The sequence below is a fragment of the Novosphingobium colocasiae genome (genome assembly GCF_014652555.1).
GTDB lineage: Bacteria > Pseudomonadota > Alphaproteobacteria > Sphingomonadales > Sphingomonadaceae > Novosphingobium > Novosphingobium colocasiae.
This window is the reverse complement of sequence record NZ_BMZA01000006.1, coordinates 1-55,358: the sequence shown is the minus strand read 5'-3', so window position 1 is coordinate 55,358 and position 55,358 is coordinate 1. Positions and strand designations below refer to the sequence as shown.

The 55,358-nt window shown below is 67.0% G+C and carries 57 protein-coding genes; 32 read left to right on the top strand and 25 right to left on the bottom strand.

Annotation, left to right across the window (positions count from 1 at the left end; translation table 11 throughout):
• Positions 1-22: 22 nt before the first annotated feature.
• From IE122_RS09990 to IE122_RS09975, 4 genes are all read left to right on the top strand, one after another.
• Positions 23-1,033, top strand: coding sequence for an NAD(P)H-quinone oxidoreductase (locus IE122_RS09990; protein ID WP_189621028.1), 1,011 nt, complete (start codon positions 23-25; stop codon positions 1,031-1,033).
• Positions 1,030-1,647 carry a glutathione S-transferase family protein gene (locus IE122_RS09985; protein ID WP_189621027.1) on the top strand — a complete coding sequence of 206 codons (618 nt, stop codon included), beginning with the start codon at positions 1,030-1,032 and terminating at the stop codon, positions 1,645-1,647. Before IE122_RS09990 ends, IE122_RS09985 begins: the two co-directional genes overlap by 4 nt.
• 447 nt (positions 1,648-2,094) lie before the next feature.
• Positions 2,095-2,799, top strand: coding sequence for a DUF1013 domain-containing protein (locus tag IE122_RS09980; protein ID WP_189621026.1), 705 nt, complete (start codon positions 2,095-2,097; stop codon positions 2,797-2,799).
• Between the two features lie 123 nt (positions 2,800-2,922).
• On the top strand, positions 2,923-4,614 hold the full coding sequence (locus tag IE122_RS09975; RefSeq protein ID WP_189621025.1) for a long-chain-fatty-acid--CoA ligase: 1,692 nt from the start codon (positions 2,923-2,925) through the stop codon (positions 4,612-4,614).
• Between the two features lie 43 nt (positions 4,615-4,657).
• On the opposite strand, the gene IE122_RS09970 is transcribed toward IE122_RS09975, so the two are convergent.
• Both IE122_RS09970 and IE122_RS09965 read right to left on the bottom strand, forming a co-directional pair.
• Positions 4,658-5,707 (bottom strand): Tle-like phospholipase domain-containing protein, encoded by a 1,050-nt coding sequence (locus IE122_RS09970; RefSeq protein ID WP_189621024.1) that lies wholly within the window; start codon positions 5,705-5,707, stop codon positions 4,658-4,660.
• A gap of 124 nt (positions 5,708-5,831) precedes the next feature.
• A complete protein-coding gene (locus IE122_RS09965; protein ID WP_189621023.1) occupies positions 5,832-6,299 on the bottom strand; it encodes a peptidylprolyl isomerase in 468 nt (155 codons plus the stop codon).
• A 148-nt stretch (positions 6,300-6,447) separates the two neighbouring features.
• Between IE122_RS09965 and mgtE the strand changes: the two genes are divergently transcribed.
• Genes mgtE through IE122_RS09950 form a run of 3 tightly spaced genes read left to right on the top strand, consistent with a single transcriptional unit; the run spans position 6,448 to position 9,341 of the window.
• Positions 6,448-7,878, top strand: coding sequence for a magnesium transporter (gene mgtE / locus IE122_RS09960; RefSeq protein WP_189621022.1), 1,431 nt, complete (start codon positions 6,448-6,450; stop codon positions 7,876-7,878).
• A gap of 28 nt (positions 7,879-7,906) precedes the next feature.
• Positions 7,907-8,314, top strand: a complete 408-nt coding sequence (locus tag IE122_RS09955; protein WP_189621021.1) for a DUF1489 family protein — start codon at positions 7,907-7,909, stop codon at positions 8,312-8,314.
• A gap of 34 nt (positions 8,315-8,348) precedes the next feature.
• Positions 8,349-9,341 carry a DUF4268 domain-containing protein gene (locus IE122_RS09950; RefSeq protein WP_189621020.1) on the top strand — a complete coding sequence of 331 codons (993 nt, stop codon included), beginning with the start codon at positions 8,349-8,351 and terminating at the stop codon, positions 9,339-9,341.
• Between the two features lie 20 nt (positions 9,342-9,361).
• Here the strand turns inward: IE122_RS09950 and IE122_RS09945 are convergent, their stop codons facing one another.
• The 4 genes from IE122_RS09945 to IE122_RS09930 all read right to left on the bottom strand — a co-directional run bounded on the left by IE122_RS09945 (position 9,362) and on the right by IE122_RS09930 (position 12,429).
• Positions 9,362-9,787, bottom strand: a complete 426-nt coding sequence (locus IE122_RS09945) for a 23S rRNA (pseudouridine(1915)-N(3))-methyltransferase RlmH (protein WP_189621019.1) — start codon at positions 9,785-9,787, stop codon at positions 9,362-9,364.
• 86 nt (positions 9,788-9,873) lie between these two features.
• Positions 9,874-10,275 carry a ribosome silencing factor gene (gene rsfS / locus IE122_RS09940; RefSeq protein ID WP_189621018.1) on the bottom strand — a complete coding sequence of 134 codons (402 nt, stop codon included), beginning with the start codon at positions 10,273-10,275 and terminating at the stop codon, positions 9,874-9,876.
• Between the two features lie 130 nt (positions 10,276-10,405).
• Positions 10,406-11,164 (bottom strand): nicotinate-nucleotide adenylyltransferase, encoded by a 759-nt coding sequence (locus IE122_RS09935; protein ID WP_189621017.1) that lies wholly within the window; start codon positions 11,162-11,164, stop codon positions 10,406-10,408.
• A complete protein-coding gene (locus IE122_RS09930) occupies positions 11,128-12,429 on the bottom strand; it encodes a glutamate-5-semialdehyde dehydrogenase (RefSeq protein WP_189621016.1) in 1,302 nt (433 codons plus the stop codon). Before IE122_RS09930 ends, IE122_RS09935 begins: the two co-directional genes overlap by 37 nt.
• Before the next feature lie 241 nt (positions 12,430-12,670).
• Between IE122_RS09930 and IE122_RS09925 the strand changes: the two genes are divergently transcribed.
• Together IE122_RS09925 and IE122_RS09920 are read left to right on the top strand one after the other, a co-directional pair.
• Positions 12,671-13,807: a M23 family metallopeptidase gene (locus IE122_RS09925; RefSeq protein WP_189621015.1), complete on the top strand. Its 1,137-nt coding sequence runs from the start codon at positions 12,671-12,673 to the stop codon at positions 13,805-13,807.
• 1 nt (position 13,808) lies between these two features.
• Positions 13,809-14,219 (top strand): bactofilin family protein, encoded by a 411-nt coding sequence (locus IE122_RS09920; protein ID WP_189621014.1) that lies wholly within the window; start codon positions 13,809-13,811, stop codon positions 14,217-14,219.
• 34 nt (positions 14,220-14,253) lie between these two features.
• Here IE122_RS09920 and IE122_RS09915 read toward each other — a convergent pair whose 3' ends face one another.
• Genes IE122_RS09915 through IE122_RS09900 form a run of 4 tightly spaced genes read right to left on the bottom strand, consistent with a single transcriptional unit; the run spans position 14,254 to position 17,694 of the window.
• Positions 14,254-15,138 carry a LysR substrate-binding domain-containing protein gene (locus IE122_RS09915; protein WP_189621013.1) on the bottom strand — a complete coding sequence of 295 codons (885 nt, stop codon included), beginning with the start codon at positions 15,136-15,138 and terminating at the stop codon, positions 14,254-14,256.
• A gap of 50 nt (positions 15,139-15,188) precedes the next feature.
• On the bottom strand, positions 15,189-16,112 hold the full coding sequence (locus tag IE122_RS09910) for a hemolysin family protein (protein ID WP_189621012.1): 924 nt from the start codon (positions 16,110-16,112) through the stop codon (positions 15,189-15,191).
• Between the two features lie 7 nt (positions 16,113-16,119).
• Positions 16,120-16,626 (bottom strand): rRNA maturation RNase YbeY, encoded by a 507-nt coding sequence (ybeY, locus tag IE122_RS09905; protein ID WP_189621011.1) that lies wholly within the window; start codon positions 16,624-16,626, stop codon positions 16,120-16,122.
• Positions 16,627-16,671: 45 nt separating this feature from the next.
• Positions 16,672-17,694, bottom strand: a complete 1,023-nt coding sequence (locus IE122_RS09900) for a PhoH family protein (RefSeq protein WP_189621010.1) — start codon at positions 17,692-17,694, stop codon at positions 16,672-16,674.
• Positions 17,695-17,960: 266 nt separating this feature from the next.
• On the opposite strand from IE122_RS09900, the gene IE122_RS09895 reads away from it, so the two are divergent.
• On the top strand, positions 17,961-18,452 hold the full coding sequence (locus IE122_RS09895; RefSeq protein WP_189621009.1) for an RcnB family protein: 492 nt from the start codon (positions 17,961-17,963) through the stop codon (positions 18,450-18,452).
• A 154-nt stretch (positions 18,453-18,606) separates the two neighbouring features.
• Entirely contained in the window at positions 18,607-20,061 is a 1,455-nt protein-coding gene (locus IE122_RS09890; protein WP_189621008.1) for a sialate O-acetylesterase, read from the top strand.
• Between the two features lie 74 nt (positions 20,062-20,135).
• Here the strand turns inward: IE122_RS09890 and miaB are convergent, their stop codons facing one another.
• A complete protein-coding gene (gene miaB / locus IE122_RS09885; protein WP_189621125.1) occupies positions 20,136-21,488 on the bottom strand; it encodes a tRNA (N6-isopentenyl adenosine(37)-C2)-methylthiotransferase MiaB in 1,353 nt (450 codons plus the stop codon).
• A gap of 89 nt (positions 21,489-21,577) precedes the next feature.
• On the opposite strand from miaB, the gene IE122_RS09880 reads away from it, so the two are divergent.
• The 11 genes from IE122_RS09880 (at position 21,578) to tatC (ending at position 30,163) form a co-directional block, all read left to right on the top strand.
• Complete coding sequence (locus IE122_RS09880; protein ID WP_189621007.1) at positions 21,578-21,826, top strand: type II toxin-antitoxin system RelE family toxin; 249 nt, start codon at positions 21,578-21,580, stop codon at positions 21,824-21,826.
• Between the two features lie 12 nt (positions 21,827-21,838).
• The gene (locus IE122_RS09875; protein ID WP_189621006.1) at positions 21,839-22,180 is read left to right on the top strand and encodes a helix-turn-helix domain-containing protein; all 342 of its coding nucleotides are present in this window, start codon (positions 21,839-21,841) and stop codon (positions 22,178-22,180) included.
• A 16-nt stretch (positions 22,181-22,196) separates the two neighbouring features.
• Positions 22,197-23,072, top strand: coding sequence for a pirin family protein (locus IE122_RS09870; protein ID WP_189621005.1), 876 nt, complete (start codon positions 22,197-22,199; stop codon positions 23,070-23,072).
• A 46-nt stretch (positions 23,073-23,118) separates the two neighbouring features.
• Positions 23,119-24,864 (top strand): arginine--tRNA ligase, encoded by a 1,746-nt coding sequence (argS, locus tag IE122_RS09865; RefSeq protein WP_189621004.1) that lies wholly within the window; start codon positions 23,119-23,121, stop codon positions 24,862-24,864.
• Between the two features lie 4 nt (positions 24,865-24,868).
• A complete protein-coding gene (locus IE122_RS09860) occupies positions 24,869-25,906 on the top strand; it encodes an SPOR domain-containing protein (RefSeq protein WP_189621003.1) in 1,038 nt (345 codons plus the stop codon).
• A gap of 89 nt (positions 25,907-25,995) precedes the next feature.
• Positions 25,996-27,006, top strand: coding sequence for a beta-N-acetylhexosaminidase (gene nagZ, locus IE122_RS09855; protein ID WP_189621002.1), 1,011 nt, complete (start codon positions 25,996-25,998; stop codon positions 27,004-27,006).
• 45 nt (positions 27,007-27,051) lie between these two features.
• A complete protein-coding gene (locus IE122_RS09850) occupies positions 27,052-27,846 on the top strand; it encodes a segregation and condensation protein A (RefSeq protein ID WP_189621124.1) in 795 nt (264 codons plus the stop codon).
• Positions 27,843-28,481, top strand: coding sequence for an SMC-Scp complex subunit ScpB (scpB, locus tag IE122_RS09845; protein WP_189621001.1), 639 nt, complete (start codon positions 27,843-27,845; stop codon positions 28,479-28,481). The genes IE122_RS09850 and scpB overlap by 4 nt, the downstream gene beginning before the upstream one ends.
• Before the next feature lie 143 nt (positions 28,482-28,624).
• Positions 28,625-28,879, top strand: a complete 255-nt coding sequence (locus IE122_RS09840; protein ID WP_189621000.1) for a twin-arginine translocase TatA/TatE family subunit — start codon at positions 28,625-28,627, stop codon at positions 28,877-28,879.
• A gap of 68 nt (positions 28,880-28,947) precedes the next feature.
• A complete protein-coding gene (gene tatB / locus IE122_RS09835) occupies positions 28,948-29,349 on the top strand; it encodes a Sec-independent protein translocase protein TatB (RefSeq protein WP_189620999.1) in 402 nt (133 codons plus the stop codon).
• A gap of 16 nt (positions 29,350-29,365) precedes the next feature.
• A complete protein-coding gene (gene tatC / locus IE122_RS09830) occupies positions 29,366-30,163 on the top strand; it encodes a twin-arginine translocase subunit TatC (RefSeq protein ID WP_189620998.1) in 798 nt (265 codons plus the stop codon).
• Positions 30,164-30,165: 2 nt separating this feature from the next.
• Here tatC and IE122_RS09825 read toward each other — a convergent pair whose 3' ends face one another.
• Entirely contained in the window at positions 30,166-31,857 is a 1,692-nt protein-coding gene (locus IE122_RS09825) for an amidohydrolase (RefSeq protein WP_229813986.1), read from the bottom strand.
• An 11-nt stretch (positions 31,858-31,868) separates the two neighbouring features.
• Positions 31,869-32,765, bottom strand: coding sequence for an NAD(P)-dependent oxidoreductase (locus IE122_RS09820; RefSeq protein ID WP_189620997.1), 897 nt, complete (start codon positions 32,763-32,765; stop codon positions 31,869-31,871).
• Between the two features lie 112 nt (positions 32,766-32,877).
• On the opposite strand from IE122_RS09820, the gene IE122_RS09815 reads away from it, so the two are divergent.
• Positions 32,878-34,131 (top strand): threonine ammonia-lyase, encoded by a 1,254-nt coding sequence (locus IE122_RS09815; RefSeq protein ID WP_189620996.1) that lies wholly within the window; start codon positions 32,878-32,880, stop codon positions 34,129-34,131.
• 232 nt (positions 34,132-34,363) lie between these two features.
• Positions 34,364-35,221 carry an arginyltransferase gene (locus IE122_RS09810; protein WP_189620995.1) on the top strand — a complete coding sequence of 286 codons (858 nt, stop codon included), beginning with the start codon at positions 34,364-34,366 and terminating at the stop codon, positions 35,219-35,221.
• A 7-nt stretch (positions 35,222-35,228) separates the two neighbouring features.
• On the opposite strand, the gene IE122_RS18495 is transcribed toward IE122_RS09810, so the two are convergent.
• The 6 genes from IE122_RS18495 to IE122_RS09785 all read right to left on the bottom strand — a co-directional run bounded on the left by IE122_RS18495 (position 35,229) and on the right by IE122_RS09785 (position 40,677).
• Complete coding sequence (locus tag IE122_RS18495) at positions 35,229-35,360, bottom strand: hypothetical protein (protein ID WP_268249016.1); 132 nt, start codon at positions 35,358-35,360, stop codon at positions 35,229-35,231.
• 167 nt (positions 35,361-35,527) lie between these two features.
• On the bottom strand, positions 35,528-36,937 hold the full coding sequence (gene glnA, locus IE122_RS09805; RefSeq protein ID WP_189620994.1) for a type I glutamate--ammonia ligase: 1,410 nt from the start codon (positions 36,935-36,937) through the stop codon (positions 35,528-35,530).
• Between the two features lie 192 nt (positions 36,938-37,129).
• Entirely contained in the window at positions 37,130-37,468 is a 339-nt protein-coding gene (locus IE122_RS09800) for a P-II family nitrogen regulator (RefSeq protein WP_189620993.1), read from the bottom strand.
• Between the two features lie 433 nt (positions 37,469-37,901).
• Positions 37,902-38,837, bottom strand: coding sequence for an N-acetyl-gamma-glutamyl-phosphate reductase (argC, locus tag IE122_RS09795; RefSeq protein ID WP_189620992.1), 936 nt, complete (start codon positions 38,835-38,837; stop codon positions 37,902-37,904).
• Positions 38,834-39,262, bottom strand: a complete 429-nt coding sequence (locus tag IE122_RS09790; RefSeq protein ID WP_229813983.1) for an SH3 domain-containing protein — start codon at positions 39,260-39,262, stop codon at positions 38,834-38,836. The genes argC and IE122_RS09790 overlap by 4 nt, the downstream gene beginning before the upstream one ends.
• 14 nt (positions 39,263-39,276) lie before the next feature.
• On the bottom strand, positions 39,277-40,677 hold the full coding sequence (locus IE122_RS09785; RefSeq protein WP_189620991.1) for a leucyl aminopeptidase family protein: 1,401 nt from the start codon (positions 40,675-40,677) through the stop codon (positions 39,277-39,279).
• Between the two features lie 83 nt (positions 40,678-40,760).
• Between IE122_RS09785 and IE122_RS09780 the strand changes: the two genes are divergently transcribed.
• The gene (locus IE122_RS09780; protein ID WP_229813981.1) at positions 40,761-41,546 is read left to right on the top strand and encodes a DUF3298 and DUF4163 domain-containing protein; all 786 of its coding nucleotides are present in this window, start codon (positions 40,761-40,763) and stop codon (positions 41,544-41,546) included.
• A 37-nt stretch (positions 41,547-41,583) separates the two neighbouring features.
• Positions 41,584-42,411 (top strand): type I methionyl aminopeptidase, encoded by an 828-nt coding sequence (gene map, locus IE122_RS09775; RefSeq protein ID WP_189620989.1) that lies wholly within the window; start codon positions 41,584-41,586, stop codon positions 42,409-42,411.
• Here the strand turns inward: map and IE122_RS09770 are convergent.
• A complete protein-coding gene (locus tag IE122_RS09770) occupies positions 42,405-43,169 on the bottom strand; it encodes a helix-turn-helix transcriptional regulator (protein WP_229813980.1) in 765 nt (254 codons plus the stop codon). The two genes, map and IE122_RS09770, sit on opposite strands and share 7 nt — an antisense overlap.
• A gap of 104 nt (positions 43,170-43,273) precedes the next feature.
• Here IE122_RS09770 and IE122_RS09765 point away from each other — a divergent pair, with 104 nt between their 5' ends.
• The gene (locus IE122_RS09765) at positions 43,274-44,047 is read left to right on the top strand and encodes a class I SAM-dependent methyltransferase (RefSeq protein ID WP_189620987.1); all 774 of its coding nucleotides are present in this window, start codon (positions 43,274-43,276) and stop codon (positions 44,045-44,047) included.
• A gap of 101 nt (positions 44,048-44,148) precedes the next feature.
• Here IE122_RS09765 and IE122_RS09760 read toward each other — a convergent pair whose 3' ends face one another.
• From IE122_RS09760 to IE122_RS09740, 5 genes are all read right to left on the bottom strand, one after another.
• Complete coding sequence (locus IE122_RS09760) at positions 44,149-45,399, bottom strand: adenosylmethionine--8-amino-7-oxononanoate transaminase (RefSeq protein ID WP_189620986.1); 1,251 nt, start codon at positions 45,397-45,399, stop codon at positions 44,149-44,151.
• Positions 45,396-46,043: a dethiobiotin synthase gene (gene bioD, locus IE122_RS09755; protein WP_189620985.1), complete on the bottom strand. Its 648-nt coding sequence runs from the start codon at positions 46,041-46,043 to the stop codon at positions 45,396-45,398. The genes IE122_RS09760 and bioD overlap by 4 nt, the downstream gene beginning before the upstream one ends.
• A gap of 7 nt (positions 46,044-46,050) precedes the next feature.
• On the bottom strand, positions 46,051-46,803 hold the full coding sequence (locus tag IE122_RS09750) for a methyltransferase domain-containing protein (protein ID WP_229813978.1): 753 nt from the start codon (positions 46,801-46,803) through the stop codon (positions 46,051-46,053).
• Positions 46,800-47,423 carry an alpha/beta fold hydrolase gene (locus IE122_RS09745; protein WP_189620983.1) on the bottom strand — a complete coding sequence of 208 codons (624 nt, stop codon included), beginning with the start codon at positions 47,421-47,423 and terminating at the stop codon, positions 46,800-46,802. The genes IE122_RS09750 and IE122_RS09745 overlap by 4 nt, the downstream gene beginning before the upstream one ends.
• 256 nt (positions 47,424-47,679) lie before the next feature.
• Positions 47,680-48,843: an aminotransferase class I/II-fold pyridoxal phosphate-dependent enzyme gene (locus IE122_RS09740; RefSeq protein ID WP_189620982.1), complete on the bottom strand. Its 1,164-nt coding sequence runs from the start codon at positions 48,841-48,843 to the stop codon at positions 47,680-47,682.
• Positions 48,844-48,992: 149 nt separating this feature from the next.
• Between IE122_RS09740 and adh the strand changes: the two genes are divergently transcribed.
• The 5 genes from adh to IE122_RS18360 all read left to right on the top strand — a co-directional run.
• Positions 48,993-50,513 carry an aldehyde dehydrogenase gene (gene adh / locus IE122_RS09735; protein ID WP_189620981.1) on the top strand — a complete coding sequence of 507 codons (1,521 nt, stop codon included), beginning with the start codon at positions 48,993-48,995 and terminating at the stop codon, positions 50,511-50,513.
• 133 nt (positions 50,514-50,646) lie between these two features.
• Positions 50,647-51,111 carry a DUF779 domain-containing protein gene (locus IE122_RS09730; protein ID WP_189620980.1) on the top strand — a complete coding sequence of 155 codons (465 nt, stop codon included), beginning with the start codon at positions 50,647-50,649 and terminating at the stop codon, positions 51,109-51,111.
• A gap of 59 nt (positions 51,112-51,170) precedes the next feature.
• On the top strand, positions 51,171-52,346 hold the full coding sequence (locus tag IE122_RS09725; protein WP_189620979.1) for an FIST N-terminal domain-containing protein: 1,176 nt from the start codon (positions 51,171-51,173) through the stop codon (positions 52,344-52,346).
• 144 nt (positions 52,347-52,490) lie between these two features.
• Positions 52,491-54,659 carry a hybrid sensor histidine kinase/response regulator gene (locus IE122_RS09720; RefSeq protein ID WP_229814011.1) on the top strand — a complete coding sequence of 723 codons (2,169 nt, stop codon included), beginning with the start codon at positions 52,491-52,493 and terminating at the stop codon, positions 54,657-54,659.
• Positions 54,660-55,064: 405 nt separating this feature from the next.
• A partial coding sequence (locus IE122_RS18360; RefSeq protein WP_229813977.1) for a hypothetical protein occupies positions 55,065-55,358 on the top strand: 294 nt, incomplete at its 3' end.

The window sequence follows — 55,358 nt, the reverse complement described above, 5'->3', positions numbered from 1 at the left end:
GGCTCTGTGGCAGGGTGCGGGCATGTCAGCTAACCTTCCTGCCCGCATGATCGCGATAGGCTTCGCCCAACCGGGCGGGCCCGAAGTCCTGCAACCGGTGGAACTGGCGGTGCCGCAGCCGGGACCGGGGGAAGTTCTGATCCGGGTTTCCCACGCCGGGGTCAACCGGCCCGATGTCGTGCAGCGTGAAGGCAAATACCCCCCACCGCCGGGGGCTTCGCCGATACCGGGGCTGGAAGTCTCGGGCACTGTGGTGCGTCTGGGCGAAGGGGTGGATGGCTGGTTCCCGGGGCAGAAGGTCTGCGCGCTGGTGTCGGGCGGCGGCTATGCGCAATATTGCCTTGCCCGCGCCGATCACTGCCTGCCGGTCCCGCCGGGATTGCCGATGGACCAGGCCGCTGCCTTGCCCGAATCGCTGTTCACCGTGTGGCACAACGTGTTCGAACGCGGCTGGGCCAGCGATGGCGAAACGATCCTCGTGCATGGGGGCACCAGCGGCATCGGCACGATGGCGATCCTGCTTGGCCGGCTGTTCGGGCTGACCGTGATCGTTACCTGCGGATCGCCCGAAAAGTGTGCCCGCGCGCTGGAACTGGGTGCGGCCCATGCGATCGATTACCGCGCGACCGATTTCGTCGAGGAGGTGGCCCGGCTGACCGGCGGCGAAGGGGTCAACCTCGTGCTCGACATGGTGGCGGGCGATTATGTCGCGCGCAATCTCAGGTGTCTGGCGATGGACGGCCGCCATGTGACGATCGCGGTGCAGGGCGGTGCCAGGGCAGAGATTAACATGGCCGTGGTCATGACCCGGCGCTACACGCTGACCGGATCGACGCTGCGGCCCCGCTCGGATACCTTCAAGGCGCTGCTGGCGCAGGAGATCGCCGATCAGGTCTGGCCGCTGGTGGCGGACGGGGCCTTGCGCCCGGTGATGGACGCCGCCTTTCCGCTGGACCGCGCGGCCGATGCGCACCGGCGAATGGAAGCCGGCGATCACGTCGGCAAGATCGTGCTGGAAGTGGCACGCGGATGACGCAGCGGCTGGTCCTTCACGAAGATCCCTGCAGCGGCAACTGCCACAAGATCGTCCTCACCGCCGCGCTTCTCGGCCTGCCGCTGGAGCGGGTGCAGTACGACATCACCCGTGGCGAGACGCGCACGCCCGAATTTCTCGCCACGGTCAACGCCAACGGGCGCATCCCGGTGCTGCAGGTGGATGACCGGTTCCTGCCCGAAAGCAACGCCGCGTGCTGGTATCTGGCCGATGGCACCGCGCTGGTCCCGGCAGATCGCTTTGCCCGCGCCGACATGCTGCGCTGGATGTTCTTCGAACAGTACAACCACGAACCCAACGTCGCCACGCTGCGCTACTGGCTGCACATCCTGGGCGAGGACAACCTGTCCGAAGCGCAGCGCGGCCAGCTTGCCGCCAAGCGCGCCGCCGGGGATGCCGCGCTGGCGCTGATGGATGAGCATCTGGCAACGCGCGACTGGTTCGTCGGCGATGGGGCTACCCTCGCCGACATCGTGCTCTATCCCTACACCAGCGCGAGCGGGCAGGGCGGCTTCGCGCTGGGTGACTATCCGGCGATCGGCAGGTGGCTGGCGCGGCTGGGTAAGCTGCCGGGGTTCGTGGCGATGAGTTGAAGGAGGGTGGGCTATGAAGGCCGCCTTAGCACCGCAGGAAGAAAACTGAGTTTCACGCGGAGGCGCGGAGGCGCAGAGGTGTCGCTCCGCGACGCAGTCTTGCTTCCCATTTCAGCCGAGCGCCAAACGCGTCATCCGGCAAGGATAGCGGGGTGGCGGCAAGCGCAATACCTCTGCGCCTCCGCGTCTCCGCGTGACCCAAATTCTCTTCCTTCGGGCGAACAGACCCAGACATCCGCTGTATATGCGCCATCAACCGTTGGTTCGGGATAGCGGCATCGAAGAGCTGCACGAACCTGCTGCCGGCCGCCCATGCCGGTCGGCGTGGCGGCGTGAGCGTCTTTTCCGCGCCGGATACTTGCCGGAACCGCAAAATTTCCCTACATCGCGCCGCAGACGGCCGCTCCGCGAAGGGGCGGCCCTTATTGTTTCCGCCGGAGATAGAGAATGAGCCAGCCCACTCCGCTGATGCCGCATGCGACCGCCTCGTGGCTGGTTGACAATACCGGTCTCACGTTCGAGCAGATCGCGGAATTCTGCGGTTTGCACATCCTTGAAGTGCAAGCGATGGCCGATGATCTGGCGTCCAGCAAATACACCGGCCGCGATCCCGTGCGCTCGGGCGAACTGACCATGGACGAGATCGAGCGCGGCCAGGCGAATCCGGAATACAAGCTCAAGATGTTCAAGGTTCCGGTCACCTCCAGCCGTACCAAGGGTCCGCGCTACACGCCGGTGTCCAAGCGCCAGGACAAGCCGGACGGCATTGCCTGGATCCTGCGCAACCACGCCGAGGTGTCGGATGCGCAGATCGGCAAGCTGATCGGCACCACCCGCAACACCATCGCCGCGATCCGCGATCGTTCGCACTGGAACATTGCGAACATCACTCCCAAGGACCCGGTCACCCTGGGCCTGTGCTCGCAGCGCGAGCTTGACGCGATCGTCGCCAAGGCGGCGCGCAAGGCGGGGATCACCGAGGAAGCGGGCGCGGATGACAGCCTGGTCGATGATCGCGAGGCGCTGATCGAGGAACTGCGCGCCGAGCGCGAGGCCACCGTGCGCGCCGCCAACGAAGCCGCGCAGGAAGCCGAAGTTGCCGCCTGGCTCGAAGCCAAGCGCGCAGCAGAGGCGCAGGAGAACGGCCGCTAAGCCGCAGCCTCCGCTCGCCGGCATGCAAACGGCGGGGCGCTATGACGCTCCGCCGTTTTCATATCCGCGCCGGCCTCGCGAGTTTCGCTTGTCTGTCTGTGTCGCAGGATGCACACTGCCGGCATGGACGAGAGGATGGGCCCACGGGCCTGGCGGGAGGGCTACAGGCACCCCGGCCATTGGGAAGAGCAGTTCGCTCCGCTATCGATGCCGGAGCTGTTCGCGCGCAGTCTGGCCGACTACGCGGACCGGGCGCTGATCGATTTTCTCGGCCGCACTTTCACTTATGCGCAAGTCGGGGCCGAAGCGCGGCAGTTCGCTGCCGGGCTGCAGTCGCTGGGGCTGGGCAAGGGGGACCGGATCGGGCTCTACCTGCCCAACGTCCCGGTGTACCTGCCGGCCTATTTCGGAGCGCTGATGGCGGGGGTGACGGTGGTCAACTTCTCGCCGCTCTACACCTGCGATGAACTCGCCGCGCAAGTCGTTGATTCCGGCGCGCGGCTGCTGGTCACGCTCGATGTTCCGCAACTCCTGCCCTCGGCCGAGGAAGTGCGTCGGCGCACCGGGCTTGAGTGGCTGGTCGTCGCCCGGCTGGCGCGGATGCTGCCGTTCTGGCAGGGGCTGGCGGTGCGACTGCCGGGCACCGGGCGGCTCTCGCCGCTGCCGCGCGATCCGGCCGTATTGGACTGGGCGCGGTTGCTGCTGCCAGGCGATCCCCGGCCGGTGGCGATCGATCCGCTGATCGATCTGGCGATGCTGCAATATACCGGCGGCACCACCGGGCGGCCCAAGGGCGCGATGCTGTCGCACCAGAACCTCTCGGCCAATGCGCGGCAGGTCGAGGCGGTCGATCCCCATGCGCACGAGCGCGATGTGATGGTGGGCGTGCTGCCGCTGTTCCACATCTTCGCCAATGCCTGCGTGCTGAACCGCACCGTGTTCAACGGCGGGCTGATCGCGATGCTGCCGCGCTTCCAGGCCGAACAGGTCCTGGCCCTGATCCGGCGCGTCCGGCCGACGACGCTGCCCGGCGTGCCGACGATGTTCCAGGCGCTGATGGCCAGCCCGGACATCGGCCGCACCGATTTCTCGTCGATCACCACCTGCATCTCGGGCGGCGCGCCGCTGCCTCAGCCGGTGCGCGAGGCGTTCCTGGCGCAGACCGGGGTGCGCATCGTCGAAGGCTATGGCCTTACCGAATGCGCCGGCGTGGCGGCGTGCAGCCCGTTCGACGGCAGCGGGCCTGACGGCAGCATCGGCCAGCCGTTGCCCTCCACCGACCTGTGCCTGCTCGACAAGGACGACCCGACAAGCGAAGCTGCTGCCGGCGAGCCGGGCGAACTGGCGGTGCGCGGGCCGCAAGTCATGCAGGGCTACTGGAACCGCCCCGACGCCGCCGCGCAAGTCTTCGTCGACCGCGCCGACGGCCGCTGGCTGCGCACCGGCGATGTCGGCGTGATCGACGAAGACGGGTTCGTCCGCATCGTCGACCGGATCAAGGACATGATCGCCGTCGGCGGGTTCAAGGTCTTCCCCAGCCAGGTCGAGGAAGTGCTGCTCGGCCATCCGGCGGTGCGCGAGGCGGCGGTGCTGGGCGTGCCCGATGCCTATCACGGCGAACTGCCGCGCGCTTATGCCGTCCTTGCCCCCGACAGCGCCGTTTCCGCCACCGAACTGACGATCTGGCTCAACGGCCGGCTTGGCAAGCACGAGCGGGTGGACAGCGTGGTGCTGCGCGAAAGCCTGCCGCACACGATGGTGGGGAAGCTTGATCGCAAGGCGCTGCGGGCGGAATGCCTGGGCGGGGCTGTTTGAGGCTTCCATGCTGCCGGGATACTGACTCGCCCCGGATAACCGCCTACTTCGCGCTATTCCCCGTGATCGCCGCCTTGAGCGCGTCTGCCTTGGCGGCATCGGCTTCGCCTTGGGGGTCAGGCAGCGGTTCGGGTTCGGGATCGAGCCCCCAGCGCTGGTTGGCGATTTCGCCTTGGGGCGGCTCGGTGATGGCGTTCAGCTTGAGCGCTTCCTTGGCCCCGGCCGTCTCGCGCGCGGCGATCCAGATCAGGCATTCGGCAAGGCGACGGATCGAGTGGGCGCTGATCGCGTTCTTGGCCGGGTTGCAGCTCAGTACCAGCAGTTCCTGCCGCGCGGGCATCTTGCGCTTGCGGAACTCCTGAAGGAATTCCCCGCGCTCGATCACCGCCACGCGCCGGTTGTTCGGCAGGCCCGGCTCGAAATCATAGTTGGGCGAAGGGTTGAAGACATAGGCATCGACGCCGGGGTAGGTGACCGAGACCTGGAGGGCGATCGCCCCGCCTAGCGAATGCCCTGTCACCCGCACAGGCACCCCGCCATGGCCATCCGCCTTGAGCCGCGCCAGTTCGTCCTCGTAGAGCTTCTGGCCCATCGCCAGTTGAGCCTTGCCGAAATTGCCGTGGATCCAGTCGGCGAAGTCGAAGCCGTCAGTGCCGCGAAAGGCGATGATCCGTTCGACCAGCGCTCCGGCCGCGTCCTTGCGGTCATAGACCACATAGGCAAAGCCGTGCAGCGGCGGGGCGTCGGGATGCGCCGCCTTCCACGCCGCGCGTTCTGCCTTGAGCTGTGACCGCGCCGCCTTGTCGCCCGCATCCGCCCGCCGTTCCAGCCGGCACAGTTCCTGTGACGGTTCGCGGCGCACTTCGACATAACCCGGCGGAAGAGTAAAATCGCGTGCATCGTCGCAATAGGCGTTTGTCGCCATTTCGGCGTAAGCGTAGGAATCGGCGGCAAGTTGGCGGGTGAAGTCGCACCAGCCGCCGGGGCGGTCAATGCAGGGGCCGCGCGCCTGGGTGAGATCGGGGATGGTGCCGGCACAGCCCGAAAGCCCGGCAAGGCAGACCAGCGCTGCCACGATCACTCTCACCATCATACCCGATCATCCCTGTTGACCGGGCCGCTGCCTGCCCGGAACCGGGTGCGAAACGCACGCCGGTCCCGTGAGGTTGCATTAGTGGACACACGAAGCGCGGAGCAAGCACCGCGCTCCTGCCGGATCAGGCCGAGACGGTCGCCTTGACGATCTTGCCCGGCGCGCGCGGCGGCTCGCCCTTGGGCAGGGCATCGACGTGGTCCATGCCTTCGACCACCTGGCCCCACACGGTGTACTGCTTGTCGAGGAAGCTGGCGTCGTCGAAGCAGATGAAGAACTGGCTGTTGGCCGAGTGCGGGTAGCTGGTGCGCGCCATCGAGCAGACGCCGCGCACGTGGGGCTCGGCGTTGAATTCGGCCTGCAGGTCGGGCTTGTCCGAACCGCCGGTGCCGGTGCCGTTGGGGCAGCCGCCCTGGGCCATGAAGCCCGGGATCACGCGGTGGAACTTGATGCCGTCATAGAAGCCTTCGCCGACCAGCTCCTTGATCCGCTCGACATGGCCGGGCGCAAGGTCGGGGCGCAGCTTGATCTTGACGTCGCCGCCTTCACCGTTGCCGGTATCGAGGGTGAGGGTGAGGAATTCATCGGCCATCGAAACGTCTCCATATGTGCCGCGCAACCGGTCTGTCCGGCCCCGCGCCTTGGGCATCCGCGCCCCGATATAAGCATGCCGCCGATAATGTCACGCCCGGCCGGCGGCACAGGTTGCAATTGCGAAGGAGGCGCGTAGACCGGCCATGATGAGCGAACCCGACCTCGATCCCGGCCTGCACGAGCCCATGCCCGACGCGGCTGTGGAATCGCCGGAATCCGAGAGTTTGGACCAGGACAACCGGCTGAAGCCCGAGTTCGTCCGCGCGGTCAAGGACGCCATCGACGAGGACGATGGCGCGCGCGTCTATGCCTTGTGCGAAAAGCTCCACCCGGCCGACATCGCCGACCTGTTCGAGCTGCTCGACGAGGATGAACGCCCGCGCATGGCCCGTGCCATCAGCGATCTCATGGGCGTGGAGGTCATCGCCGAGCTGAACGACTGGGTCCGCGAGGCGCTCGTCGAGGCGCTGCCGGCCGACGTCGTTGCCGATATCGCCGAACAGCTTGATACCGACGACGCCGTCGCCATGATCGAGGATCTCGATCACGACGAGCAGCAGGCGGTGCTGGCCGAGCTGGACCCGGAAGACCGCGCCGCGATCGAAGCCGCGCTGTCCTATCCGGAGGAAACCGCCGGCCGCCTGATGAGCCGCGAATTCGTCGCCGTCCACGAGACGATGACGGTGGGCGATCTCATCGATTTCCTGCGCGAACACCGCGAACTGCCGACCGAGTTCTGGGAAGTGTTCATCGTCGATCCGATGCACCGGCCGATCGGCACCTGCGCGCTCTCGTGGATCCTGCGCACCCCGCGCAACATCCCGCTCCATGATGTGATGGTGCGCGACCAGACGCTGATCCCGGCCACCATGGACCAGGAAGAGATCGCGCTGCGCTTCCAGAAGTACGCGCTGATCTCGGCCGCGGTGGTGGACGAGGCCGGGCGGCTGATCGGCCAGATCACCGTCGACGATATCGTCCACATCATCCAGGAAGAGGCGAGCGAGGATATCCTGCGCCTGTCCGGTGCCGGCGATGGCGACATCAACGAGCCGATCCTGATGACGGTGCGCACCCGCCTGTCGTGGCTGGTCGTCAACCTCGGCACCGCGATCCTGGCTTCCAGCGTGGTCGGCCTGTTCCAGGGCGCGATCGCGAAGTTCGCGCTGCTGGCGGTGCTGATGCCGATCGTCTCAGGGATGGGCGGCAATGCCGGCACGCAGACACTGGCGGTGGTGGTGCGCGCGCTGGCGACCAACCAGCTCACTGATTCGAACACCTGGCGCATGATCTTCCGCGAGCTGCGCATCGCGATGGCCAACGGCTTTGCCCTTGGCGCGCTGATCGGTGGCGGCACCTGGCTGCTGTTCAGTAACCCGTTGCTGGGTGCGGTGATCGGCACGGCGATGGTGGTCAACAACCTGACGGCGGGCCTCGCGGGTATCCTCGTCCCCGTCACGCTCGACCGGTTCCGGGTCGATCCGGCGGTCTCGTCCGCCGTGTTCGTGACCACGGCCACCGACACGATGGGCTTCTTCTCGTTCCTCGGCCTGGCGGTGCTGACCGGTCTGGCGTGAGCCGCCCGCGCACCCTACCTTGGCGGCGATGACCGACGCCGCCCCGCTCCACATGACCAAGATCGCCTTCTCCGCCACCAGCGTGGCGGACTTGCGCGACTGGCTGGAAAGCCATGGAGCCGGCGATGCGCTGATGACCACGCGCTACCTGCCCAAGCGGCACGAGGAGATGGTGGGCGGCTCGCTCTACTGGATCCACGAGCACGCGCTTGTCGGCCGCTCGCCGATCCGCCGTTTCACCCAGCGCGAGGATGGCCGCTGGCACATCCATCTGGAGCCGGTGCTGATCCCCGTAATGCCCCGCCCGAAGCGCGCCCACCAAGGCTGGCGCTACCTCAGCGCCGCCGACGCCCCCGCCGATCTCGATGGCGAGACGGCGGGCGAAGCGATGCCGGCAGGGCTGGTGCGCGATTTGTCACGGCTGGGGCTGATGTAGGGCGATCCGCTAAGATGGTTTTCAGGGGGGCGAAATGAGCGATTATGATCTCGGCAAGCTGATGAAGGTTGAACTTCGCGACATCTGGATGAGCGAATCGTCACATTTCACGCCATGGCTTGCACGCGAGGAGAACCTCCTGACCCTTGGCGAGACGCTCGGGCTTGAGCTGGAACTGGAAGCGCAGGAAAAAGCTGTCGGCCCCTTTCGCGCCGATATTTTGTGCAAGGATATTGGAACGAATGCGTGGGTTCTCATCGAAAACCAACTGGAACGCACCGATCACGGCCATCTCGGACAGTTGCTGACGTACGCATCGGGCTTGGAGGCCGTAACGATCGTCTGGATAGCCGCGCGCTTCACCGAGGAGCATCGATCGACGCTCGACTGGCTGAACCGCATTACGGACGAAACTTTTCGGTTTTTCGGTGTCGAAGTGGAACTGTGGCGGATCGGCGAATCGCCCGCCGCGCCGCGATTCAACATCGTATCCAAGCCGAATAACTGGAATAAGCTCGTCACTCAGGCTGCTCGCGCGATCGACGAGACAGAACTCACGAGCACAAAGGCTCTTCAACTGGCTTACTGGGACGCGCTGGGCGGCGTCCTCAAGGCCCAAGCTGGCCCGTTGGCTCGCGAACGCAAAGCACAGCCCCAATCCTGGATGTCATATTCCATCGGTCGGAGCGGCTTTGGGCTCAATGCATCGATGTCTCGGCCGAAGCGGCAGATCCGAGCCGAGATCTACATTTCCAATGCGGATTCAAAAGCTTTCTTCCACCTGCTGCATGAGCAGAAGTCGCAAATCGAATCCGCGTTGGGCTATTCGCTGCAATGGGAGGAACTACCAGAAGGTAGGGATACTCGCATCTCCCTGCCCCTCAACGATTCGGACCCGGAGGACCAAGCTGACTGGTCCCGTCAACACGCTTGGCTCGCTGAACGGCTGAACGAACTTTACCGCGTATTTGTGAATCGCATCAAGGCGCTGGATGCGGCAGCTTGGTCACCGCGAGACGCGCTGTGACGGTAGGTTGACACTATAAATTATCCCGCCCGATGATACGGATGCCCCGCCAGGATGCTCGTCGCGCGCCAGAGCTGTTCGGCGAGCATCGCGCGGGCCATCAGGTGGGGCCAGGTCATCTGGCCGAAGCACAGCAGAAGGTCTGCCTTCGCGCGCGCTTCATCGCCGTGGCCGTCCGCCGCGCCGATCAGGAAGCGGCATTCGCGCACGCCCTCGTCGCGCCAGCGGCCGAGCAGGGCGGCGAACTCTTCCGAGGACAGCGCCTTGCCGCGTTCGTCCAGCAGCACTTCGCGCACCGGGGTCTGTGAAGGCGGCGGCACCTTGCCGCCGGTGTCGGGCAGTTCGGTATGGCGGAAGGGCCAGGTGATGCGCCGGGCATAGCGATCGAGCAGCGCTTCCTCGGGCGACCGGGCGATCTTTCCGCGGGCGATGATGTGCAGCAGCATGGGCCTTTCGCGCAAGGAGGGCAGACCCTCGCGCGGTTCATCCTTTCCCTGACCGGCCGAACCTTTCGGCCGGGTCTATCGCGGCATCACGCCGCGCCGGCAGCGCCTTCGCCGAAGCCCCACATCCGTTCCAGGTTGTAGAAGCTGCGCACTTCGGGGCGGAACAGGTGGACGACGACGCTGCCGCCATCGACCAGCACCCAGTCTGCCGCCGGCAGGCCTTCGATGCGCGGGCCGCCGAAGCCGCCGCGTTTGAGGCGTTCGCCCAGCTTCTGGGCCATGGCCGCAACCTGCCGCGTGGACCGGCCGCTGGCGATCACCATGGTATCGGCAATGCTCGATTTACCCTGGAGATCGATGGTCACGATGTCCTGCGCCTGATCGTCGTCAAGCGATTGCAGGATCAGCGCCAGTTGCGGATCGTCCGCAACCGGGCTGGCGGGAGGTGTGGTGCCGGTACTGGCCGGATCTATCTGTGCCTGTGGCATCAGGTTATTATGTGCTCCTTTCGGGGATCGAACGCATCAGGGCCGGGCCCCACCCCGAGGTGCCCGGACGATCCGCGTGCGATCATGCTGCGTGTTGGGGAAGGCGTGCTGATCTGGCTGGTAAGCCCGCTCACGCTACCGAACCGAGTTGGACCGATCCGATTTCGGTGGATGCCGTGATGGGGTTGTGCGTGACACCATCGCGTAAAGACCCCGCGCGCAAAGACCCTGATATGAGTCCGCGAGCCCAGTCGGGGTCTGCCCGGCGTAGAGCCGTGGCCGACCGCGTATCGGGGTCGAATCGCAATGTCACCAGCGCAGGCGCGCTCCGCTTATCCGGATGGTTCAGGCTGGACTGGGGCATCCGGTAGCGACCCAGCCAGGCCATCGCGGGGCTCGCGTAGGCAGCAGCATCATAGCCCGGACGCGCGATGACCGCAATCGGCATCGTCCGGGCGATCGTCCGCCAGTCCTTCCAGCGGTGCAACTGGGCGAGATTGTCCGCCCCCATCAGCCATACGAAGCGCCGCCGGGGATAGCGCCGCACCAGCGCCCGCAGCGTGTCGACGGTAAAGCGCGTGCCCAGTTCCCGCTCGATCGCGGTCACCCGGATCGGCGCGCGGCGGGCCTGCCGCCGGGCCGATGCGAAGCGCGCGGGCAGGGGGGCCATGCCCGCCACCGGCTTGAGCGGATTGCCGGGAGAGACCAGCCACCACACCTCGTCCAGCCCCAGCGCAGCGAGCGCCGCCAGCGAGACATGGCGGTGTCCGGCGTGCGCAGGGTTGAAGCTGCCGCCCATCAGGCCGGTCAGCCAGCGCCCGGATCGCGCCGGGCGATCGGACGCAGCCTTGGTCAGGGCCGAGCCTGACCGGTCCCGCGCACCAGCCACTTGTACGTCGTCAGCCCTTCGAGCGCGACCGGGCCGCGGGCGTGCAGCCGGCCGGTAGCGATGCCGATCTCCGCGCCAAGGCCGAATTCGCCGCCATCGGCGAACTGGCTGGAGGCGTTGACCATAACGATCGCGCTGTCCACTTCGGCCAGGAACCGCTCGGCCACCGCATCGTCAGCGGTGACGATGGCGTCGGTATGGGCCGAAGAATGCGCGGCGATGTGATCGAGCGCGACGTCCAGTCCGTCCACCACCGCGACCGACAGGATCGCATCAAGGTATTCGGTGTCCCAGTCCTCGGCGCTGGCGGGGGCAATGCGCGGATCGAGCGCCTGCGCCCGGGCATCGCCGCGCACTTCGCAGCCGCCATCGAGCAGCGCCGCCACGACATCGCCCGAAGCCGGGAACCGCGCGTCAAGGAGCAGCGTCTCCATCGCCCCGCAGATGCCGGTGCGGCGCAACTTGGCGTTCAGCGCCAGCGCCTTGGCCATCGCCGGATCGGCGCTTTCGTGGATGTAGGTGTGGCAGATGCCATCGAGGTGCGCGAGCACCGGCACCCGCGCATCGGCCTGCACCCGCGCCACCAGGCTTTTGCCGCCGCGCGGCACGATCATGTCGATCAGCCCCGCCGCCGTCAGCATCGCGCCCACCACGGCGCGGTCCTGCGTCGGCACCAGTTGCACTGCCGCTTCGGGCACGCCGGCGGCGGTCAGCCCGGATACCATCGCCGCCAGGATCGCCCGGTTCGAATGGACCGCCTCGCTGCCGCCGCGCAACAGCACCGCGTTGCCCGATCGCAGGCACAGCGCGGCGGCATCGGCGGTGACGTTCGGGCGGCTTTCGTAGATGATGCCGATCAGCCCGATGGGAATGCGCACGCGGCTGAGGCGCAGGCCGTTCGGCCGTTCGCTGGTGGCGATCACTTCCCCCACCGGATCGGGCAGGCCGGCCACCTGGTCGATGGCATCGGCGATGCCCGCCAGCCGCCCGGCGTCCAGCCGCAACCGGTCAAGCAGCGCCGGGGTCAGGCCGTTGGCTTCACCGGCGGCGATATCGCGGGCATTGGCTTCCAGAATCTGCGGCGCGGCGGCGCGCAAGGCGGCGGCGGCGGCGCGCAGGGCAGTTGCCTTTTGGTCATCGCTCAACCGCGCCAGATCGCGCTGGGCAGCACGGCCGGCAAGGGCCATCGCCTCGACCAGCGCGGCAGGATCGCTGGTGCCGGCTTCGACCGGCGTGGCGGCGGAGAGAAGGGTTTCGACGGTCATCCGCCGCGCCTACCACCACCTGACACAAATGTCACCGCAACACCGGGCTTGGGTGCGCGGGGCGGGCAATTTCAATCGATTCGCGTAACCTTGGCCGGGCTCCCTCGGCTCATCGCCGTCCGGTCTCGATTCGTCGTGTTTTGCCAGATTCGCGCGAGGAGTCGATTCGCCACGCCTCCCCCCTGCTGCTACCGCGCCGCCTCGGGACGGGTACATAAACTCACGGACATACGGGGTCGTTTTGAAGTTACCATCTGCGGGGGCTTTGGTCGCGCGCCTGAAGGCCGCGTTTCCGGACCGCGAGCTCATCATGCGCTCGCAGGGGCAAGTCCGATTCATCCGGATTTCCAGCCGGCTGCAGCTTTCTGCGGTGTGTCTGGTCGCGGGCCTCGGCGTAGTCTGGACCGGGGCGATGGGCACGATGGCCTTCGCCCGGCTCAGCGCCACCAGTGAACAGGCCGCGCTGCTCGATCGCGAGGCCAAGGTGACCACCGCCGAAAGCCGCGTTGCCCAATACCGCGAAGGCATCGATTCGGTAGCCAGCGACCTGGCCCGCCGCCAGCAATTCATCGAACAGATGGTCGAAGCCCACATCGGCGATCTGCCCAAGGACAAGCAGCAGGGCGAAACCGTCTCCGACAGCAGCGGTGAAGCCGCGCAGACGGTCAAGAAGGTCAGCATGGCGCTGCCCGAAGCGGGCAAGCTTGCGCGCATCGAAGCCGATCAGCTTGCCTTCGTCGAACGGCTGACCCGTTATGCCGACCGCCGCTCGCAGATGGCGATGGCCTCGATCCGCCGCCTCGGCCTTAATCCCAACGCGATGATTATGGGCAATGCCCGCGCCGAGGGCGGCCCGTTCCTGCGCCTTGCCACCGGCAGCGACGGTTCGCTCGATTCGCGGTTCCAGCGACTCGGTGCCAGCCTGGCGCGGATGGATGCGCTGGAAAACGGCCTTGAATCGATCCCGCAGGTGAGCCCGGCGCATGTCGCTTATGTCTCGTCCAGCTATGGGTACCGCGCCGATCCGTTCACCGGCGGCGCGGCATTCCACGCCGGGCTCGATTTTCCCGGCCCGATGGGCTCGCCGATCTACGCCGCCGCCAAGGGCCGCGTCAGCTTCGTCGGCCAGAAGCAGGGCTACGGCAACTGCATCGAGATCGATCACGGCAACGGCCTGATGACCCGCTACGCCCACCTTTCGCGCTTCGGTGCCCTCGTCGGCCAGGAAGTCGATGCCGGGACCGCGATCGCGGCGATGGGCAGCACCGGACGTTCGACGGGATCGCACCTGCACTTCGAAGTGCGCATCAACGACCGGCCGGTCAACCCGCGCCCGTTCCTGGAGGCAGCGCGCCGTGTTCAGCAGCAGGTCGGATAAGATGGCCCGGCAATCGGGTGCGCCGCGCGGCGCATCCTCGTTTTCGATGCTCGGCCCGGATACGGCCATCACCGGCGATATCCGCGCCGATGCCGATATTCACGTCGAAGGCCGGATCGAAGGCGATGTCGCCTGCCATGGCCTGGTCCAGGGCGAACGGAGCACGATCATCGGCACTGTGCGCGCCGAGACGGTGCGGCTGGCCGGCACCCTGCGCGGCATCGTGACCGCCCGCGACGTGGTGATCCTCGCCACCGCCCGGATCGAGGGCGACGTGTCCTATGAAACGCTGACCATGGAGCTGGGCGCGCAGCTTGCCGGCACGCTCAAGCCGGGCGGTGCCGAAGCCGCCCCCGCCATAGCATTGACCGCCCGGCCAGAGGCTGAGCTGATCCTGACGGCGGCGGAATAGCGTGGTAGCCCGCCCGGCAGGGCGGGCGCGGGGTCTATAGCCCGGCCTGCATCAGCCACTCGTGGAAAATGCGCACCGGGCGCGATTCCAGCGCCTTGGGCTTGCAGATGAACCAGTAGCTGTAGGGGCTGTCGACATCGATATCGTAGAGCCGGGCCAGCCGGTCGTCGTGCGAGCGGCGCAAGTGGTCGTCGTGCATGATGGCGATGCCGAGGCCCTGCGCGGCCGCTTCCAGCGTGAGCTGGCCCGAATCGAGGCGGTCGACTGCTGCGGGTTCCAGCTTGGGCAGGCCGATCGCTGCCTTCCAAGCCTCAAGGCTTTCGGGCAGGTCACTGTGAACGATGAACGTCTGCTTCGACAGCACCGACTCGTCCGGCGCCTCGCCGATCTCGCGCGCCAGTTCCTTGGAGACGATGGCGTAGACCTTGTTGCGATCGAGCCGGAGTTGATAAAACGAGGGGTCCGGCTCCTTCGAAAGCATGATCGCTGCATCCAGCGTATCGCCCACACGCTCTTCGAAATGGGGGGCGGTATCGACGTCGATGTGCAGGCGCGGGTGCAGCTTGCGCAGTTCGGGCAGGCGCGGAAACATACGCTGGCTGGCGAACAGCGGCGGGGTGCCCAGATGCAGCCGCAGGACCTGGCCACGATCGACTTGCGCCTCTACTGCTTCGGCCAGCTCCTCCAGCTTGGGGGCAATGGCGGTGTAGAACGCCTGGCCCTCGTCGGTCAGCTTCATCGCCTGATGCTGGCGGGTGAACAGCCGCTTGCCGGTGAATTCCTCCAGCGCGGCGACGCGGCGCGACAGCGCCGAGGGCGACAGCGCCAGTTCGTTCGCCGCCGCCTTGGCGGAGCCCAGGCGGACGACGCGGACGAAGGCTTCGAGCGCGCGAAGGGGGGGGAGACGGCGGACTGGCAAGGGTTCGGGACTTCTTTTCTCAAGGTGTTCGGCCGGTGGCCGCGTTCGGCTCAGGCGGACTCTGGCTCGCCCACCCTTAGCGGAGGATGAAGCCGGAGCCGGGTTACATGTCGTTCATTGCCTTCGGTGACTTCGATGCGCCAGCCGCTGCCGTGTTCGAGCAGGGCACCGACTTCGGGGACCTGTCCGGCCAGCACGAAGGCGAGGCCGCCCAGCGTATCGACCGATTCCTCGACTTCGGCGAGGCGCGGATCGATCCGGTCCGCCACATCGTCCAGTTCGGCGCGGGCATCGGCGTCCCATATGCCGTGTTCGCGCGGCACAAGCAATTCCTCGGGGGCGTCGTCGTGCTCGTCCTCGATCTCGCCGACGATCTCCTCGACGAGGTCCTCGATGGTGATGATCCCGTCCGTGCCGGAATATTCGTCGATCACCACCGCCAGGTGAATGCGCTGGGCCCGCATGTCGGCGAGGACATCCAGCGCGCCGCGCGATTGCGGCACATAGAGCGGCTGACGCAACAGGATGGTCCAGTCTTCCGGGGGGGCGGCATGCCCGGCGAGGATCGGGAAGACATCCTTGATGTGGATCATCCCCCGGATCTCGTCGAGCGAATCGCCATAGACCGGCATGCGGCTGTGGCCATGCTCGGCAAAAGCCTCGATCACCGCGTCCCAACTGGCGGCAGCGGGCACGGCGATGATCTGCTTGCGCGGCACCGCCACGTCATCGGCATCGTGTTCGCTGAAGTGCAGGAGGTTGCGCAGCATCTGGCGTTCCAGCGGCGACAGGTCGCCGCCCGAAGCGCCGCCGGCCTCGCCGTCGCCCTCGTGCTCGTTGATGACGTCCTCAAGCTGAGAACGGAGCGTCTGGTCGCCTTCGGCGTGGAACAGCCGGCGCACGATGCGCCACAGCGAGCCGCTACTGTCCCCTTCTCCCGAGCCGGGCTCGGTGCTGCGGCCATTTTCGGCCATCGAACGTCTATTCCCCTGAAGCCTGATTGCGGTCCCCATATGGGTCGGCAATGCCACAAATCGCAAGAGCCTTTGTTTCGAGGGCTTCCATTGCCTCGGCCTCCGCTTCGCCGGTCTCATGATCGTATCCAGCAAGGTGCAGCAGCCCGTGGACGATCAGGTGCGCGGCATGGTGTTCGATCGACACGCCTTTTTCCGCCGCCTCGCGCGCGCAGGTCTCGAAGGCGAGGGCGATATCGCCGAGCATCTCGGGCGGGCCTCGATCGCTGAGATCAAGCAGATCATCGCGTTCCAGCATGGGAAAGGACAGCACATTGGTCGGCTTGTCCTTGCCGCGCCACTCGCGGTTGAGGGTGTGGACCTCAGCGTCCGACGTGAACAGCAGGCTGGCGATCAACCGCTCCTGGCCCAGTTCCGGCGCGACTTGCGCCAGCGCTTCCAGTGCACGTCCGGCAAGGTCAGCCCAGTCGGTCGCGGCGGGCCACGGCGCTTCGATGTCGATTTCGAGGTCCATGGTGGTGCTGCTATCCTGGGACGGACTTGTCGACGGCGGGCCGCGTCAGGCCTCGGGGCCCTCGTAAGCCTCGACGATCCTGCCGACGATCGGGTGGCGCACCACATCGGCGGCGGTGAACCGCGCGACGGCGATGTTCTCGACCCCTTCGAGCCGACCGACAGCATCGGCCAGCCCGCTCATCTTGTCGCCCCCCGGAATATCAACCTGGCGCGGGTCCCCGCAGACCACCATCCGGCTGTTCTGGCCGAAGCGGGTGAGGAACATCTTCATCTGTTCGCGCGTGGTGTTCTGCGCTTCGTCGAGGATGACGAAGGCATCGGCCAGCGTGCGACCGCGCATGAAGGCGATCGGCGCAACCTCGATCTCGCCGCTTTCCAGCCGACGCTCGACCTGTTCGGGCGGCATGCAATCGTACAGCGCGTCATAAAGCGGGCGCAGATAGGGATCGACCTTGTCCTTCATGTCGCCGGGCAGGAAGCCCAGCTTTTCGCCGGCCTCCACCGCCGGGCGCGACAGGATCAGGCGCTGGACCGAGCCGGTCATCAACTGGCTGACCGCCTGCGCCACGGCGATATAGGTCTTGCCGGTGCCCGCCGGGCCGAGCGCGAAGATCAGATCGTTCTTGGCCAGCGCGCGCATATATTCGATCTGCGCGGCGGAACGCGGCACGATCGTTTTCTTGCGGGTGCGGATCATGATCGGCGGGGCGCCGCCATCGCCGGCGATGATGCCTTCCAGCGTGGGTTCGGCCGACATCGAAATCAGCGATTCGATCGCGCCGGAATCAAGGTCCTGCCCGCGTTCCAGCCGCTGGTACATGCCTTTCAGGGTATCCCGCGCACGGGCCACGGCATCCTCCGGGCCTTCGATCTGGATGCGGTTGCCGCGCGCCGCGATATAGACGCCGAGCCGGTTTTCCACCTGCACCAGATTGCTGTCGAACTGCCCGAACACCGCGCCCAGAAGCGTGGGTTCCTCGAACTCCACCTCGATACGTGCCCGACGAAGCTTGTCGGGACGAAACTGTGCCGGATCATGATCGGCACGGGCAGCTTTTCGGGCCATGCGCTCCTTTCAGGCGAAACTGGGCTTCGCGCTTCTCCATAGATGGAACGGTGCAGCGCAGCATGCAAGGCCAACGCACCTCACGGGCGAGCAGGCGGGGGATAACCACGGAACATGTTGCAGACCCTGCGCATTTGTCGCCGGGTAACGACACTTATGACCCGAAACTGTCAGCCCGGTTCCCGGCTGGTTCAGCGGATGAGGGTCAGAAGGTCTCTATCGACGGCCCGCCCCATCCCGGTGGGCGATGAATGGAGGAAAGACCCATGCGCAAGATCATCACGGCCGCCCTCGCGGCAAGCTTCCTTGTCCCGGTCGCGATGGCGCCGGAAATCGCTTCGGCCCAGAGCGCCCGCGAAGTGCGCCAGTCGCAGCGCGACCTGCGCGAAGAACAGCGCGATCTGCGGCAGGCCCAGCGCCACGGCAGCCGCCAGGATGTCCGCGAGGAACGCCGCGACGTGCGCCAGGCCCGTCAGGAAGTGCGCGAAGACTGGCGCGATTATCGCAAGGCGCACCGCGATACCTATCGCCGTCCCGCCTATGTCGGCCCGCGTGGATATAGCTACCGTCCGGTTGCGGTAGGCCACCGGTTCAGCTCGGCCTATTACGGCAACCGCTATTGGGTGAGCGACTATAGCCGCTACCGCCTGCCCGCCCCGGTCCGTAATCATCGCTGGATCCGTTACGGCAATGACGTGGTGCTGGTGAACGTCCACACCGGCCGGGTCGCGCAGGTTTACAGCGGCTTCTTCTGGTAATTGAACCGCATTCGACGGGTGCCGGGGCAAAAGCTCTCCGGCACCCATCGTTTTGCTGGAAGTTGTCCGGCGGGCCGATATATGTCCGGTCCGCCGGATTGCTTCTACCCATACCGGGTCAGGCATGGTGCCGGACGCGGTGTGGGGATTTCGGATGCGATTGGTCGGTTGGCGCAAGTCCGCCAGTGGTTTGCGCGTGGGGGCGATGCTGGCAGTGGCAGGGGCATTGTGCCTTTCCGGATGCGGCGGATCGGATGGCGGGTCCACTCCCACTCCCACACCCAGCCCTACACCCACCCCCACGGAAACTCCTACACCGGGACCGTCTGACCTCGGCTCCGGCACCGATGTCCAGGCGGTCGGCGCCGATTGGCTGGCGACGTTCACCGATCCCGACGGCACGCGCTACCGGGCGCGCCAATTGGGCGGGACCAGCGGCTGGCTGGCCGAAAGTTCCGGCCCGGTCGAGGCGATCCTTGGCTATGGGCAATCGAACGCCACCGGCGCAGGGCTTTCCGAACCGGACAAGCTTGGCGTGATGTTTCCCCGCACGGTGGTGATGCTGACCAGCGGTCCCGAGTGGCAGCTCGCCACCCCGCGGCCCGCTGCCGCTGATTCGTTCGTGTCGCTGGCTTCGATACCGACCAGCGGCACATTGCCGGGGGCGCTGGACAGTTTCGCCGCCGAACGGGCGGCGCGCGACGCGGGCCGGTCGCCGGCGGGCATCTACCAGTTCACCGTATCCGCTGCGGGCCAGTCCATCCTGTCGTTCATGCCGGGGCGGTCGACGTATCAGGTGCTGATGGAAAACGTCAGGCAGGCCAAAGCGGCGGCGCAGCGGTACGGGCGCGGCTTCGAAGTGCGCGCGCTGATCTGGACCCAGGGCGAGAACAGCACTGCGGGCTATGCCGACGATCTGCGCAAACTGATCGATGCGGTGCAGGGTGCCATCATGGCCATCACCGGGCAGACCCGCCCGCCCGAATTCATGATCCGGCAGACCGCCGGGGCCACCGCGAAAGGGCCGGCGACCGAGGCGGCGCAGGCGCAATGGACCGTGGCGCGCGAAAGGCTGGGCCACGGGGTCACCCTGATCGGGCCACTCTATCAGGGCGCGATGTCGGACCAGCATCATTACACCACCGAATCGCGGATGATGTTCGCCGATCTGGCGGCGCTGGCGATGGAATCCGTGCGGCGCGGCGAGGTCTATCAGCCGGTCTGGCCGTTGTCGGTAACGCGCGTGGGCCGGATCATCGACGTGCGCTTCAACGTGCGCGGTTCCGGCCTGCAGTTCGATCGCGACCGGGTGCCTGCCACCGAAAGCGAAGGTTTCCGGTTTGAGGATGCAACCGGCGTGATAGCCATCGCTTCGGTCGCCATCCTGGGCACGGATACGGTGCGCGTCACGCTCGATCAGGATCCGGCGGCCGGTGGCGGGACGCTGTCCTACGCGATGGTCGATCAGCCACTGTCCAGCTTCTCGGGAACGCGCGGCACCCTCTATTCGCAGGAAGACGGCGTCAACACCGTGTTCGGCCGGCTTGGCTACGCGGTGCCGGTCCACCCGCGCCACTACGCCATCCGCTTCGAGATGCCGACTGACTGAGGGGGGCGGCCCACCCCGTCCGGCCCGGTCGTGAACGGGAGGGCGTGCATGAGCATCAGCCGGGGGGTATGTACTCAGGTCCCTGAACGCACGCTCGCGCTGATCGAATTGGGCCCGGCCGCGTCCAATGTCACCGCCACCAGATCGCCAACCGCCACGTCGGCGGTAAAGTGGACTGATTGCAGCCAGGGCGATTTGCCCAGCCACTGGCCTTCGTGCTTGCCCTTGCGCTCGACGAGGACTGAGCAGGCGCGGCCTACGCTGGCTTCGTTGAACGCCATCTGGTGGCGGTTCAGCGCGGTCTGCAGGCGCTGCAGCCGTTCATCCATCACTTCGGCCGCGATCTGGCCTGACATCTCGGCGGCGGGGGTGCCGGGGCGCGGGGAATACTTGAAGCTGAAGCACTGGGCATAGCCGACGCGATCGACCAGCCGCAGGGTGTCCTCGAACTCGGCGTCGGTCTCGCCGGGGAAGCCGACGATGAAATCGCCCGAAAGCGCGATATCCGGGCGGACTGCGCGCACTTTGTCGAGGATGGCGAGATAGCTGTCGACACTGTGGCTGCGGTTCATCGCCCGCAGCACCCGGTCATTCCCGGCCTGCACCGGAAGATGCAGGAACGGCATCAGCTTTTCGACATCGCCATGGGCAGCGATCAGCCCGTCGGTCATGTCGTTGGGGTGGCTGGTGGTATAGCGGATGCGCGCCAGATCAGGGATTTCCGCCAGTTCGCGGATCAGCCCGTCCAGCCCGATCCGCCGGCCCTTGGCGTTATCGCCGGTCCAGGCGTTGACGTTCTGGCCGAGCAGCGTGATCTCGCGCGCGCCGGCGTCGACCAGCTTCTTCGCTTCATCGACCAGCGCCGCGTGCGGGCGCGAAACCTCGGCACCGCGCGTGTAGGGGACGACGCAATAGGTGCAGAACTTGTCGCAGCCTTCCTGCACGGTGAGGAAGGCGGTCGGCCCCACCTTGCGCCGTGCCGGCAGCGCGTCGAACTTGGGGATCGCCGGCATGTCGGTATCGGTCACCCGGCGGCCGGCGCTGGCATCGCGAATCATCTGCGGCAGGCGATGATAGGCCTGTGGCCCCACCACCATCCTGACCGCCGGCGCGCGTGCCATGATCTCCTCGCCCTCGGCCTGGGCGACACATCCGGCCACCGCGATCAGCGGACTGGAGCCATCGGCGCGATCCCAGTCCTTCACGATTCGGCCGATGTCGGAATAGACCTTTTCCGCCGCCTTTTCGCGGATGTGGCAAGTGTTGAGCACCACCAGATCGGCTTGCTGCCCCTCGGGCGCAGGGGTGATGCCTTCGCCGGCCAGCAACTCGGCCATCCGCTCGCCGTCATAGACGTTCATCTGGCAGCCGAAGCTCTTGACCCGGTAGGTCTTTGGGGACGCGGTGGATTGCATGGCGCGCCCGATACACGGGTTCGCTCGCGTTTTGAAGGGCATCGACAGCCCAAATGTAGTGCTTGACTACAATGTAGCGAGAGGCTACATAACGCGCAGCCATGATGCCCGTCACGTACAGCCGGTCCGCGATCAAGGTGCTGCGTCGCATGCCCCGCAACACGGCCCAACGGATCATCGCCAAAGTAGACGCTTACGCCGCTGATCCCGCCGCGCAGGCGAACAATGTCACGGCATTGCAGGGGCGCAGCGCTATTCGGTTGCGGGTGGGTGACTGGCGGATCATCATGGAAGACGGCATGGTCCTTGCCGTCCTCGCTATTGGTCCGCGCGGCGGCATTTATGAGTGACAGGAGACGGCCATGGGTGAGATGATTGCGATCCCGGTCGAGGAATATCGCGACCTGCGGCGCGCGGCTGAGGAGCTGGCCGATCTGCGCACGTTCGATCAGGCGAAGGCCGCGATGGCGCGCGGCGAGGATGAACAGGTTCCTGCCGAAATCGCACGCCGCCTGATCGCGGGCGAAACTCCGCTGCGCGTATGGCGAGACTTTCGCGGGCTGACCCAGCAGCGGCTGTCTGTGGCGTCCGGCGTCAATCGGGTCCAGATCGCCAATATCGAATCGGGCACGGCCCGCGGATCTGTGGGCACTTTGGTCAAGCTGGCGGATGCGCTTGGGATCGCCGTGGACGATCTGGTTTGAACGGGAGCACTATGCCATGATCGAACGGATTATCGACAAGCGGGCCCATGATCTCGGCGGCGGCTTCGTCGTCGGCCGGGTGCTGCCCTTCCATGCCCGGCGCATGGTCGGTCCTTACGTGTTCTTCGATCACATGGGCCCGGTGGACCTGCCGGCCGGCATTCCGCGCGATCTGGATGTCCGGCCGCACCCGCACATCGGCCTGTCCACCGTCACGTATCTCTATGACGGGGCGTTGACCCATCGCGACAGCCTGGGTTTTCATCAGGAAATCCTCCCCGGCGAGGTCAACTGGATGACGGCGGGCAGCGGCATCACCCATTCCGAGCGGCTGGAATACGCCCGCAGCCACGGCGCGACCATGCACGGCATCCAGGCCTGGGTGGCGCTGCCGGAAGAGGATGAGGAGTGCGACCCGGGCTTCTGGCACCACGCCGGGGCGGATTTGCCCGAATGGCACGAGAAGGGCCTGCGCGGCCGGCTGATCGCCGGTTCGGCCGAAGGCATGACGGCGGCGGTGCGGGTCAATTCCCCGCAGTTCTACATGCACTGGGAGATGGATGCCGGCGCGGCGCGGGCATTGCCGGCCGAATATGCGGAGCGGGCGATCTATGTCGCGCGCGGCGCGGCGCATATCGCCGGGCAGCGCGTGGTGGCGGGGCAGATGGCGGTGCTTGAACCGGGCAAGGACGTTCCGGTCGTTGCCGAAGAGCCTTCGACGCTGATGGCGCTCGGCGGCGAGCCGATCGGCCCGCGCTATCTGTTCTGGAATTTCGTCTCGTCCTCGAAGGAGCGGCTGGAACAGGCGGCCGAGGACTGGCGGGCGCAACGCATGAAACTGCCGGTGGCCGACGATGCCGAATTCATCCCGCTGCCAGAGCGCACCACCTAGCGCGCCTGTTTCCCTTTCGCCCCGCATCGGCTATCCGCGCGCGGCTATGACTGAGAACCAGACCCTTTACGCCGCCTTTGCAGGCCATCTGAACGCTGCGCTCGATGCGCTGGAAACCGCCGGCACGCTGCCGGGCGGGCCCAAGCGAAGCGCGGTGACAGTGGAGCCACCGCGCGATCCCGCGCATGGCGATCTGGCGACCAATGCGGCGATGGTGCTGGCCAAGCCCGCCGGCCTGAAACCGCGCGATCTGGCCGAGGCGCTGGTGGCGGAACTGGACAAGCTGGAGGCGGTGACCTCCGCCGAAATCGCCGGGCCGGGCTTCATCAACTTGCGGTTGTCCCCGGCAACCTGGCTGGCCGAACTGGCCGCGATCGGCGCGGCAGGCGGCGATTACGGCCGGTCGGGCGTCGGTGCGGGGCAGACCGTCAACGTCGAATATGTCTCCGCCAACCCGACCGGACCGATGCACATGGGCCATTGCCGCGGCGCGGTGGTGGGCGATGCGCTGGCCTCGCTGCTCGAACATGTCGGGTACGCGGTGATCCGCGAATACTATGTCAACGATGCCGGTGCGCAGGTGCAGGTGCTCGCCCGCTCGGCGCACCTGCGTTATCGCGAGGCGCTGGGCGAGGACATCGGCGACATTCCGGCCGGTCTCTATCCCGGCGAATATCTGATCCCCGTCGGCCAGGCGCTGGCCGCCGAATTCGCAGACCGCTTCAAGGATGCCAGGGAAGACGAATGGCTCGCCCTGTTCCGCGAGAAAGCGGTGGCGGCGATGATGGCGATGATTCGCGAAGATCTCGCTACGCTCGGCATTGTCTTCGACAAGTTCAGTTCCGAAGCCGAACTCCAGGCCAGCGGCAAGCCCGACGAGGCCGAAGCGTGGCTGCGCGCCAAGGGCCTGGTCTATGACGGCGTGCTCGAAGCGCCCAAGGGCAAGGCTCCCGAAGACTGGGAGCCGGTGGAACTGCCGCTGTTCCGGTCCACCGCCTTCGGGGACGATCAGGACCGCCCGATAAAAAAGTCCGACGGCACATGGACCTATTTCGGCGCCGATCTCGCCTATCACTTCCAGAAGGCGCAGAGCGCCGACGCCCTCGTCGACATCTGGGGCGCGGACCATGCCGGCACGGTCAAGCGGATCAAGGCGGCGGTCGCGGCGATGACCGGCGCGGACGGGGAGCCGACCCCGTTCGAGGTCAAGCTGGTGCAGATGGTCCAGTTGATGAAGGGTGGCCAGCCGTTCAAGATGAGCAAGCGCGCGGGCAACTTCGTGACGCTGGCGGACGTGGTGGAGATGGTCGGCAAGGACGTGGTGCGTTTCACCATGCTGACCCGCAAGCCCGATGCCCAGATGGACTTCGATTTCGACAAGGTGGTCGAAGCGTCGAAGGACAATCCGGTGTTCTATGTGCAGTATGCGCATGCGCGGGTGCGTTCGACCTTGCGCAAAGGCACCGTCGAGGGATTTGCCCCTGCCGCCGATCATCTGGACCTGTTGGGTGCGGAAGAGCTGGAGCTGGTCAAGCTCGCCGCGCAGTTCCCGCGTCTGGTCGAAGCCGCCGCTGCCGCCCGCGAACCCCATCGCGTCGCTTTCTTCCTTGGCGATCTGGCGGCGGCGTTCCATGGTTACTGGAACCTTGGCAATGACCGCATCGAAAAGCGGTTTATTAACGCGGATCATGGTAACCTTACCGGTGCCAGGCTTTTCCTGGCGGCCCAGATCGGGCAGGTTATCTGCAACGGCCTCGCCCTGCTGGGGGTTGAGGCGGTAGAGGAAATGTGACGGCATGACCAATTCGGGTTTCGGCGGATCGCATCCGGGGCAGGGCGGCCAGCAAGACGGCCAGAATGGCTTCGGCCAGAACGACTTCGGGCAGAATGGCTATGGGCAGAGCCTGCCGGATCAGAGCGGCAACTGGCAGTCGCAGGAATTTTCCGCACCCGATCCGTCCTTTGCGGGCGATCCGGCTCCGCTGAACCCCGATAACGGCGGCAACTGGCAGGATCCGAACGCGCCCGCGCCGTGGCAGGACGAACCGCAGGGCGTTTCGGCCGAGCCATGGCAGCCGCAGGAAGAGGAAGAGCCGTTTTTCGAGCCGGCGGTTGCCGCCGCCGTGCCGTTTGCCGATGACACCGACGCCGGCTTCGAGGAACCCGCGCAACTGGCGCTGGGTGAGGATGACGGTCGGCTGCCCTGGCTGGAAGGCGACGACACCGACGACGAACCGGCCACCGGCATGAGCCAGGGCTTGCTGCTGGCGGTGCTGGGCGCGGTGGCGCTGGCACTGATCGGCGGAGCGATCTTCTGGATCGCGCGCGACAAGCCCGATGAAAACCTCGTCGCCGATGGCGGCATCATCACCGCGCCTGACGGGCCCTACAAGACCCGCCCCGACAAGCCGGGCGGCGAAATCGTGGCCGGAACCGGCGATACCAGCTTCGCGGTGGCCGAAGGCAAGACCCGCCCGGCGCAGATCGGCGGCGGCAATGCCGCTGGTGCCGATGCCCCGGCAGAGGGTGGCGGCAAGCCCGGCTTCTCCACGGCGCAAGACAAGGCGGCTGATGCTGCTGGCGCAGCGCCCGCCAAGGGCCCCGGCGTGCAGGTGGGTGCCTATAGCTCGCGCGAGGCGGCGGAAAAGGGCTGGGCCACGCTTCAGCAGCGCTATGCCGCCGTGCTTTCGGGCGTGCAGCACCGGGTGGTGCAGGGCCAGGCCGATATCGGCACGGTCTATCGCCTGCAGGCGGTGCCCGGCGACATGGCGAGCGCGCGGGCGCTGTCGGGCAAGCTGGAAGCGGCGGGCCTGGAATCCTCGATCAAGCCGTGATGCCTGCCCGATACGGCGCTGTGCCCCTATCCACATGAGATGGGGCCGCGCCGCTTGCGGCCTCGCCCCGGCTCTGCGAATTTCGGCCCATGCTTCCGGCGATCTTCGGCCTTTCGGGTCTGACCCTCAGCGCGGACGAGCGCGCGTTCTTTCGCGATGCCGATCCCGCCGGCTACATCCTGTTCGGCCGCAACGTCGAAAGCCGCGCCCAGTTGCGCGCGCTGACGGACGCGCTGCGCGCGATCCACGGGCGGGACCGGCTGTTCATCTGCATCGATCAGGAAGGCGGCCGCGTCGCCCGCATGAAGCCGCCGGTGTGGCCCGCCTATCCGCCGGGTGAAGTGTTTGACCGGCTTTACGACGTGGCCCCGGCCTCTGCGATCGAGGCGGCACGCGCCAATGCCGAGGCGCTCGGCCTCGATCTGGCGGAAGCGGGCATCACCGTCGATTGCCATCCCACCATCGATGTGCGCCAACCCGGCGCGCACGATGTGATCGGTGATCGTGCGCTGGGATCGGAACCGCTGCGCGTCGCCGCGCTGGGCCGCGCCACGCTCGACGGGCTGGCGCGCGCGGGGGTGGCCGGGTGCATCAAGCACATGCCGGGGCACGGCCGCGCGATGGCCGATAGCCACAAGGAGCTGCCCACAGTAACTGCAAGCGGGGACGAGCTGGAGGGTGATCTTGCGCCGTTCCGCGCGCTCGCGGGCAGCCCGGTGGGGATGACCGCCCACGTCCGCTACACCGCCTGGGACGCCGAAAATCCCGGTACACTGTCGCCTTTCGTGATCGGCGAAGTCATCCGCCGACGCATCGGGTTCGATGGCCTGTTGCTGAGCGATGATCTCGACATGGAGGCCCTGAGCGGATCGGTCCCCGAGCGGGCCGAGCGCGCCATCGCGGCGGGCTGCGATCTGGCGCTCAACTGCTGGGCGAAAATGACGGACATGACCGGCATCGCCGCGCGCCTGCCGCAACTGGGCGATGCCGGCATGGCGCGGCTGGAACGCGCGCTCACCGCCGCGCCGGGCGGATCGGATGGCGATCATGCCGCGCTGCTGACCCGGCGCGATGCGCTGCTGGCGGCGGCGCACGCCTGAACGATGGCGGCCGATCCCCATCCCGATGGTGCGATCGCCCCGGAAATGGACAGCGATGCGGCCTGGGCAACGCCCCTGTTCGCGGAAGGCGGGGCGGCGCGCGGAGACGCGGCGCTCTATCTGGAAATCGACGGCTGGGAAGGCCCGCTCGACCTGCTGCTGGATCTGGCGCGGCGGCAGAAGGTGGATTTGCGGCGCATCTCGATCCTCGAACTGGTCGATCAGTACCTGACCTATATCGAACAGGCCGAGGCGCTGCGGCTGGAACTGGCGGCGGACTATCTGGTGATGGCGGCCTGGCTGGCCTACCTCAAGTCCGCCCTGCTGCTCCCGCGCGAGGAGCAGGAGGACCCCAGCCCCGAGGAACTGGCGCTGCGCCTGCACTTGCGTCTGCAGCGGCTGGGGGCGATGCGCGAGGCTGCGGCACGGCTGATGGGGCGGGACCGGCTGGGCCGCGACGTTTTCTTGCGCGGCGCGCCGGAAGGGCTGCGGATCGATCGCAAGGCGCTGTGGCAGTGCCAGTGGTTCGATCTGGTGCGCGCTTACGGCGATGTCAAAGTGCGCGGCGAGCCGGTGGTGCACATGGTGCGCGAACGCATGGTGATGACGCTGGACAGCGCGATCACCCGCGTGTCCTCGATGCTGGGCGTGGCGCTCGACTGGATGGAACTGCGCGATTTCCTGCCGCCTGCCCGCGAAAGCTGGACCAACCCGCAACTGCGCCGCTCGGCGCTGGCGTCCAGTTTCGTCGCCGCGCTGGAACTGGCGCGCACCGGCAAGGCCGAACTGGCGCAGGACGAGACGTTCGGTCCGCTGCGGCTGCGCGCGGTGGCCCGATGACGGGGGATGGGGCGAGCGAGGATGCGCTCCTCCGTGCGGTGGAGGCCACCCTGTTCGCGGCCGAACAGCCGATGGCGGCGCAGGCGCTCGCCCTCCATCTGGGAATGCCGCAATCGCCCGGGGCGGTGCGCACGGCGCTGGACGCGCTGCGGGCGCATTACGCCGGGCGCGGCATCGAACTGGTCGAGCGCGGGGGCCTGTGGCATTTCCAGACCGCGCCCGATCTGGCGCACCTGTTGCGCCGCGAGAAGGAAGAGCCGCGTCGCCTCTCGCGCGCGGCGACCGAGGTGCTGGCGATCGTCGCCTATCACGAACCCGTCAGCCGTGCCGAGATCGAGGCGATCCGGGGGGTGCAGACCGCCAAGGGCACGCTCGACGTGCTGATGGAAGCGGGCTGGGTGCGCGTCAGCGGCCGCCGCGAAGTGCCCGGCCGGCCGGTGATCTATGCGACGACGCCCGAATTCCTCGCCCACTTCGGGCTCGCTTCGCTGAAAGAACTGCCGGGCGTCGACGAGCTGCGCGCCGCCGGGCTGCTGGACCCGGTCGATGACGACATGATAGAACAGACGCTGGGCCGCGACTCGCCCCCGCCGTCGGGCGCGGAGCCCGATGACGCGGCGGACGATACGGACTGAATCGCCTCCGGCCATTGTCGGCGCGCGGTCGGGAAAATGTCATGAAGCTGGCAAGTTCATCAAATTGTCCCTAAGTGGCCCTAGCGGCAGGGACCAATCGGCGCAGGCGGGCATGGGGCCCGGTGCCTTCGGAGTTGAGAGTTATGGGTGGCCTTTCCATCTGGCACTGGCTGATCGTGCTGTTCGTCGTCCTGATCCTGTTCGGACGTGGCCGCGTTTCCGAGATCATGGGTGACTTCGGCAAGGGCATCAAAAGCTTCAAGGACGGCATGAACGAGGAAGCGGCAGCCAAGCCTTCCACGCCGCCGCCGGCCCAGATCACCGCCCAGAGCGCCGGGCACCCGGTCGATCCGCAGCCCGCGCCGGCGCAGCCGGAAACGCGCACAGAACAGCCCTGAAACCGCCGGTCGCGATCCGCGCGGTGCGCCGCGCCGGATACGCCCGCAGCACATAAAGACCGGCCCGGATGTTCGATATCGGTGCTTCCGAACTGCTGATGATCGTCATCGTGGCGGTCGTCGTTATCGGCCCCAAGGATATGCCGCGCGCGCTGCGCACGGCCGGCCGGTGGATCGGCAAGATGCGCAAGGTTTCCAACCACTTCCGTGCCGGGATCGATGCCATGGTGCGCGAAGCGGAGCTGGAGGAGCTGGAGCGCAAGTGGCGCGAGCAGAACGAGGCGATCCTGAAGGCCCACCCCCAGACGCCCACCCTCGCCGAGGTTGAGTCAGCCCCTGTGCAGTTCGGCCAGATCGCCCATCACGAAACGGAGATGGAGCCGATCGCACCGCCGGTGGCTGCCCCGGATGCGCCCCCGGCCGACGAACCGGTGGCGGCTCCGTCAACCACCGCGCTGCCGCCTCCCTGATCGGACCCCTTCGCCCATGGCTTTCCGGATTTCCGATATAGACGAAACGCAGGCACCGCTGCTCGAACATCTGGTCGAGCTGCGCACGCGGCTGCTGCGGGCATTCCTCGCCTTTGCGCTGGCGTTCGGTGTCTGCTTCTATTTCGTTCGCACTATCATCGCTTTCCTCGTCCGTCCGCTGGTGGAGGCGGGCGAGACGCGGCTGATCTACACCAAGCTGTATGAAGCGTTCTTCGTCGAGGTGAAAGTGGCGCTGTTCGCGGCGACCTTCATCAGTTTCCCGGTGATCGCCAACCAGCTCTGGGCTTTCGTTGCGCCCGGCCTCTATGCCAAGGAAAAGAAGGCGTTCCTGCCGTTCCTGCTGGCAACCCCGGTACTGTTCACGGCGGGAGGCGCGCTTGCCTATCTGGTGGTGATGCCCACCGCGTTCCACTTTTTCCTGGGCTTTCAGGGCGAGACCGGCGGGCTCCAGCTCGAAGCGCTTCCCGCGACCGGGGACTATCTGGCGCTGGTGATGCAGTTCATTCTGGCCTTCGGCATCAGCTTCCTGCTGCCGGTGCTGCTGATGCTGCTGAACCGCGCCGGGATCGTCAGCCGCGAACAGGCGGTATCCTCGCGCCGCTACGTGATCGTCGGAATCTTCATCGTCGCGGCGGTGGCGACCCCGCCCGACGTCATCTCGCAGCTTCTGCTGGCGGTGCCGCTGCTGCTGCTGTTCGAAGGCACGCTGATCCTGATGTGGTTCACCGAGCGCCGCGACCGGCGAGCCCAGGCCGAGCAGGAAGCCGCACCGCAAGTGGCGGCAACCGAATAGCGTCAGCGCGGCGGGGCAGTAGCACCGTCTTTTGACGCCGGTGTGGCCGGCGCGGCAGACCAGGCCAGCTTGCCGCCGATCCAGGTTTCCAGCACCCGGATGCCCGCAAGCTGATCCGCCGGGGCGAGCAGCGGATCGCGATCCACGAACAGGAAATCGGCGCGGTAGCCCTTGGCGAGGCGGCCTAGCCGGTCCTCGGCGAACAGCGCCCGCGCGCCCGCTGCGCTCGGCGCGGTCAACGCGGCTTCGCGGCTCAACGCCTGCTCCGGGCGCGTGGTGGTGAGCGCAAAGGTTGCGAACGGAGCGGACGGCAGCGGCGGGCTGCCGGACCCGAATGCGGGCAACGCTACCCGCTCGGTCACGCTGCGCCAGGCCTGCACGGTACCCCGCCGCTCCGCTCCAAGCTGACGCTGGTACCGGGCGGACGCCTCGGGTGAAAGGCGCGGCTGCATCGAAACCACGATCCCGCTGCCGGCCAGCCGCTCCACATCGCCTGCGCTGAGCACTTCGGCCCCTTCCAGCCGCCAGCGCCGGTCACCCTTGTAGGTCTGCGCCAGGTCGGTCACGGTATCCAGCAGGGTGGCGACCGCTTCGTCGCCTTGCGCGGTGACCGCAACCTGGAAATTGTCGATTGCCGCCCGGCTCATCAGGTTGCCCAACTGGGTACCGTTCATCCGGGGCAGGCCCTTCGATCCGGGCGCATCGGCATAAGGCGCGGCCAGCCACGCCCCCGCCACCGCCACCGCGCCGTCGAGCATGATGTGAAGGCCGTTCATCTTCAGCCGGTCGTCATAGAGCCACGGCGAGGGGCCGGGCCCACCGATCAGGGTCATGTCGTTCACGCTGGCGGCATAGGCAACCAGTCGCAGGCGCAGATCGCCCCGGTCGGCCGCACGCCGCCAGGATTGCCAGTCCTCGATCGTGGTGCCCATGTCGGCCACGGTCGTCGTCCCGGCGCGCAGGAAGGCGAGCTGGGCTTCGGCGAAGGCAGTGTCGCGGTCTTCGGGGCGAGGATGCGGGGCCTTGGCTTCGACAATGGCGGCGGCCGTGCCGACCAGCAGGCCGCTGGCCCGTCGCGAACCGGCGATCCGCTCGATCCGCCCGCCTGCCGGGTCGGCCGTGCCGTCGCCGATCCCGGCGGCGGTCAGCGCGGCGCTGCTGGCCCAGCCGGCGTCGCCGCCGCTGCGCACCAGCCACGCCGGACGGCTGCCGGTCGCGGCGTCGAGCGCGGCGGCGGTGGGGGTACCATCGGCCCACCCGGAATCGTCCCAGCCCTGGCCCAGCACCCAGGGTGCGTCGGGATGGGCCGCGCTCCAGGCGGTGATCCGCGATAGCGCTTCGGCCAGCGAGCCGGCGGCGGAAAGGTCGAGCGTGATCCTGGCGAAGCCGGTGTCCATCACCCGCGCGTGCGAATCGATGAAGCCCGGAACCACCACCCTGCCACCGCCGTCGAGCCGGTAGGCGACCCGCGCCGGGCGGCTCTCGCCCTTGTGATAGACAGCGATGATCCGCCCGTCGGTGTCGATCAGCATCGCCTCGAAGCGGTCGATCCCGCCGTTGCCGTCAGGCGTCTCTCCGACGATGTTGTCGATCAGGGTGCCGACCGGGGCGGGCTCGGGCGGGCGTTTCTTCGCCACCGCAGGCGGGGCCAAAGCCACGGCCAGCGCGGCCAGCATCAGGGGATAACGGGCCATGGGAACAGCGCTCAGCGCAGGCCCCGGCGGGGCAGGCGCTTGATGATCGCGCTGGTATCGAGCCGGCCGCCGCCGATCGCCTGGATTTCGGCAAAGAACTGGTCGATCAGCGCCGCCACCGGCAGCGACAGGCCGAGCCCCCGGCCTTCATCCAGGCTGAGGCCAAGGTCCTTGCGCATCCAGTCGATCGCGAAGCCGAAATCGAACTCGTCCTCGTCCATCGATTTCCAGCGGTTGTCCATCTGCCACGATTGCGCCGCGCCGCCCGATATCGCCTCATAGACCTTGTCCATATCGAGATGGCTGGCCTGCGCGAAGCGCACCGCCTCGGCCAGCGCGGCGACATTGCCGGCGATGCAGATCTGGCAGGCCATCTTGGTGATCTGCCCCGATCCCGCCTTGCCGACGTGGACGATCCGCGCCGAATAGGCCTCCATCACCGGGCGCGCCGCCTCGATCGCGTCTTTGCGGCCGCCGCACATCACGGTGAGCGTGCCGCGTTGCGCGCCGATCTGCGATCCGGTCATCGGCGCATCGACGCAGTGAACCTGAAGATCGCGCGCCTCGACCGAGATCTGCCGGGCGATGCGCGCCGAAACGGTGGTGTGATCGATGAAGGTGGCCCCGCGCCGGATCGAGCGGAACACCCCGTTCGGACCCAGCACGACATCGGCGAGGTCATCGTCGTTACCGACGCAGGTAATCACCACGTCCGCCCCCTCGGCGGCTTCGGCGGGGTTCGTGGCGACGCGGGCCGTGAGGTCGGGGTTGGCCTGCAGCCACTTGTCGCGCCGTAGCGGCGTGCGGTTGTAGATTGTCAGTTCGTGACCGGCCCGGGCGATGTGGCGGGCTATTTCGCCGCCCATCACGCCAAGGCCCAGGAAGGAAACTTTGCGCGGTTCGCTCATGGCCACTCTGTTCTAGCGGTTTGGCGACGAATGCAAGCCGCAAACCGGAACGCGCGATGCGTGGCAGCGATGCGCTTTCTTTTTTGACCAGTTTGGGCTAGTCGGCGCGGCGATGGAAAAGCCTGTTGCCAACGCCGAAGCCGGGGCCCTCGACGCCCTCCTGTCCGCCGATGACGTGCGCGCCGCCGCGCAGCGCATTGCCGGCCGCATCGTGCGCACGCCAACGCTTCATTCCAAGACGCTGAGCGCGATTACCGGCGCGGAAATCTGGTGCAAGTTCGAGAACCTGCAATTCACCGCCGCCTACAAGGAGCGTGGGGCGCTGAACGCGCTGCTGCAGCTTTCCGATGCCAGCCGGGCACGCGGTGTCATCGCCGCATCGGCGGGCAACCATGCGCAGGGACTGAGCTATCACGGCACCCAGCTCCAGGTGCCCGTCACCATCGTCATGCCCAAGACCACGCCGCTGGTGAAGGTCATGCAGACCGAAAGCGTGGGCGGCAAGGTCGTGCTCGAAGGCGAGAGCTTCGACGAGGCCTATGCCCATGCCCGCAAGCTGGAAGGCGAACTGGGGCTGACCTTCGTGCACCCGTTCGATCACCCGCATGTCGCTGCCGGGCAGGGCACCGTGGCGCTGGAAATGCTGGAGGACGTCCCCGAACTCGACATGCTGGTGGTGCCGGTGGGCGGCGGCGGGCTGGCGGCGGGGATGGGCACGATCGCCCGCGCGATGAAGCCGGATATCGGTCTAGTCGGCGTGGAAGCGCAGCTCTATCCTTCGATGTACAACCTCATCAAGGGCACCAACCTGCCGATCGGCGGCGATACCCTGGCCGAAGGCATCGCCGTGTTCTCGCCGGGCTTGTTCACCTCGCAAGTGCTGCGCCGTCTGCTCGACGATTTCCTGTTGGTGCGCGAAGCCGATATCGAAGGATCGGTGGCGTTGCTGCTGCAGATCGAAAAGACGCTGGTCGAAGGTGCAGGGGCCACCGGCCTGGCAGCGGTGCTGACCAACCCCGATCTGTTCAAGGGCCGCAAGGTGGGCCTGGTGCTGTCCGGCGGCAACATGGACATGCGGCTGCTCGCCAATGTGCTGCTGCGCGACCTGGCGCGTTCCGGGCGGCTGGCGCGGCTCAAGATCGGCCTTCAGGACCGCGCCGGCGCGCTGTTCCGCGTCGCCAAGGTGTTCCACCAGTACAACGTCAATATCATCGAGGTCTTCCACCAGCGCATCTTCACGCACCTGCCGGCCAAGGGCCTGGTGACCGAGATCGAGTGCGAGGCCCGCGATCGCGAACAGCTCGAAGCGCTGATCGCTGCCCTGAGGCGCGAAGGCTACGAGGTCAGCCGGGTCGAAGCCGAGTAGATCCGGCTCTCACTACGCGCTTTTCCCTAGGCAGCGCAGAACAAGCTAAGACACTGAAAACAGGGCGACCCGTTGCGGGACAATCGCGTCGAAAAGCGACGCGATGGCGTGCCGTGCCAGCGGTTGGCGTCGAATTCGTGGTTAAAAGACTTTCAACGTCCCCGGCGCGCAGGCATAGTCGCTGACAAGAGGACCTCAAGCCTCGGTTAACGGTAAGGAAGAGACGCCTCTCGTGACGGCCCCGGTTCGCTTTCCCAGGTTTTTCGTGACCAGCCCGGCACCGTGTCCCTATCTGCCGGGGCGCAGCGAGCGCAAGGTGTTCACCGAGTTGAAGGGCCCGCACGCGGACACCCTGAACGATGCTCTGGGCCGCATCGGCTTTCGCCGCAGCCAGACCGTCGCCTACCGCCCTTCGTGCCTCGATTGCAGCGCCTGCGTTTCGGTCCGCGTCGTCGCCGATGCCTTCATGCCGTCGGACAGCCAGAAACGGGCTATCAAGCGCAACGCCGGGCTGGTGGTTACCGTCTGTCGTCCCTGGTCGACCAGCGAACAGTTCGATCTGTTGCGCCGCTACCTCTCCGTCCGGCACCCCGAAGGCGGGATGACGGCGATGGACGAGGTCGATTATGCCGACATGGTCGAGCATACCCCGGTCACCAGCTATCTGGTCGAATATCGAGAGCCATCGGCCGACGGCGTCACCCCGGGCCGGCTGGTCGGGGCCTGCCTCACCGATCGCCAGTGCGATGGCCTGTCGATGATCTACAGCTTCTACGATCCGCATCTTCCGGATCGTCAGGGGCTCGGCAACTATATCATCCTCGACCATATCCAGCGGGCGCAGGAACTGGGACTGGCCTATGTCTACCTCGGCTACTGGGTCGAAGGTTCTGCCCCCATGCAGTACAAGGTGCGCTACCGGCCGATGGAAAAGCTCGGCCGCAACGGCTGGGAGCGGCTTTCGGCCGAAGATCAGGACCGCCTGATCGCCGCCGCCGCCCGCAACCCGCGCCAGCGCACCAAGGATGGTACTCTGGCCGGAGACGGCCCCGGCAAGGACGGGATGGCCCCGATCCACAGCGCCCGCTGACGGGCGGCTATCGTCTGGGAAAAGGCCGCGCTGTCGCGTCGATGATCGCGCCGAAGGCGGCGTTCACGGTGGCGCGATCGACCAGATCGACCTTGAACGGCAGCGGGCTCTCCTCGAACGCCTCGGCCAGTTCTGCCATCAGCGATAGCGGCAACGCGGCCGGGCCGCGCAGAGTCGGCGCGCTCGCCAGCCGTCGGGGACAACGGCAAGCCCCGGCAGCTTGCCGTTGTCCCTCCAAAGCGAAAGGGCGCCCGGATTGCTCCGGACGCCCCACTCGGCGACTGTGTCGCCCGCTGACCCGATGGATCAGAGGCTGTAGTACATGTCGAACTCGCACGCGGCCGGCGTGGTTTCCCAGCGCAGCACTTCGGGCCACTTGAGTTCGAGATAGGCTTCGATCTGGTCTTCGGTGAACACGCCGCCTTCGAGCAGGAAGGCGTGGTCGGCCGACAGCGCGTCCAGCGCTTCGCGCAGCGAACCGCAGACGGTCGGCACTTCGGCGAGTTCGGCCGGCGGCAGATCGTAGAGGTTCTTGTCCATGGCTTCGCCCGGATGGATCTTGTTCTTGATGCCATCGAGGCCCGCCATCAGCAGCGAGGCGTAGCACAGGTACGGGTTGGCCATCGCGTCGGGGAAACGGAATTCCACGCGCTTGGCCTTGGTGCCCGAACCATAGGGGATGCGGCACGAGGCCGAGCGGTTACGGGCCGAATAGGCCAGCAGCACCGGCGCTTCATAGCCCGGCACCAGACGCTTGTAGCTGTTGGTGGTCGGATTGGTGAAGGCGTTGAGCGCCTTGGCGTGCTTGATGACGCCGCCGATGAAGTACAGGCAGGTGTCCGACAGGCCGGCATAGCCGTTGCCGGCGAAGGTGTTCTCGCCGCCGTTCCAGATCGAGATATGCGTGTGCATGCCCGATCCGTTGTCCTTCATGATCGGCTTGGGCATGAACGTCGCCGACTTGCCCCACGAGTTGGCGACCATCTGGACGACATACTTGTAGACCTGCATGCGGTCGGCGGTGGTGACCAGCTTGCCGAAGGTCAGGCCCAGTTCGTGCTGCGCCGCGGCCACTTCGTGGTGGTGCTTGTCACAGGGCAGGCCCATTTCGAGCATGGTCGAGACCATCTCGGCGCGGATGTCGACGCAGTGATCGACCGGCGCGACCGGGAAGTAGCCGCCCTTGGCGCGCGGACGGTGGCCGAGGTTGCCGGTGTCGTAGGACTTGTCGGAGTTGCCCGGCAGTTCGATGTCGTCGATCTTGAAGCCGTTGCCTTCGTAGCCGTCATAGAACTTCACGTCGTCGAACATGAAGAATTCGGCTTCGGGGCCGACATAGACGGTGTCGCCGAAACCGGCCGACTTCACGAACGCTTCGGCGCGCTTGGCGGTCGAACGCGGGTCGCGGGCGTAGAGTTCGCCGGTCGACGGCTCGACGATGTCGCAGCACACGATCAGCATCGGCGTGGCCGAGAACGGGTCGGTGTAGATCGCTTCAAGGTCGGGCTTAAGGATCATGTCCGATTCGTTGATGGCCTTCCAGCCTTCGATCGACGAACCGTCGAACATCAGGCCGTCTTCCAGCTCGTCCTCACCGAGGACGCCGGCGCACATCGTCAGGTGCTGCCACTTGCCCTTCGGGTCGGTGAAGCGCAGGTCAACCCACTCGATTTCCTCGTCCTTGATCCTTTTGAGGACGTCCTTTGCACTAGCCATTAGCATGGTTCTCCAGAGTTGACCCTTCACGAACGAAGGTGACTAGGGGTGGAAGACTTGCGGGACGGATCCGGCCCCCCGTGCCGGCGGTCCCTGACTTCCCGGCCCGGCGCAAGCAACGTCCGGCAGGAAAGCAACCGTTAGGCGATGCCGCCCGGCATGGTCGCACCATGCCGTGTGGCATCGGAAAAATCACAAGGCGTCGTTGTCGCGCTCTCCGGTGCGGATGCGCACGGCGGTTTCCACCGGGACGACGAAAATTTTGCCGTCGCCGATGCGGCCGGTCTGCGCGGCCTCCGCGATGGCTTCGACGACGCGATCGGCGAGGCTATCGGGCACGACGACTTCGAGTTTCACCTTGGGCAGGAAGTCCACGACGTATTCGGCACCGCGATAGAGTTCGGTGTGGCCCTTCTGGCGACCAAAGCCCTTCGCTTCGGTGACCGTGATCCCGGATACGCCCACTTCGTGCAGCGCTTCCTTCACCTCGTCGAGCTTGAACGGCTTGATGATGGCTTCGATCTTCTTCACGCCTGATTAGACCCCTGACCTTGTCCTGACTGGTTCCGGCATCCGATGCCCTTTGCGCGGCAGGCCATCGGTCGCTTCCAATCAAACTCTCCAGCGAACCCCATCAAGAATCGTGCCAACGGGGTAAACGTCTTCGTAGGACTTTTGCGCACTTGCGAAAAGCCCGGAATCGCTGATTCCGGAAATCGTCCGGGGCTTCGGAATGCGGAATTCGGCGCTTCGGCAAAGTGTGCTGGTCAATAATCAGGCAGGCGCTGCCCGTTATTTGGGCAAGTTGCGGCCCGGCACGAAAAAACGGCCCGCGCTGCCCATTCGGGGGCGGCGGGGCCGTTGAAGTCAGGGGGTATCGATGGAGTAACGCGCACTCACGCGAATCGGTTCCCGGCGTCGAGTCGCGGTTCGTGCGATCGGCCTCGGGCGAGTGCGCGTAGGGTCAGAGACGCAGGCCGGCGGTCTCGTCGAGCCCGGCCATGAGGTTCAGGTTCTGCACTGCAGCACCGCTGGCACCCTTGCCGAGATTGTCGAGCGTGGCGATCAGCCGGGCTTGCGAGCCGTCCTTCGCCCCGAACACCCGCAGCACCAGCGCATCGTTGGGCTCCATCGATGCGCGCATCAGCAATTCGTCCGGCTTATCCTCTTCGACACGCACGATCGGGCTGCCGGCGTAGCACTCCACAAGCGCGGCGCGCAGCACGTCGGGCGCGGCGGCCTGGTGTCCCCCCGCCCGCATTGCTTCCAGATGAAGCGGGGCTTCGACGATCATGCCGCGATGCGCTGCCACCACGGCGGGGGCGAACAGCGGGGCCAGGGCAAGGCCGGTGTGGACCTGCATTTCGGGCACGTGCTTGTGCCCCATGCCCAGGCCATAGGCGCGATAGGCGATGTCGGTATCGTCCTCGAAGCGGGCGATCAGCGCCTTGCCGCCGCCCGAATAGCCCGACGTCGCATGGCAGACATAGGGCCAGGATGCCGGCAGCAGCCCGGCGGCGACCAGCGGCCGCAGCAGGGCGATGAAGCCGGTGGGATAACAGCCGGGATTGCTCACCCGCCGGGCGTTGGCGACGGTTTCGCGGCCGACCGCCTCGGGGAAGCCGTAAGTCCAGCCGATCGCGGTGCGGTGCGCGGTGGAGGCATCGATGACGCGGGTGCGATCGTTGCGGATCATCGCCACCGCCTCGCGCGCGGCATCATCGGGCAGGCACAGAATGATAAAGTCGGCGTCGTTGATCGCCTCGGCGCGGGCGGCATCGTCCTTGCGCCGCTCGTCGTCGAGCGCGATCATCGTGAATTCGGAACGACCCGCCAGCCTTTCGGCGATTTCAAGCCCGGTGGTGCCGGCCGCGCCGTCGATGAAGACGCTGGCGGTCATGCGGTGCTGCCGTCAGCGATCAGCACCGCCATCGGCAGGTAGCCGACAAAGCCGTCCTCGCCCTCCTGGCCCCAGGCCCAGCCACCGGCGATGTCGAGCACGTTGAACACCGTGCCCGCAGGAAGTTCGCAGATCTGTGCCGCATCGGTTCGCGCGGCGGCAAGCAGGCCGCTCGGCACCGAGAGCGCGTGCGGCATCGGCACCGCATAGTGCGGGACGAAGCAGATACCGGCGAGCTTGATGTGGGCCAGATCGCCGCGCACGGGCAAGTGGCCCGGTTCCGCCTTCGCGCTGGGACCGGTCATCGCGAGCATGCCGTCGATCCGGGCAGGCCCGGCGTTCACAGCAGGGCGGATATGCGAATCCTCAAGGGCCAACGCGGTCAGGTCTCCGAAGCAAAAGATGGGCGCGCTTAGCTGGGGCATGGCGGTTTCGCAAGTTAGCCCTTCGCGTAACGCCGTTGCAGCATGTGCCACGCGGCGCGCAGGCCCAGCGCATCGCCGCCCTTGGGCCGGCCCGGCTTGGCGGCGGGACGCCAGGCAAACGTATCGAAGTGGGCCCAATCGATCCCTTTGGGGACGAACCGGTCCATGAACAGGGCGGCGGTGACCGCACCGGCAAAGCCCCCGCTGCCGGCGTTGTTGATATCGGCAATGTCCGATTTCAGCATCTCGCGGTAGCCGTCGAACAGCGGCAGCCGCCAGCACGGATCGTCCGCCGCCGCGCCGCCGTCGAGCAGGGCCTGCGCGGTGGCATCCTCGCGCGCGAACAGCGCCGGCAGGTCCGGGCCCAGCGCGACGCGGGCGGCACCGGTCAGTGTTGCGAAGTCGATCACCAGATCGGGCAGCTTGCCGTCCGCCCCTTCGCCCGCGCGGGTCAGCGCATCGGCCAGCACGAGCCGGCCTTCGGCATCGGTATTGCCAACCTCCACCGAAATGCCGGCGCGGCTTTTCAGGACATCGCCGGGGCGGAAGGCATTGCCCGCCACCGCGTTCTCCACGGCGGGCACCAGCAGGTGCAGCCGCACCGGAAGCTGCGCGCCCATCACCAGCCGCGCCAGTGCCAGCGCATGGGCCGCGCCGCCCATGTCCTTCTTCATCAGCAGCATCGCCGAGGAGGGCTTGATATCGAGCCCGCCGGAATCGAAGCACACCCCCTTGCCGATGATCGCGAGGCGGGGGTTCTTCGCATCGCCCCATTCCAGTTCGATCATGCGCGGGGCGTGCGCCCGCCCGGCGGCGCGGCCGACCATCTGGACCATGGGAAACTCGCGCTCGAGCAGATCGCCCCGGGTAATCCGCACCTGCCCGCCGAACGCCTTGCCCAGCGCTTCGGCCTCGGCTTCGAGCTGGCCCGGCCCCATGTCCTCGGCCGGGGTGTTGACGAGATCGCGGACCAGTTCGATGGCCTCGGCCTCGGCGATAGTCGCGTCGATGGCGCGGGGCTCGCCGGTCAGCAGGATGCGCGGGGCATCGTCGGCAGCATCGGACTTGTAGCGATCGAAGCGGTACTGGCCGGTGATCCAGCCCAGCATCGCCGCCCCCGGTTCACCTCCGGCGCGGCGATAGGTGCCGCCGGGCAGGACATCGGCCAGCCGGGCCATGCACCAGCTTGACAGCGACGCCGCATTGGCGACCCCGGCGGCCACTGCCCAGCCTTCGCCATCGGGGAACACCGCATGCGTGTAGCCATCCGCCGCGAACTTCTGCGCCTCCAGCGTGGCGCGCTGGGCGGGCGTGCGATCCTTCAGGAAGGCTTCGAGCCCGTCCTTGTCGACGAGGTGGATCGCCGTGGCCTTCTGGCCGCGATCGGGTTGGATCAACGCGTTCTTGTCGCTCATGGCCGCACTCTCTACCTTGGATGGCAGCAAGGCGAGAGGAAAATGCGATGCGCAATGGCGGATGGATCCTGGCAGCGGCCCTGATGGCTGCGTCCTGCGGCGGCGGCACTGCGCCCTCGGCGGGCGGCAGCACGGCTGCGGCAACCGAAACCGCCGCTGCCGTGCCCGAACCCGCAGCGCCACCGGCACCGGCGGCGGCTGCGGTCAAGGTCGCGGAGAAGAGCGACCTCCTGGAATTCTCGTTCGCCTATCCGGGCGCGGCGGCGGCGATCCCCGCGCTCAAGGCGCAGCTCGACAAGCAGCTCGCCGCCGCCCGCAGCGAAGCGACCGATACCGCGCGCGAAGACAGCAAGAGCGCCAAGACCGACGGCTATCCCTTCAACCCCCACTATTACGATGCCACCTGGCAAGTCGTCACCGACCTGCCCGACTGGCTCTCGCTCTCGGCCGAGATCGCCACGTACACCGGCGGCGCGCACGGCATGGCGGTTCCCGATACGCTGCTGTGGGACAAGTCCGCCGGGGCCGCGCGCCAGCCGCTCGACCTGTTCACCTCGAAAGAGGCATTGCGCAGCGCGACGCAGAGCGCGTTCTGTGCCGCGCTCGACAAGGAACGCGCCAAGCGGCGGGGCGCGCCGGTCGATCGGGCCAGTGGCGAGATGTTCACCGAGTGCATCGATCCGGTGGCGCAGACGGTGATCCTGGGCTCCTCAAACCATCGCACCTTCGACCGTATCGGCTTCCTGATCGCGCCGTATGAGGCGGGGCCATATGCCGAAGGCAGCTATGAAGTGACGCTGCCGGTGAGCGACAAAGTGATGGCCGCGCTCAAGCCGCAATATCGCGGTGCATTCTCGGTGTTGCGATGATCTCGCAATTCAGACGCAAACTCGCTATGTCGGCGCGATGACCGAATACCAGATCGTTGATTCCGCCGATGAAACCGTGCTGCGCGACGGCACGATCAAGCTCCACGGGCCCGAGGCATTCGAAGGCATGCGCCGCGCCGGGCGGCTGGCCGCCGAGATCCTTGACGCCATCACGCCGATGATCGTCCCCGGCGTGACGACCGCCGAAATCGACGACAAAGTGCGCGAAATGACGCTGGCCGGCGGTGCGGTGCCCGCCACCATGGGCTATCGCGGCTATGCCCATTCGTGCTGCACCTCGATCAACCACGTGGTCTGCCACGGCATTCCGGGCGAGAAGTACCTCAAGGACGGCGACATCATCAATGTCGACGTGACGCCGCTGCTCGATGGCTGGCACGGCGATTCGAGCCGGATGTATCTGGTCGGCGATGTCGCGCTCAAGGCGCGGCGGCTGGTCGATATCACATACGAGTGCCTGATGATCGGCATCGGGATGGCAAAGCCGGGCAACCGCATCGGTGATATCGGCGCGGCGATCCAGGCCCATGCCGAAAAGCAGCGCTATGGCGTGGTCCGCGAATTCTGCGGTCATGGTCTCGGCCGGTTGTTCCACGACGCCCCCGAAGTGGTCCACGCCGGACGCGCCGGCACCGGACCGCTGATCAAGCCGGGGATGTTCTTCACCATCGAGCCGATGATCAACCTCGGCAAACCGCCGGTGAAGATGCTGTCCGACGGCTGGACGGCGGTCACCCGCGACAAGTCGCTGTCTGCCCAGTTCGAACATTCGATCGGCATCACCGAGGACGGCTGCGAAATCTTCACGCAGAGCCCCGCCGGGCTGCACAAGCCGCCTTACTGAAGCGGCTGCTCCAGCGGCTGAAGGAACACCAGCCGGAAATCGTCGCGCTCGGCCCCGGTCAGGGTGTGCTGGGTGAAATGGAGCAGGCCGCGCTCGGGATGAAGGAATGCGCGCGGGCCGCCATCGTGGGCCTGCACATCCTGCCCGTGCCAGCTCTCGCGAAAGGCGTCGCTATGGGCGAGCAGCCAGTCCACCGTCGCGGCCACGCGCGGATCGCCCATGGCGCGGCCGTAGTCGCGGCGAAATTCGGCCAGCACCCGCTGCGCCCGCACCCCCCAGTCCGGCAGCAGCGTGCGCGCGGCGGGATGGGTGAAGACGTAACGCAGGAGATTGGGCGGGCTGGACGAAGGGTCGAACAGGCCGACGAACAACGCTCGCGCCGCCGCGTTCGGGGCGCAGACCGACCACGCGGGATCGAGCACATAGGCCGGCCACTGCAGCGCCCCTGCGGCAACCGCCAGCGCCGCCGGGGCATCGCTGCCGGGGCCGGCCGGAGCACGCTCGGGATCGCCGCGCCCGGCCAGCGCGAACAGATAGTCCCGCTCTCCGGCAGAGAGGCACAGGGCACGGGCGAGGCGCGAGAGCGTTTCGGCGGCGGGGCGGATGTCACGGCCCTGTTCGATCCAGGCGATCCAGGTGGTGCCGATCCCGGCGCTCTGCGCCAGCTCCTCGCGGCGCAGGCCGGGGGTGCGGCGGCGGCGGGACGGACCCTGCGGGGCCATCCCTTCGCGCCGGGCGCGCACGAAGGCGCCCAGCATGCGGCGTTGTTCGTCTGACGGCATGGGTGCGCTTATAACAGGATAACTTGGTCCATTGTAACAGGCTTATGGCGAAGGCATCAGGATGTCCAAGGAGAACCGCAATGACCACCCCGTCCCCCCATCCGTCCCAGCACAGCCTGGCCGACAGCCGTTTCGGCAGCGTTGGTGCCCGCTATGTCACCAGCGCGGTGCATGCCTCCGGTGCCGATCTCGACCGGATCGCCGCCCGCGCCGCCGCCGCGCGCCCGGTCCGTGCGCTCGATCTGGGGGCGGGGGGTGGTCATGTCGCCTATGCCATGGCCCCCCATGCCGGCAGCGTCGTGGCCTGCGACCTGTCGGCGGCGATGCTGGAGCAGGTGGAGGTCGAGGCAGCGCGCCGCAGCCTCGGCAACATCGAAACCACCGGTGCCGCGGCCGAGGCGCTGCCTTTTGCCGATGGCGCGTTCGACATGCTGGCCTGCCGCTTTTCGACACATCACTGGCGCGATGCGCCGGGCGGCCTGCGCGAAGCGCGCCGGGTGCTGCAGCGCGGGGCCCCGGCCACGTTCGTCGATGTCGTCGCCCCCGGCCCGGCTCCGGCCGATTCCCACCTGCAGGCGGTCGAACTGCTGCGCGATACCAGCCACGTGCGCGATTACAGCGCGGCGCAGTGGCTCACCATGCTGGAGATGACGGGCTTCGCGGTGGAGGCGATGGTGCCCTCGCGGCTGCGCATGGATTTCGCCGACTGGACCGATCGCATGCGCACCAGCACGGTAAACCGTGCCGCGATCCGCGCGCTCCAGACCGACGCCCCGCGCGAGGTGGCCGATCACTTCGCGATCGAACCGGACGGGTCATTCACGATCGACGTCCTGCTGATCGAGGCGCGCTGAGGCGAAAGGCAGGTATCCCCCGTCTTTGTCTTTGCTTCAACCACTTCGCGGTTTCGCAATGACGATCAAAAGGCGTGGGTCCGGAGAAGGGGCTCCCGGTATCAGAAACTGATGACCGCCTCGCCGATGGCGTTCCACACGTCCGCCAGTTGATCGTCGGTGATGCAGTAGGGCGGCATGACGTAGACGGTATTGCCCAGTGGCCGCAGCAGCACGCCGCGCTCGGCGAAGAACGCCATGAGGCGGGGCGCAAGGTCGTTCATGTAGCCGGGGCGATCGGTGTTGAGGTCTATCGCCGCAATCGTGCCGCACTGGCGCGGGTTGGAGAAGTGGCAAAAATCTGCCAGTTTTGCCATCCATTCGCCCTGCTTGCGGGCCAGCGCCGCCACCCGATCGAGCACCGGTTCCTCGCGCCACAGGGCGAGGTTGGCGGCTGCCGCCGCACAGGCGATCGGGTTGGCGGTGTAGCTGGAGGAATGGAAGAACATCCTTGCCCGGTCGGTCGATAGGTGCGCCTCCCAGATCGGCTCGCTGGCCATGGTCACCGCCAGCGGCATCGATCCACCGGTCAGCCCTTTGGACAGGCACAGGATATCGGGGACGATCCCGGCCTGTTCGCAGGCCAGGAGGGTGCCGGTGCGGCCCCATCCGGTCATCACCTCATCGGCGATGAACAGCACCCCGGTTTTTGCGCAGATGGCCTGCATCGCGCGCAGGGTTTCGGCCGGGTAGACCAGCATGCCGCCCGCGCCCAGCACCAGCGGCTCGACGATCAGCGCGGCGGCATCGGGCTGCCGGCACAGCGCTTCGAGCGCGTCGAGCGTGGCCTGTTCGCGCCCCGCCGCCGGGAACGGAATGCGCGCCACATCGAACAGCAGCGGATCGTAAGGCGCGTTGAACACGCCGCGCGCGCCGATCGACATCGCGCCGATGGTATCGCCATGGTAGCTGTGCTCCATCACGATCACGCGATGGCGCTTGCCCCCATTCCAGTGCCAGTAACCCAGCGCCATTTTGAGTGCGACTTCGACGGCGGTCGATCCGCTGTCGGAAAAGAACACCCGGGTCAGGCTCTCGGGCATCAGCGCGCGCAGCCCGGCGGCGACCTGTTCGGCGGGTTCGTGCGTCCAGCCGGCGAAGATCACCTGATCGAGCCTCTGCGCCTGCGCGGCGATCGCGGCCATGATCGCGGGGTGGCAGTGGCCGTGCGTGGTGACCCACCAGGACGAGATCGCATCGATGAAGCGGCGGCCGTCAGCGGTGTGCAGCAGCGCGCCTTCGCCGTGCGTGACGTTGGGGATCGCCTCGCCCAGGCCGTGCTGGGTGAACGGGTGCCAGATCGCCGAACTCATGCGGCGAAGTCTTCGGTTCGAAAGCCGGCCGCGAATGCCTGCGCCAGCGTCTCGGGGGTCAGCGGATTGAGACGCGGCAGGCGGCCCAGCCGGCGCACGCCGCCCATGGCGCAGATCGTCGCCTCGCTATCCTCCACCGCCTCGCCGACGAAGGCGACGCCGAGCAGCGGCACGCGGCGGGCACGCAGCGCCTCGATCGACAGCAGCGTGTGGTTGATGGTGCCCAGCGCTGTTCGCGCCACCAGCACCACCGGCGCGTCCCAGGCGGCGAACTGATCGGCATAAGTACGGCTTCGCGACAGCGGGACCAGCACACCGCCCGCGCCTTCGACCACCAGCGGCCCCGCCACGTGCGGAAGCGCGAGGCGGGCCGGGTCAATCGTCACCGCGTCGATCTCGGCGGCGCGGTGCGGCGAACAGGGTGTCGCCAAGCGATAGGCTTCGGGCAAGATATGGTCACGCGGCAGCCCGGAGAGGTGCGCGACCCGCTCGGCATCGGTGCCGTCGTCGTCGATGCCTGCCTGCACCGGTTTCCAGTAGAACCCGCCCAGCGCGCCCGCCAGCGCAGCAGCGAATACGGTCTTGCCGATACCGGTATCGGTGCCGGTGACGGTGACGATGATCGGGCGGGGGGTGGCGTGCATGGGGCGATCAGGTAGCGCGTTGCAGGTGGCAGGTCACCACCTCGTATGTCGCGATGGCACCTGCGGCCTCGAACCGGCGCATCACCCGGCGCAGCGCTGCGGGTGGTAGCGGACGATGGTTGCCGCGCGCGGTCCCGGCACCGATGTCCTTCAGCGCATGCAGGAACCCGCGCGCATCGGCGTGGCGTTCGGCGTGGAGCGCGGTGGTAACGGTCACGCCGGACAGTGCGGCGAATGCGCCGATGGTGGGGAAGGTCGGGGTGCCGGCTTTCAGCCCCTCGGCGGCATGGGCGGCACGCCATTCGGGGAATGTCCCAGCCCCCAGCGTGGTGACCAGGCAGTGCCCGCCGGGCGCCAGCCAGCCCGCCATCCGCGCCAGCGCAGCCGGGCCATCGTCGAACCATTGCAATGCCAGGCTGGAGCAGACCAGATCGAACGGGGCATCGGCGGGCGCGCCGTATTCGCCGTCGAGGGTGGCGAAGCGGCGCTCCGGTCCTTCGCCGACGCGGGCCTTGCAGCGTTCGACCATCGCTGGGGCCAGATCGGTCACCTGCCAGCGGCCGCCGATCCCGCGTGCGATCAGCGCCTGCGTCAGGAAACCGGTACCGCAGCCGAATTCGAGCACGCGCGGCTGCGGCGGCAGGGGAAGGGCGGCGATCCGGTCAGCCAACGCTTCGGCCACATCGCGCTGCACCCGCGCCTGTCCGTCATAATCGCGGGCATGGGCAAAGGCGCTGGCGATGCGGGCGTGATCGATCACGAAGCCAGCGCTCCGGCGAAAGCGCCGATTTGCTGCGCACACCATGCGGAGTGCGTGAGCGGCAGCATGTGGCCGGCGTCGGGATGCTCGCGCCGCTCCAGCGGGGTCCCGGGGAATTGCGCGGCGCGGGTATCCGGATCGAGCAGATGGTCGCGCCCGCCCTCCAGCGACAGCACCGGGACGGTCGGCGTAGGCGCGGTGCCGTCGCGCAGCATGACAAGGTCATCGCGCAGCATTGCCGCGTCAATCGGAGGAATCGCATCGGTCACGCCGCAACCGGCGCGAAACTGGCGCAGGACGCGCGCGGGATCGGCGTCGAAGCCCGCCAGCATCTGCGCGATGACCCGGCGGGGAACGCCCGGCCCGGCCTCGGACCGCGCAAATCGCGAGAACCCGTTGATCGCGACGACACCTGTCAAGCCTGCGGGCGGATCATTGAGCAATCGCATCGTCCCGAAGCTGTGGGTCACGGCGAGGAACGGGGCAGTGATTTCCGGGCGATGCTGCGCACAAAAATAGCCCCGATCGTCCACCGCGTGCTCGCCCTGCGGCAGCAGCGGGCGCAGAGCGTCCCAGAGATGGCGGTCGAAGCCCCAGCCGTGGAGGAACAGCAGGTTCATTGTGGCAGCGGGGTGTTTGGATGGCTTTGCACGCGGAGGCGCGGAGACGCGGAGAAAAGAAGGGTTTCGCGCAAAGGCGCAAAGGCGCGAAGGAGTAAAGCCGACGGCGAAGCCGTCTTTGACTTGAGGTCTTGCGGTCCGTTCAACGTGGAGGAATGGTAAGATGCCTGCGGCGCAGGTCTACGCCTTTGCGCCTTCGCGCCTTTGCGCGATCCGTCCCTCTTCTCCGCGTCTCCGCGCCTCCGCGTGAACCCCATCACAGGGCCGCCCCGATCGCCGCGACCAACGCATCGATGTCCGCCGCAGAATGGCCGGCACGCAGGGCGATGCGCAGGCGGCTGGTGCCGGGCGGGACGGTGGGCGGGCGGATCGCGCTGGCCAGCATGCCTTGTGCCTCAAGGCGCGCGGACAGCGCCAGCGCATCCTCCTCGGCACCGATGATCGCGGGCACGATCTGGGTGCTGGACGCGCCGTGATCGATGCCGAGCCCCGCCAGTCCGGTGCGCAGCCGATCGCCCAGCGCGGCAAGGTGCGCACGCTCAGCATCCATCGCGGGCACAAGATCGAGCGCGGCGTCGATCGCGCCGAATACGGCTGGCGGCGGGGCGGTGGTGAAGATGAAGCCGCTGGCCGCGTTGACGAGGTAATCGATCAGCACCCGCGATCCTGCCACATAGGCCCCGAACCCGCCCAGCGCCTTGCTGAAGGTGCCCATCACCAGATCGACCGCGCCCGGTACCGTGGCGGACAGGCCCGCGCCCTCAGGACCGAGAACGCCGGTCGCATGGGCTTCGTCGACATAGAGGAAGGCATCGTGCCGCGCGGCGATGGCGGCGAGACGGGCCATGTCGCAGCGATCGCCGTCCATCGAATAGACGCTTTCGACCAGCACGATCCGCGCCGGGGCATCCGCGCCCTTTTCGGCCAGCAGGGCATCGAGATGGTCGAGATCGTTGTGGCGGAAGCGGTGCTGGCGGGCCCCGGCCATGGCGATGCCGGCGTGCATGCTGGCGTGGGCGAGCCGATCGGTGAACAGCGCCGCGCCGGGCACGGCCGCGAGCAGCGCGGGGATCGTCGCGGCATTGGCCTGCCAGCCGGAAGCGAAGATCAGCGCCGCCTCGCAATGCTTGAACGCGGCGATGCGCGCTTCGAGGGCGAGCTGCTCGGTGCTTGTGCCGGTGACCAGCCGCGATGCGCCCGAGCCGGTACCCATCGCCGCCGTCCAGGCCTGCGCGCGTTCGGCCAGCAGCGGGTGGCGGGCGAGGCCGAGATAGTCGTTGCTGGAGAAATCGATCAGTGTTCGGCCGTCGCGCCTGATCCGGCCGCCGGGCAGCAGCGCGCCGGGGCGCAGCACGCGCCGCCGCCCCGCCCGGTCGATCCGCGCGAGCGCCGCTTCCAGCACGGAATCGAGCCTGCTCATCCGGCAAGGCCGGTATGGCATGACGCGTCTTTGCACAATGGCGCTTCGTCGCCGCCCGCCGCCTAAGCCCAAGGTACAATTGGCGCGCGCGCCCCGCAGGACCACAGTGCCGGCAGAAAAACCTGGCATTGCGAAATGGAGTCATGGGGATGCTGGAACAGGCAATGAGCAAATTCACCGGCGATTCGCTGATTCGCGAGACGTTCGACAATTTCATCGGCGGCAAGTGGGTCGCCCCCGTGCGCGGCGCCTATTTCGACAACGTCTCGCCGGTCACCGGGCAGGTCGTGTGCCGGGTGGCGCGCGGCACCGCCGAGGACATCGAGCTGGCGCTGGATGCGGCGCACGCGGCCAAGGATGCCTGGGGCAAGACCTCGACGATCGAGCGGGCCAACGTTCTGCTGCGCATCGCCGACCGCATGGAAGCCAACCTCGAGAAAATCGCGCTGGTCGAGACGATCGACAACGGCAAGCCGATCCGCGAGACGATGGCGGCGGACATTCCGCTGGCGCTCGATCACTTCCGCTACTTCGCATCGTGCGTCCGGGCGCAGGAAGGCTCGATCGCCGAGATCGACCACGACACCGTGGCTTATCACTTCCACGAACCGCTCGGCGTGGTCGGCCAGATCATTCCGTGGAACTTCCCGATCCTGATGGCGGCGTGGAAACTGGCCCCGGCGCTGGCCGCCGGCAACTGCGTAGTCCTCAAGCCCGCCGAGCAGACGCCGATGTCGATCCTGGTGCTGGCCGAACTGATCGCCGACATCCTGCCGCCGGGCGTGCTCAACATCGTCAACGGGTTCGGCATCGAAGCGGGCAAGCCGCTCGCCACCAACAAGCGGATCAGCAAGATCGCCTTTACCGGCGAAACCACCACCGGCCGCCTGATCATGCAATATGCTTCGGAAAACCTCATCCCGTGCACGCTGGAACTGGGCGGCAAGAGCCCGAACATCTTCTTCGCCGACGTGATGGCCGCCGATGACGATTATCTCGACAAAGCGCTGGAAGGGTTCGCGATGTTCGCGCTGAACCAGGGCGAGGTCTGCACCTGCCCGAGCCGCGCGCTGGTGCACGAATCGATCTACGATGCGTTCATGGAAAAGGCGATCAAGCGGGTCGAGGCGATCAAGCTGGGCAGCCCGCTAGATGCCGCGACGATGATCGGTGCCCAGGCTTCGAACGATCAGCTCGAGAAGATCCTGTCCTATATCCAGATCGGCAAGGACGAAGGTGCCAGGGTGCTGACCGGCGGCGAGCGGGCCATGCACGAAGGCGAGCTGGCGCAGGGCTATTACGTCCAGCCGACCGTGCTCGAAGGGCACAACAAGATGCGCATCTTCCAGGAGGAAATCTTCGGCCCGGTGCTGTCGGTGACGAAGTTTTCGAGCGACGAGGAAGCGCTGGAGATCGCCAACGACACGCTTTACGGCCTTGGGGCCGGCGTGTGGACCCGCGACGGGACCCGCGCCTATCGCTTCGGCCGGGGCATCCAGGCCGGCCGCGTCTGGACGAACTGCTACCACGCCTATCCCGCTCACGCCGCCTTCGGGGGCTACAAGCAGTCGGGCATCGGGCGCGAGACGCACAAGATGATGCTCGATCACTACCAGCAGACCAAGAACCTGCTGGTGAGCTACAGCCCCAAGGCGCTGGGTTTCTTCTGATCGCGCAAAACCTGCCTCCTTCTTACCGGACTGCCGCCGCTCCCTCTCCCTCAGCAACGCGGCGGGGGCGGGCCGGACATGGCGATGGGCGGTCTTGCGACCGTCCATCGCTTCGTTTCGTGAAGCAGGGGCGATGAGCGGCGATGTTCCGCTCCGGATTCTGGCCAGCGCCGAGGCGGAGCGCTGGATCGCCCGGCTGCGCGAGCGGCACGGGCCGCTGATGTTTCACCAGTCGGGCGGCTGCTGCGACGGGTCGGCACCGATGTGTTTCGTGGCCGGAGAATTTCGGGTCGGCGGGCAGGACGTGCTGCTGGGGCGGCTGACCGGCGATACCCCGGTGTGGATCGGGGCAGCCCAGTTCGAATACTGGCGTCATACCCAGGTCACTATTGATGTCGTGCCGGGCCGCGGCGCGGGGATGAGCCTGGAGGCACCCGAGGGCGTGCGCTTTGTCATCCGCAGCCGGGTGTTCACCGATGCGGAGTGCGCGGCACTCGAAGCCGCCGGCGAACCGCTGCGCGGCGACGCTCCGGCTGAGCCGTCCGATGGCCCGTCGGCCTCGGATTCGGCGCTTGGAGTGCAGCGGCCCCGGGGGTAAACCTGGGGTTTGAGACGGAGAGGCGCGCAGGCAAGCGGGCCGTCCCATCGGGAGAAGGCATGACCCTGCAAACGCAGATCACCGAAAGGCCGCTCATCACCTGTTCGGCGCACGCGACGGACCCGGTCGCGGCGGTCGCGGAGCTGCGCGCGGCGATCGGCGGGGCGGAGCTTGCCGGGGCCCTGCTGTTCTGCTCGCACACCTATCCGCGCGATGCCCTCGCCGCCGCGCTGAACGAAGGGCTGCCCGGGTTGCCGCTGATCGGCTGCACCAGCGCCGGCGAAGTGACCGATCGCGGCTATGACAGCGATAGCCTGGTGTTCATCGGCTTTCCGGCGCAGGATTTCTCGATCGCCGCGCTGCGCTTCGAGGCGCTCGATCATTTCGACGGCGAAGGGGCGCAGCGGGCGATCCGCCAGCTCGTCGCCTCGGCCCGGCTCGATCATGCCGCTTATGCCGATGAACTGTATCAGGTGGCGCTGTTCCTGGTCGATGGCCTGTCCCACCGCGAAGAGCTGCTGACGATGACCGCGCAGCACGCGCTGGGCGACATCAAGTTGATCGGCGGATCGAGCGGCGACGGGCTGTCTTTCCGCGAGACCGGGGTGTTCCACGAAGGGCGGTTCCACACCGATGCGGCGGTGATCGCGGTGCTGTCCAGCCGCCGCCCGCTGCACGTGTTCAGCGCCAACCACTATCGGCCCGGCCCCGCCAAGATGGTGATTACCGAGGCCGATGCCGAAACCCGCACGGTGTTCGAGATCAACGCCGCTCCCGCTGCCGAGGAATACCTGCGGCTGACCGGCAGTTCGGCCACCGCGCTCGACGCCCACTTCTTCGCCGCTTACCCGCCGATGGTGCGCACCGGCGGGCAGAGCCATGTGCGTTCGATCCAGTCGGCCAATCCGGATGGATCGCTGACCTTCTATTGCGCCATCGATACCGGGGTGGTGCTCAGCATCGGTGAGCCGGTCGATCGGCTGGTGCAGATCCGCGACCTGTTCGGGGCCTTGCGCGACACGGTGGGCAGCATCGATCACATCATCACGTTCGATTGCGTCCTCAACCGCATCGACGCCGAAGACCGGCAGATCGTGCGCGAAGTGTCGAAAGTCTATATCGAAAACCGGGTGATCGGGTTCAATACCTATGGCGAACAGTTCCTCGCCGCACATATGAACCAGACATTCAGTGGACTTGCGATAGGTCGCGCAAACCTGTCGCCAACCAGTTGAGCTTGACCCGGATGGTTGCAAAAGCCACCGGAACGAGAGGGCGTGAGGATGGGCGTGGTCGCAAAGACCCGGGATGCCGTGGATAAGGCGGGCGCAGTTGCTGTGACGCGCGGCCCTGTTGCGGAGGCCGGCGACGAGCTGGAAATGCTGCGCCGCCGGGTGGCGCAACTCGAAAAGATCAACGCGGTGCTGATCGACCGGGTCGAGCGATCGAGCGACATCCAGGGCAGCGCCTTTTCGATGTTCGAGACGGCGATCTCGCTCGAATCGATGGTCCGTGACCGCACCGTCGCGCTGGAAAACGCGCTGCAGCGGCTCAACGCCGCCAATGTCGAACTCGCGGCGGCCCATGCGGACGCCACGGCGGCGCGGGTCATGCTGCGCGATGCCATCGATTCGCTGGCGGATGGCTTTGCGCTGTTCGATACCGAAGACCGCATGGTCCTGTGCAACCGCGCGTTCCTGAAGATATTTCCCCATTTCGAAGGGCTTGAGGGCGAACAGCCGGAATTTGCCGAACTGGCGAGCCGGCTGGCGCAGGCCGGCGCGGCGGTGGGGTCGCGGATCGCGCCCGAACGCTGGCTCAACGACCGCCTGGCGCGGCACCGCCGGGCGGAGGGCGCGCATGTCCAGGCGCTGTCCGACGGGCGCTGGATCCAGATCAACGAGCTGCGCACCAGCGATGGCGGCACGGTGGGCATCTATACCGATATCACTTCGGTGAAGGCAGAGGATGCGCGGCAGCGCACGCTGGAACTGGCTGAGCGCAATCTGGCGCTGCAGGCCACGCTCGATACCCTGTCCGAAGGGGTCTGCCTGTTCGATCCGCAGCGCCGGCTGCAGGCCTGGAACGAAGGGTTGCTGGCCACGCTGGCGGTCGATCCGCGCGATCACAGCCGGGGCATCGATACCCACGCGGCGCTGGCCGCCTGGTGCCTCGACCGGCTTGGCCTCGACAATGCCGATGCCCTGGCCTGGCGCGAGGGTGCGGAGGCGCGGCGCGAATTCGCCTGCGTGATGGATGGCCGCCATTTCGTGGTCCGCTCGGTCCCGCTGTCGAACGGCGGCATGGTCTTCGCGTTCGACGATGTATCCGATCACATCCGCCTCCAGCGCTCGCTGACCGAAACCGCCGAGACGCTGGAAAAGCGGGTGGAACAGCGCACCGCCGAACTGGTCGAGGTCAACCGACAACTGGTCGAAGCCAAGAACGAGGCCGAAACCGCCAACCGGTCCAAGACCAGCTTCCTGGCCGCCGCCAGCCACGATCTGCTGCAGCCACTCAACGCCGCGCGGCTGTTCGTGTCGGCAATGGACGGGCATGCCTTGCCTGAACGGCCGCAGGCGCTGGTGCAGCAGGCCTCCACCGCGCTCGATTCGGTGGAGGACCTGCTCGAAGCGCTGTTCGAGATTTCGCGCCTTGATGCCGGCGCGATCCAGCCGGAGATCGTCCACGTCCCGCTCGGCTCGATCCTGAGCGCGCTGCGCATTGAATTCGCGCCGCTGGCGAGTTCCGGCGGGCTGGCCTTCACCGTCTCCGAAACCGCGGCATGGGTGCGCTCGGACCACCGCCTGCTGCGCCGCGTGCTGCAGAACTTCGTGTCCAACGCCATCCGCTACACCGAACAGGGGGCGGTCGATGTCGAGGTGAGCGTCGGCGAAGAGGAGGTCGTCGTCACCGTGCGCGACACCGGGCCGGGCATTGCGCCGCAGGATCGCGACGAGATTTTCGAGGAGTTCCGCCGCGTCGGCACCACCCGGGGCATTCCCGGCAAAGGGCTGGGGCTTGCCATCGTCCGCCGCGTCAGCGCCATGCTCGGCCACCCGATCGCGCTCGATACCGCGCCCGGCCGGGGTGCGGCCTTCTCGATCCGGCTGCCGAGTGTGGCGGCGGTGGAACGTCAGGACGACCTTGCCCCCGCCGCCCCCGGCGCGCGCGAAGGGGCGGGCGGGCTGGTGCTGGTGATCGATAACGATCCCGGCATCCGCAACGGCATGGAAGCGCTGCTGGAGAACTGGGGCCTCGACGTGGTGACCGCCGGCGGCCCGGACGACCCCGCCGCGCTGACGGCACTGGCGCAGCAGCCGACGCTGCTGATCGTCGATTATCACCTCGATGACGGGCTGACCGGTGCCCAGGCGATCGCCCGCCTGCGGGCGAAGGCGGAGCGTGCCATTCCGGCCATGGTCATCACCGCCGATCGCAGCGAACGCACCAAGACCGAACTGGCCGCACTGTCGCTGTCGATCCTCAACAAGCCGGTCAAGCCGGCCCGGCTGCGGGCGCTGCTGCGGCAGATGGAGGTGCTTTAGGGGGGGGCTTCGGATGGGGGGCGGGAAAGGGAGGGGACCGCAGGTTGCGACCAAGTCACGCCGTTTCGGTGCGGCCTCTGAAGCGTCGGCTTTCGCCGAAACGAGTCTTCCAGAAATTAAAGTCCCGCCGGTCTGCTACGCGCCCATTGCAGTCGTTTGGAGGGACAATTTCCAATCCCGCGATCGGACGCTGTTGCCACACAGGCCCTCGCAAACATGTGGCGGGGTTAGCTATGACGGCGATCGTCCGGCTCCGTTCCCAACGAGCCTTTCGAGCGAAGCGCGCATGTTGAGCAGCGAGAGAGACTACTGCACTGATGCAATTGAAAATCAACGCCCATGAGGTATTGAAATAGCGCTCACCTCGAGCGAGACTGCTCGGATCGAAGCTGGGGGGATTTGACGTTGAGTTTCAAGAATATCGCATTTGGATACGCCAGTGCCGAAGCCGAGCGATCAAATGACCCCGGATTGCTCATAGATGGGTATATTGACTATAAGAATGCTTCTGAGCAGGCCATAAGCGGATCACGATTTTTATTCCTTGGATATAAAGGGGCTGGGAAGTCTACAGTAGGAGAACATCTTCAGCTTCGACTGAAGGACGAATTCAATAGGTTTGTGAAGTACATCGTGCTTAGTGTCCCAAGTGAGGAGCAAACCCTCCGACTTCAGTCGGATGCTGGCTTCAGCCTTCGA

Excerpts from the sequence above, each read along its gene's own strand:
- IE122_RS09790 (WP_229813983.1), bottom strand. The coding sequence starts at position 39,262 with ATGCCCCAGCTAAGCGCGCCCATCTTTTGCTTCGGAGACCTGACCGCG.
- nagZ (WP_189621002.1), top strand. The coding sequence starts at position 25,996 with ATGCTTCCGGCGATCTTCGGCCTTTCGGGTCTGACCCTCAGCGCGGAC.
- IE122_RS09825 (WP_229813986.1), bottom strand. The coding sequence starts at position 31,857 with ATGGCCCGTTATCCCCTGATGCTGGCCGCGCTGGCCGTGGCTTTGGCC.
- IE122_RS09945 (WP_189621019.1), bottom strand. The coding sequence starts at position 9,787 with ATGCTGCTGCACATCATCGCCCGCGGAAAGATCGCCCGGTCGCCCGAG.
- IE122_RS09875 (WP_189621006.1), top strand. The coding sequence starts at position 21,839 with ATGGGTGAGATGATTGCGATCCCGGTCGAGGAATATCGCGACCTGCGG.
- IE122_RS09780 (WP_229813981.1), top strand. The coding sequence starts at position 40,761 with ATGGCTGCGTCCTGCGGCGGCGGCACTGCGCCCTCGGCGGGCGGCAGC.
- argC (WP_189620992.1), bottom strand. The coding sequence starts at position 38,837 with ATGACCGCCAGCGTCTTCATCGACGGCGCGGCCGGCACCACCGGGCTT.
- IE122_RS09880 (WP_189621007.1), top strand. The coding sequence starts at position 21,578 with ATGATGCCCGTCACGTACAGCCGGTCCGCGATCAAGGTGCTGCGTCGC.
- IE122_RS09770 (WP_229813980.1), bottom strand. The coding sequence starts at position 43,169 with ATGCTGGGCGCCTTCGTGCGCGCCCGGCGCGAAGGGATGGCCCCGCAG.
- glnA (WP_189620994.1), bottom strand. The coding sequence starts at position 36,937 with ATGGCTAGTGCAAAGGACGTCCTCAAAAGGATCAAGGACGAGGAAATC.
- IE122_RS09990 (WP_189621028.1), top strand. The coding sequence starts at position 23 with ATGTCAGCTAACCTTCCTGCCCGCATGATCGCGATAGGCTTCGCCCAA.
- IE122_RS09820 (WP_189620997.1), bottom strand. The coding sequence starts at position 32,765 with ATGAGCGAACCGCGCAAAGTTTCCTTCCTGGGCCTTGGCGTGATGGGC.
- IE122_RS09730 (WP_189620980.1), top strand. The coding sequence starts at position 50,647 with ATGAGCGGCGATGTTCCGCTCCGGATTCTGGCCAGCGCCGAGGCGGAG.
- bioD (WP_189620985.1), bottom strand. The coding sequence starts at position 46,043 with ATGCACGCCACCCCCCGCCCGATCATCGTCACCGTCACCGGCACCGAT.
- adh (WP_189620981.1), top strand. The coding sequence starts at position 48,993 with ATGCTGGAACAGGCAATGAGCAAATTCACCGGCGATTCGCTGATTCGC.
- mgtE (WP_189621022.1), top strand. The coding sequence starts at position 6,448 with ATGAGCGAACCCGACCTCGATCCCGGCCTGCACGAGCCCATGCCCGAC.
- IE122_RS09930 (WP_189621016.1), bottom strand. The coding sequence starts at position 12,429 with ATGACCGTCGAAACCCTTCTCTCCGCCGCCACGCCGGTCGAAGCCGGC.
- IE122_RS09900 (WP_189621010.1), bottom strand. The coding sequence starts at position 17,694 with ATGGCCCGAAAAGCTGCCCGTGCCGATCATGATCCGGCACAGTTTCGT.
- IE122_RS09745 (WP_189620983.1), bottom strand. The coding sequence starts at position 47,423 with ATGAACCTGCTGTTCCTCCACGGCTGGGGCTTCGACCGCCATCTCTGG.
- IE122_RS09965 (WP_189621023.1), bottom strand. The coding sequence starts at position 6,299 with ATGGCCGATGAATTCCTCACCCTCACCCTCGATACCGGCAACGGTGAA.
- IE122_RS09785 (WP_189620991.1), bottom strand. The coding sequence starts at position 40,677 with ATGAGCGACAAGAACGCGTTGATCCAACCCGATCGCGGCCAGAAGGCC.
- tatC (WP_189620998.1), top strand. The coding sequence starts at position 29,366 with ATGGCTTTCCGGATTTCCGATATAGACGAAACGCAGGCACCGCTGCTC.
- IE122_RS09760 (WP_189620986.1), bottom strand. The coding sequence starts at position 45,399 with ATGAGTTCGGCGATCTGGCACCCGTTCACCCAGCACGGCCTGGGCGAG.
- IE122_RS18495 (WP_268249016.1), bottom strand. The coding sequence starts at position 35,360 with ATGGCAGAACTGGCCGAGGCGTTCGAGGAGAGCCCGCTGCCGTTCAAG.
- argS (WP_189621004.1), top strand. The coding sequence starts at position 23,119 with ATGACTGAGAACCAGACCCTTTACGCCGCCTTTGCAGGCCATCTGAAC.
- IE122_RS09740 (WP_189620982.1), bottom strand. The coding sequence starts at position 48,843 with ATGAGCAGGCTCGATTCCGTGCTGGAAGCGGCGCTCGCGCGGATCGAC.
- IE122_RS09870 (WP_189621005.1), top strand. The coding sequence starts at position 22,197 with ATGATCGAACGGATTATCGACAAGCGGGCCCATGATCTCGGCGGCGGC.
- rsfS (WP_189621018.1), bottom strand. The coding sequence starts at position 10,275 with ATGCCACAGGCACAGATAGATCCGGCCAGTACCGGCACCACACCTCCC.
- IE122_RS09725 (WP_189620979.1), top strand. The coding sequence starts at position 51,171 with ATGACCCTGCAAACGCAGATCACCGAAAGGCCGCTCATCACCTGTTCG.
- IE122_RS09985 (WP_189621027.1), top strand. The coding sequence starts at position 1,030 with ATGACGCAGCGGCTGGTCCTTCACGAAGATCCCTGCAGCGGCAACTGC.
- IE122_RS09970 (WP_189621024.1), bottom strand. The coding sequence starts at position 5,707 with ATGATGGTGAGAGTGATCGTGGCAGCGCTGGTCTGCCTTGCCGGGCTT.
- IE122_RS09955 (WP_189621021.1), top strand. The coding sequence starts at position 7,907 with ATGACCGACGCCGCCCCGCTCCACATGACCAAGATCGCCTTCTCCGCC.
- tatB (WP_189620999.1), top strand. The coding sequence starts at position 28,948 with ATGTTCGATATCGGTGCTTCCGAACTGCTGATGATCGTCATCGTGGCG.
- ybeY (WP_189621011.1), bottom strand. The coding sequence starts at position 16,626 with ATGGACCTCGAAATCGACATCGAAGCGCCGTGGCCCGCCGCGACCGAC.
- IE122_RS09950 (WP_189621020.1), top strand. The coding sequence starts at position 8,349 with ATGAGCGATTATGATCTCGGCAAGCTGATGAAGGTTGAACTTCGCGAC.
- IE122_RS09860 (WP_189621003.1), top strand. The coding sequence starts at position 24,869 with ATGACCAATTCGGGTTTCGGCGGATCGCATCCGGGGCAGGGCGGCCAG.
- IE122_RS09850 (WP_189621124.1), top strand. The coding sequence starts at position 27,052 with ATGGACAGCGATGCGGCCTGGGCAACGCCCCTGTTCGCGGAAGGCGGG.
- IE122_RS09895 (WP_189621009.1), top strand. The coding sequence starts at position 17,961 with ATGCGCAAGATCATCACGGCCGCCCTCGCGGCAAGCTTCCTTGTCCCG.
- IE122_RS09890 (WP_189621008.1), top strand. The coding sequence starts at position 18,607 with ATGCGATTGGTCGGTTGGCGCAAGTCCGCCAGTGGTTTGCGCGTGGGG.
- map (WP_189620989.1), top strand. The coding sequence starts at position 41,584 with ATGACCGAATACCAGATCGTTGATTCCGCCGATGAAACCGTGCTGCGC.
- IE122_RS09980 (WP_189621026.1), top strand. The coding sequence starts at position 2,095 with ATGAGCCAGCCCACTCCGCTGATGCCGCATGCGACCGCCTCGTGGCTG.
- IE122_RS09975 (WP_189621025.1), top strand. The coding sequence starts at position 2,923 with ATGGACGAGAGGATGGGCCCACGGGCCTGGCGGGAGGGCTACAGGCAC.
- IE122_RS09920 (WP_189621014.1), top strand. The coding sequence starts at position 13,809 with ATGGCCCGGCAATCGGGTGCGCCGCGCGGCGCATCCTCGTTTTCGATG.
- IE122_RS09765 (WP_189620987.1), top strand. The coding sequence starts at position 43,274 with ATGACCACCCCGTCCCCCCATCCGTCCCAGCACAGCCTGGCCGACAGC.
- IE122_RS09815 (WP_189620996.1), top strand. The coding sequence starts at position 32,878 with ATGGAAAAGCCTGTTGCCAACGCCGAAGCCGGGGCCCTCGACGCCCTC.
- IE122_RS09720 (WP_229814011.1), top strand. The coding sequence starts at position 52,491 with ATGCTGCGCCGCCGGGTGGCGCAACTCGAAAAGATCAACGCGGTGCTG.
- IE122_RS09910 (WP_189621012.1), bottom strand. The coding sequence starts at position 16,112 with ATGGCCGAAAATGGCCGCAGCACCGAGCCCGGCTCGGGAGAAGGGGAC.
- scpB (WP_189621001.1), top strand. The coding sequence starts at position 27,843 with ATGACGGGGGATGGGGCGAGCGAGGATGCGCTCCTCCGTGCGGTGGAG.
- IE122_RS09840 (WP_189621000.1), top strand. The coding sequence starts at position 28,625 with ATGGGTGGCCTTTCCATCTGGCACTGGCTGATCGTGCTGTTCGTCGTC.